Source organism: Mucilaginibacter rubeus (genome assembly GCF_003286415.2).
GTDB classification, from domain to species: domain Bacteria; phylum Bacteroidota; class Bacteroidia; order Sphingobacteriales; family Sphingobacteriaceae; genus Mucilaginibacter; species Mucilaginibacter rubeus_A.
Genome location: NZ_CP043450.1, coordinates 2,710,560 through 2,768,230, shown reverse-complemented (window position 1 = coordinate 2,768,230; position 57,671 = coordinate 2,710,560). Strand labels below are relative to the sequence as shown.

Annotated in this window: 42 protein-coding genes, 1 tRNA gene and 1 other RNA gene (2 of these 44 cut by a window edge); 16 read left to right on the top strand and 28 right to left on the bottom strand. The window is 41.8% G+C overall.

The features are described from left to right. On the top strand, positions 1-3,054 hold the 3' portion of the coding sequence (locus tag DEO27_RS11225) for a two-component regulator propeller domain-containing protein (protein WP_112566317.1). Its footprint begins 1,131 nt before the window's first position; only the last 3,054 of its 4,185 coding nucleotides appear in the window; the start codon falls outside the window, past its left edge; its stop codon occupies positions 3,052-3,054. Positions 3,055-3,083: 29 nt separating this feature from the next. Here the strand turns inward: DEO27_RS11225 and DEO27_RS11220 are convergent, their stop codons facing one another. Next, positions 3,084-3,968: a sialate O-acetylesterase gene (locus DEO27_RS11220; protein WP_223818219.1), complete on the bottom strand. Its 885-nt coding sequence runs from the start codon at positions 3,966-3,968 to the stop codon at positions 3,084-3,086. Positions 3,969-5,132: 1,164 nt separating this feature from the next. On the opposite strand from DEO27_RS11220, the gene DEO27_RS11215 reads away from it, so the two are divergent. The 4 genes from DEO27_RS11215 to DEO27_RS11200 all read left to right on the top strand — a co-directional run bounded on the left by DEO27_RS11215 (position 5,133) and on the right by DEO27_RS11200 (position 15,842). After that, entirely contained in the window at positions 5,133-8,324 is a 3,192-nt protein-coding gene (locus DEO27_RS11215) for a SusC/RagA family TonB-linked outer membrane protein (RefSeq protein WP_223818218.1), read from the top strand. 24 nt (positions 8,325-8,348) lie between these two features. After that, positions 8,349-9,908, top strand: coding sequence for a RagB/SusD family nutrient uptake outer membrane protein (locus DEO27_RS11210; RefSeq protein WP_112566320.1), 1,560 nt, complete (start codon positions 8,349-8,351; stop codon positions 9,906-9,908). A gap of 110 nt (positions 9,909-10,018) precedes the next feature. After that, positions 10,019-13,594, top strand: a complete 3,576-nt coding sequence (locus DEO27_RS11205) for a VCBS repeat-containing protein (RefSeq protein ID WP_112566323.1) — start codon at positions 10,019-10,021, stop codon at positions 13,592-13,594. 67 nt (positions 13,595-13,661) lie between these two features. Next, complete coding sequence (locus tag DEO27_RS11200) at positions 13,662-15,842, top strand: CRTAC1 family protein (protein WP_190295383.1); 2,181 nt, start codon at positions 13,662-13,664, stop codon at positions 15,840-15,842. A gap of 187 nt (positions 15,843-16,029) precedes the next feature. On the opposite strand, the gene DEO27_RS11195 is transcribed toward DEO27_RS11200, so the two are convergent. From DEO27_RS11195 to DEO27_RS11185, 3 genes are all read right to left on the bottom strand, one after another. Next, positions 16,030-16,449 (bottom strand): OsmC family protein, encoded by a 420-nt coding sequence (locus DEO27_RS11195; protein ID WP_112566330.1) that lies wholly within the window; start codon positions 16,447-16,449, stop codon positions 16,030-16,032. Between the two features lie 55 nt (positions 16,450-16,504). Beyond that, complete coding sequence (locus DEO27_RS11190; protein WP_112566334.1) at positions 16,505-17,299, bottom strand: alpha/beta fold hydrolase; 795 nt, start codon at positions 17,297-17,299, stop codon at positions 16,505-16,507. A gap of 148 nt (positions 17,300-17,447) precedes the next feature. Beyond that, positions 17,448-17,945 (bottom strand): Crp/Fnr family transcriptional regulator, encoded by a 498-nt coding sequence (locus DEO27_RS11185; protein ID WP_223818217.1) that lies wholly within the window; start codon positions 17,943-17,945, stop codon positions 17,448-17,450. Positions 17,946-18,264: 319 nt separating this feature from the next. Here DEO27_RS11185 and DEO27_RS11180 point away from each other — a divergent pair, with 319 nt between their 5' ends. Next, a complete protein-coding gene (locus DEO27_RS11180; protein ID WP_223818216.1) occupies positions 18,265-19,083 on the top strand; it encodes an alpha/beta fold hydrolase in 819 nt (272 codons plus the stop codon). 718 nt (positions 19,084-19,801) lie between these two features. Here the strand turns inward: DEO27_RS11180 and ssrA are convergent. The 4 genes from ssrA to DEO27_RS11155 form a co-directional block, all read right to left on the bottom strand. Then, positions 19,802-20,170, bottom strand: a transfer-messenger RNA (tmRNA) gene (gene ssrA / locus DEO27_RS11170). 118 nt (positions 20,171-20,288) lie between these two features. Continuing rightward, a complete protein-coding gene (locus DEO27_RS11165) occupies positions 20,289-21,350 on the bottom strand; it encodes an acyltransferase (RefSeq protein ID WP_112566344.1) in 1,062 nt (353 codons plus the stop codon). Positions 21,351-21,454: 104 nt separating this feature from the next. Further along, the gene (locus DEO27_RS11160; RefSeq protein WP_112566348.1) at positions 21,455-22,681 is read right to left on the bottom strand and encodes a pyridoxal phosphate-dependent aminotransferase; all 1,227 of its coding nucleotides are present in this window, start codon (positions 22,679-22,681) and stop codon (positions 21,455-21,457) included. Between the two features lie 132 nt (positions 22,682-22,813). Beyond that, positions 22,814-23,212, bottom strand: coding sequence for a DUF1573 domain-containing protein (locus DEO27_RS11155; protein WP_091207513.1), 399 nt, complete (start codon positions 23,210-23,212; stop codon positions 22,814-22,816). A gap of 136 nt (positions 23,213-23,348) precedes the next feature. Between DEO27_RS11155 and DEO27_RS11150 the strand changes: the two genes are divergently transcribed. The 3 genes from DEO27_RS11150 to DEO27_RS11140 all read left to right on the top strand — a co-directional run bounded on the left by DEO27_RS11150 (position 23,349) and on the right by DEO27_RS11140 (position 27,453). Next, positions 23,349-25,784 (top strand): thiamine pyrophosphate-dependent enzyme, encoded by a 2,436-nt coding sequence (locus tag DEO27_RS11150; protein WP_112566352.1) that lies wholly within the window; start codon positions 23,349-23,351, stop codon positions 25,782-25,784. A 75-nt stretch (positions 25,785-25,859) separates the two neighbouring features. After that, entirely contained in the window at positions 25,860-26,438 is a 579-nt protein-coding gene (locus DEO27_RS11145; RefSeq protein WP_112566356.1) for a nitroreductase, read from the top strand. Positions 26,439-26,688: 250 nt separating this feature from the next. Further along, positions 26,689-27,453, top strand: coding sequence for a murein L,D-transpeptidase catalytic domain family protein (locus DEO27_RS11140; protein WP_223818215.1), 765 nt, complete (start codon positions 26,689-26,691; stop codon positions 27,451-27,453). A 66-nt stretch (positions 27,454-27,519) separates the two neighbouring features. On the opposite strand, the gene DEO27_RS11135 is transcribed toward DEO27_RS11140, so the two are convergent. After that, positions 27,520-28,962 (bottom strand): L,D-transpeptidase family protein, encoded by a 1,443-nt coding sequence (locus tag DEO27_RS11135; RefSeq protein WP_223818214.1) that lies wholly within the window; start codon positions 28,960-28,962, stop codon positions 27,520-27,522. A gap of 225 nt (positions 28,963-29,187) precedes the next feature. Here DEO27_RS11135 and DEO27_RS11130 point away from each other — a divergent pair, with 225 nt between their 5' ends. Further along, the gene (locus DEO27_RS11130) at positions 29,188-30,198 is read left to right on the top strand and encodes a glycosyl hydrolase (protein WP_112566365.1); all 1,011 of its coding nucleotides are present in this window, start codon (positions 29,188-29,190) and stop codon (positions 30,196-30,198) included. Beyond that, positions 30,198-30,710, top strand: a complete 513-nt coding sequence (locus DEO27_RS11125) for a DinB family protein (protein WP_112566368.1) — start codon at positions 30,198-30,200, stop codon at positions 30,708-30,710. Before DEO27_RS11130 ends, DEO27_RS11125 begins: the two co-directional genes overlap by 1 nt. Here the strand turns inward: DEO27_RS11125 and DEO27_RS11120 are convergent. From DEO27_RS11120 to DEO27_RS11075, 10 genes are all read right to left on the bottom strand, one after another. Then, positions 30,700-31,326 carry an HAD family hydrolase gene (locus tag DEO27_RS11120; protein WP_112566371.1) on the bottom strand — a complete coding sequence of 209 codons (627 nt, stop codon included), beginning with the start codon at positions 31,324-31,326 and terminating at the stop codon, positions 30,700-30,702. The genes DEO27_RS11125 and DEO27_RS11120 overlap by 11 nt on opposite strands. 9 nt (positions 31,327-31,335) lie before the next feature. After that, positions 31,336-32,568, bottom strand: coding sequence for an MFS transporter (locus DEO27_RS11115; protein WP_112566374.1), 1,233 nt, complete (start codon positions 32,566-32,568; stop codon positions 31,336-31,338). Between the two features lie 104 nt (positions 32,569-32,672). Continuing rightward, positions 32,673-33,767, bottom strand: coding sequence for a chorismate synthase (gene aroC, locus DEO27_RS11110; RefSeq protein ID WP_112566377.1), 1,095 nt, complete (start codon positions 33,765-33,767; stop codon positions 32,673-32,675). A gap of 152 nt (positions 33,768-33,919) precedes the next feature. Further along, complete coding sequence (aroA, locus tag DEO27_RS11105) at positions 33,920-35,221, bottom strand: 3-phosphoshikimate 1-carboxyvinyltransferase (protein WP_112566380.1); 1,302 nt, start codon at positions 35,219-35,221, stop codon at positions 33,920-33,922. A 7-nt stretch (positions 35,222-35,228) separates the two neighbouring features. Continuing rightward, positions 35,229-36,359 carry a chorismate mutase gene (locus DEO27_RS11100; protein ID WP_112566383.1) on the bottom strand — a complete coding sequence of 377 codons (1,131 nt, stop codon included), beginning with the start codon at positions 36,357-36,359 and terminating at the stop codon, positions 35,229-35,231. Between the two features lie 93 nt (positions 36,360-36,452). After that, positions 36,453-37,361, bottom strand: a complete 909-nt coding sequence (locus DEO27_RS11095) for a prephenate dehydratase (RefSeq protein ID WP_112566386.1) — start codon at positions 37,359-37,361, stop codon at positions 36,453-36,455. A 249-nt stretch (positions 37,362-37,610) separates the two neighbouring features. Continuing rightward, entirely contained in the window at positions 37,611-38,483 is an 873-nt protein-coding gene (locus DEO27_RS11090; RefSeq protein WP_112566389.1) for a hypothetical protein, read from the bottom strand. A 41-nt stretch (positions 38,484-38,524) separates the two neighbouring features. Further along, positions 38,525-39,451, bottom strand: coding sequence for a sterol desaturase family protein (locus DEO27_RS11085; RefSeq protein WP_112566392.1), 927 nt, complete (start codon positions 39,449-39,451; stop codon positions 38,525-38,527). Between the two features lies 1 nt (position 39,452). Next, complete coding sequence (aroB, locus tag DEO27_RS11080; protein ID WP_112566395.1) at positions 39,453-40,511, bottom strand: 3-dehydroquinate synthase; 1,059 nt, start codon at positions 40,509-40,511, stop codon at positions 39,453-39,455. Between the two features lie 2 nt (positions 40,512-40,513). After that, a complete protein-coding gene (locus DEO27_RS11075) occupies positions 40,514-40,720 on the bottom strand; it encodes an RNA-binding S4 domain-containing protein (RefSeq protein WP_112566398.1) in 207 nt (68 codons plus the stop codon). A 58-nt stretch (positions 40,721-40,778) separates the two neighbouring features. Here DEO27_RS11075 and DEO27_RS11070 point away from each other — a divergent pair, with 58 nt between their 5' ends. Further along, positions 40,779-41,981, top strand: coding sequence for a proline dehydrogenase family protein (locus DEO27_RS11070; RefSeq protein ID WP_112566401.1), 1,203 nt, complete (start codon positions 40,779-40,781; stop codon positions 41,979-41,981). Between the two features lie 30 nt (positions 41,982-42,011). Here the strand turns inward: DEO27_RS11070 and DEO27_RS11065 are convergent, their stop codons facing one another. Then, complete coding sequence (locus DEO27_RS11065; RefSeq protein WP_190295382.1) at positions 42,012-42,644, bottom strand: HAD family hydrolase; 633 nt, start codon at positions 42,642-42,644, stop codon at positions 42,012-42,014. A 65-nt stretch (positions 42,645-42,709) separates the two neighbouring features. Between DEO27_RS11065 and DEO27_RS11060 the strand changes: the two genes are divergently transcribed. Beyond that, positions 42,710-42,783: transfer RNA gene (locus DEO27_RS11060), tRNA-Ile, on the top strand. Between the two features lie 143 nt (positions 42,784-42,926). Continuing rightward, complete coding sequence (locus DEO27_RS11055; protein WP_112566407.1) at positions 42,927-44,018, top strand: hypothetical protein; 1,092 nt, start codon at positions 42,927-42,929, stop codon at positions 44,016-44,018. A gap of 17 nt (positions 44,019-44,035) precedes the next feature. On the opposite strand, the gene DEO27_RS11050 is transcribed toward DEO27_RS11055, so the two are convergent. Together DEO27_RS11050 and DEO27_RS11045 are read right to left on the bottom strand one after the other, a co-directional pair. Continuing rightward, positions 44,036-44,944 (bottom strand): helix-turn-helix domain-containing protein, encoded by a 909-nt coding sequence (locus tag DEO27_RS11050; RefSeq protein WP_112566410.1) that lies wholly within the window; start codon positions 44,942-44,944, stop codon positions 44,036-44,038. A gap of 53 nt (positions 44,945-44,997) precedes the next feature. Beyond that, positions 44,998-45,813, bottom strand: a complete 816-nt coding sequence (locus tag DEO27_RS11045; RefSeq protein ID WP_112566413.1) for an SDR family oxidoreductase — start codon at positions 45,811-45,813, stop codon at positions 44,998-45,000. 244 nt (positions 45,814-46,057) lie between these two features. On the opposite strand from DEO27_RS11045, the gene DEO27_RS11040 reads away from it, so the two are divergent. Together DEO27_RS11040 and DEO27_RS11035 are read left to right on the top strand one after the other, a co-directional pair. Next, positions 46,058-47,581: a sulfatase family protein gene (locus tag DEO27_RS11040; protein WP_112566416.1), complete on the top strand. Its 1,524-nt coding sequence runs from the start codon at positions 46,058-46,060 to the stop codon at positions 47,579-47,581. Positions 47,582-47,606: 25 nt separating this feature from the next. Beyond that, positions 47,607-49,139: a sulfatase gene (locus DEO27_RS11035; protein ID WP_223818213.1), complete on the top strand. Its 1,533-nt coding sequence runs from the start codon at positions 47,607-47,609 to the stop codon at positions 49,137-49,139. Between the two features lie 14 nt (positions 49,140-49,153). Here DEO27_RS11035 and DEO27_RS11030 read toward each other — a convergent pair whose 3' ends face one another. From DEO27_RS11030 to DEO27_RS11005, 6 genes are all read right to left on the bottom strand, one after another. Then, a complete protein-coding gene (locus tag DEO27_RS11030; RefSeq protein WP_112566419.1) occupies positions 49,154-50,347 on the bottom strand; it encodes a winged helix-turn-helix domain-containing protein in 1,194 nt (397 codons plus the stop codon). Positions 50,348-50,430: 83 nt separating this feature from the next. Then, entirely contained in the window at positions 50,431-51,069 is a 639-nt protein-coding gene (locus DEO27_RS11025; RefSeq protein WP_112566422.1) for an MgtC/SapB family protein, read from the bottom strand. A gap of 81 nt (positions 51,070-51,150) precedes the next feature. Next, entirely contained in the window at positions 51,151-53,805 is a 2,655-nt protein-coding gene (locus DEO27_RS11020; RefSeq protein ID WP_112566425.1) for a glycoside hydrolase family 78 protein, read from the bottom strand. Positions 53,806-53,933: 128 nt separating this feature from the next. Beyond that, positions 53,934-55,280 carry a sugar transferase gene (locus DEO27_RS11015; RefSeq protein WP_112566429.1) on the bottom strand — a complete coding sequence of 449 codons (1,347 nt, stop codon included), beginning with the start codon at positions 55,278-55,280 and terminating at the stop codon, positions 53,934-53,936. 307 nt (positions 55,281-55,587) lie between these two features. Next, positions 55,588-56,502, bottom strand: a complete 915-nt coding sequence (locus DEO27_RS11010; RefSeq protein ID WP_112566432.1) for a glycosyltransferase — start codon at positions 56,500-56,502, stop codon at positions 55,588-55,590. A 203-nt stretch (positions 56,503-56,705) separates the two neighbouring features. Then, a protein-coding gene (locus tag DEO27_RS11005; protein WP_112566435.1) for a glycosyltransferase crosses the window boundary here: on the bottom strand, positions 56,706-57,671 show its 3' portion. Its footprint extends 69 nt past the window's final position; the window shows 966 of its 1,035 coding nt (coding positions 70-1,035); its start codon lies beyond the right edge, outside the window — the gene reads right to left on this strand; the stop codon is at positions 56,706-56,708.

Below are 57,671 nucleotides of genomic sequence, written 5' to 3'. Positions count from 1 at the left end.
GAGTTAGACCCGTATGGCTTACGCTCGCCCATTGTATCATCCTTTGCGCAAAAAAATGACAGTGAACTATATGTTGGTTCTGACGGAGGCGGTCTTAGTATCTTTAACAATAAAACCAATCGATTCAGTCATATCTCTATCAAACCCAGGGAGCAAATAAATTCGGCTGGCCTGCCAATTCTTGCTATGCTGCTGGACCATAGGCAGCAACTTTGGATAGGCACATTTGGTCACGGGGTTTTTAAACTCAATACGTCAAATAACGCTTACTCGCAGTTCACGGGTGGTACAGGAAAACAGCATATCGGCCAAAACAATATTTTCTGTTTTAAGGAAGACCGCTTTGGCGACATATGGATTGGCACCAACGGCTCTGGTGTAGATATTTTTGATGCAAAAGCAGACAGTTTTCGCAGGTTTACACCGGCAGATATAAGTGAAAAAGGTCAAAGATTTCCGTCAAACGGGTATATCAGGGCTTTTGAAGAAGATGGCGAAGGCAATATGTGGATAGGCTCATACGGTACAGGGATTGCGATATATAACCCGGTGACCAAATTGTTTGATACTTTTAATCCGACAAACACTGGTTTACCAATTGCCGAGGTTTTATCCCTGAAAAAAGATGCCAATGATGATATGTGGATAGGTACAAACGGTGATGGCCTTTTCCGTTATGATCACCGGCTTAAAAAAATAACGGCGTTTAAATACAACAACCAACTGCCTAACGGAGTGATCTGTAAAATTTTACAGGATAAAACGAATAATATATGGTTTAGTACTAACCAGGGCATAGGCCGCATTGATCCGGCAGACCAAAAGCTTTATGTTTACTGCCATGATAACGGTCTTCAGAACAATGTGTTTTTAAACGGATCGGGCCTTCTTGCTGCCGATGGCACACTTTATTTTGGTGGGGTAGATGGGTTTAACTATTTTAAAGGATCGGATGTAAGGCTAAATAAAAACCTGCCGCCAGTTATGTTAACCACCCTAAGTGTTGATAGCAAGCGTATTTCGCCCGAGCATGACAATCCCAGGCCGATCAACATCAGCGAAGAGCGGGAAATAACCATCAAGTATAAACAGGACTTTACTATCAGTTTCGTTGCTCTTAATTACACCCTTCCGCAGCAAAATAGGTATTCATATACATTAGAGGGGTTCAGCAATTCATGGAAAAACGCCGGTACATCAACAACAGCCAGTTACACTAACCTTGATCCGGGCGAATACACCTTCAGGGTACGGGCCTCCAACAACGATGGCAAGTGGAACGATACCGGTGCTTCTTTGAAAATTATAGTAAAGCCTCCGTTTTGGATGACTATTTACGCTTATATATTTTATGTTTTGCTGGCGTTTGGTGTGTTACTGCTCATCCGCAAGCAGGGTGTTAAAAAACTAAAAAGGAAACTACACGACGAACAGGAACGTAAAGCGGCCGAAGCCCGTCATGAACTTGATGAGATGAAAATTAAGTTTTTAACTAACCTGAGCCACGAGTTCCGTACGCCGATCTCCTTGATAATGGCACCGGTTGACAAGCTTCTGGAGCAACCAAACACCGAACCTGTTACTCAGCAGTTAGGAGTTATCAAAAGAAACTCGCGCAGGCTATTAAACCTCGTTAACCAATTGCTCGATTTCAGAAAACTTGAAGACAACGAGCTTAAACTGAATTTGATTGAGGGGGAATTTATATCCTTTGTGCGCGATGTTGCCGATTCGTTTTATGATCTCGCTAACAGAAAAAAAATCAATACCATTTTTAAAACAACAGACGAACGTTTGTTCGCAAAGTTTGATCATGACAAGGTGGAGCGGATATTATTTAACCTTTTATCCAATGCTTTTAAATTTACCATGCCGGGCGGGCAGATTACTGTAGAAGTTACTGCGCCGGTTGTTTCGGCGGATGGCAACTCATACCTGCTTAATATCTCGGTTGCGGATACAGGAACTGGTATAGCGCCCGAACAGGCGAAGCACGTTTTTGACAGATTTTACCAGGCCGATGCTCAGCCTGCTATCCTTAACCAGGGTAGCGGAATTGGCTTATCCATCACCCGTGAACTTGTACAACTGCATGGCGGCGAAATCAGCGTAGAAAGTGAGCCGGGTAAAGGCTCTGTATTTTCATTAACTATCGCATTGCCGATAATTAATTTATCACAGACTGCAATATCCAACCAAAATGCACCCAAAACAGTTGCCGAAATTATTGATGAGGATAGGGAGATCAAACCACAGCCTGCGTCTGCAGCGAATACTAACCGGCTGCACGTATTGGTTGTTGAAGATAATGATGAAATGCGGCATTACCTGACCGAAAACCTGGGCGCTAATTACAAGGTATCAGAGGCGGTCAATGGTCGAGACGGATGGCACAAAGCGCTCGCCGTGCATCCCGATTTGATAGTAAGTGACATCAGTATGCCTTACATGGATGGGATACAGTTAAGCTGTAAACTACGCTCGGATAAGCGAACCAGCCATATACCTATCATTTTGTTAACGGCAATGACAAGTCAAAAAGAACAACTTGCAGGGTTGGAGCTCGGCGTAAACGATTACCTCACCAAGCCTTTTAACTTTGATATCCTGAATATCAAGATTAAAAATCTGTTGCATCTAAATAAGTCGCTTAAAGAAACCTATCAGAAAAAGATTAAGGTTATCCCCGCAGATATGGAGATAGAATCCTCATCAGAGCGGTTTATTAAGGATGTGGTAGTGTACATTGAAGAAAATATAAATAACCCTAAATTCTCTGTCGAAGAGATTAGCCATCATTTTAGCATGAGCCGGGGATCATTTTACAGTAAGATCACCGAACTCACCGGTGAGCCGCCGGTAGAATTCATCCGCTCGATAAAGCTGGACAAGGCTACTATACTACTGGAAAAAACCGATTTGACTATTGCCGAGATTGCTTATTCCATTGGTTTCTCAACGCCGCATTATTTTACCAAATCTTTCAAGGCAAAATATAATATTTTACCTTCCGAATACCGGGTAAAAAAGGTAAACGTTAAAAGCGTAGCTTAAGCAACGGCCTCTATGGCTGTTAAATAACATTACCTACCGGTGTTTGAGTTTGTTTGAACAGGTGCCGTAGCGGATGATTTGTAACCGAGCAGACCGAGCATTGTCAATCCATATCGTGTGCCTAACATCCGGTAGCCTTCGGCGGTAAAATGCAGTTTATCGGGTGCCGCGGGACATCCGGCTGAGTTGATCACATATGCATTGGGAATAACATCCGGAAGCTGATCAATTATGTGGTTCATGGCCGCGCATTTGCCTCCCTGATCTTCGCTAACCAATTCGCCTGCCAATAACGGGACTTTCCTTGCTTTCAGATGGAGATCCTTTAACATCATGTTATAGATGCCTTTAACTTTTTGCGTCCAGAGGGTATCATTTGGGTTTGATTCGCCCTGGTGTAGCAATATCCCTTTAATTACACCGTTCTTTTGCGCCAGTTTAGCCATTGCTACCAAGTGCCCGTAAGGATCGCCCCCGTACTCATTGATCATGTTCAGCATCCAGGCGGGTGCTGTAGCCGCATAATCTTTACAACTGTCTTTCTGAAACAATTCAATCTTACAGCCGGCTACCGATACATTCACGATGCCAACCGTTAGATCCTGAGGCAGATTGGCTATTAAGGTGCGGCCAAAGTAGTCGGCAGGGGTGAGGCCGGTGTTGCAGCGTGCCAATGGCGGTACAGCTGTGTACCAGTTGCCCTTAACCCGTTTTAGGTTGGGGCAATCAACTGTTTCCAATACCTGTAAACGTGGATTAACGGTGGTATCCTGTGGTTGTATGTGCGCGTTACCTTCCATGTTTGATTGGCCGAAGCACAAAAAAATATAGAACTTTTTGTTTTGGGCCGATATGGTATTGGCAAATAATACCATGATCAGGAACAGGGCTGAAGAGAGGACTTTTAAGTTCATTTTATGATTTTAAGGCTTTTATTGCTTGGGAAAAGCAATCTGGTTAAACAGTAAAAATAGTAGGACAGGCTATTATGCTATTACAACAATTGTTGAAAGTGTTATAACAGTTGTTTAGGCCGGTGAGAGTGCTGGCTTGGGGGGCTCGGATAGTTGTAGTAAACCAAATTGTTAGCTTTTTCAACATGTGTGTCATTTTAAGTTTATGTCACTTAATACTTTTGATTAAGTATGGCAGACCAACTTTATGCGAATGCTGGGAAAACGCCTTATCAAACTTAAAATGCGAAAGATTTAGTGAAGAGACTTAACAGTATGTTAAGCACTATATCATCGCTGTAAGACTTTTCTTTTCTTCTCTATTTTTTAGAAATTGGTTATAAGGACAGCGCGAGGCTGTCCTTGTTGTTTAATTCCTAAATTTTATCATGTAGATAACAATGAAAATCTCCTCCATAAAAAATTAATTACAATCGATTGCGGAAAGCAGGTTTTAGCTTCTGATTTTTTCTTATATACAAATTTTACCTGCTTTGATTTTTTTATAAATATTTAATAATCAATTATTTATGTTTAATAAAGACCGCATTATTTTATGTTTTTACAGCAAGTACAACTTGTTAAACGCCTTAATTGGATAGAGGCGGTTAAACAAATGTTGTAAGATTAAGATAAATATTGCGCTACCGCCGCAGTCACGAAAGATACTTTTACTTCTGTTGTTACAGCCTGACTGAAGCTATTGTAACAAAACGTACCGTTAGCAAAACGATGTACAGATTACCAATTATAAACATGTTGAAATAATAGCGAGGTTGTTGGTATACACCTGTTGTTCATCAGCAACGGGATAATGATCAAAGGCCTGTAAAATCAGGTGCAAAATCCTGTCCGGGTTGTCAGTGCTTACCTCGTTTGAGTTTGAAATTCATAACACCTAAATATCAATTATCAATCATTAAACAAGAAAATTATGGAAAGACAAAAGCAAGATTTTCGGATCCGCGATAGGCACGGAACAGCCCAGATCAGCCGGATCATTTAAAGCCGGCAGCTACAGCGTTAAAATGATATTCGGCTTAAACGATGCCGGGAAATGTTATTCGAACAACCAAGATACGCGGGCGTTTTCCGATCGAATCAGAAATTTTAAACCTTAACAACATGAAGTATTCTTTACAAAAAATTTATAACAAAAGATGGCGTTATGCTACGCTCATCCTAACCGGATGTACGTTGGTTATGCCGTCGGTATCTATAGCCCATGCCGTTGGTTCGGCAGGTTTGGTAAAAGGGGGCGTGAACAATGAACACGGTATTTTGAACCTCAAACCTGCTTTTACAGTTTCAGGTAAAGTTACAGATGAAAATAATCAGCCTTTACCAGGCGTAGCCGTTGCTATAAAAGGCACTACGCAGGGTGTAACCACAGATGCTGATGGTAATTTTAAACTAACCATACCGGGGAATTCGGCAGTACTCGTTTTCAGAGTGATAGGTTATAACCAGCAAGAGATTACGGTTACCAGCAGTACCGAGCTGAATGTACAAATGAAAAAAGATACCAAAAACCTGGAGGAGGTTGTGGTTGTTGGTTACGGATCGCAAAGACGCGCTAAAGTAACCGGAGCGGTTTCATCAGTAAGCGGTAAAACGCTGGCCTCCTTACCCGTTGGTGGCATCGAGGGTTTACAGGGCCGTGTAGCGGGCCTTACGGTTACCAATAACGGCAGTCCGGGAACGGGAGCCATCATTTCATTGCGTGGTATCAGTTCTGTAAATTTCGGATCCGATCCCCTATACATCGTCGACGGATATCCAGGCAGCCTTACAGGTGTTGATATTAAGGATATTCAAAGTATCGATGTGTTGAAGGATGCCAGCGCCGCGGCTATTTACGGTTCCCGGGGTACAAACGGTGTAATTATTATCACCACTAAAAAGGGCAGTAACAACAGCCGTACCGAAGTTACTATCGATTCATATTATGGTATACAAAACGTTATCAAAAAGTTCGATCTGCTTAACACCCAGCAATACCTGCAGTATGAACGCGCGCTTAACGGCGCGGCCGGTATAGCTTTACCGCCGCGATTACAGCCCGATAACTTCAACAAGCCAATTTATGATGGCGCCTCACAAACCTTTGCCCAAACCAATACCAACTGGCAGAATGCCTACTTCAGAAGTAACGCCCCGATACAGCAGCATAACGTTGCCATAAGTGGCGGCAATGCGGTTTCCCGCTTTTACACTTCTGCAAATTATTTCGATCAGCAGGGTATTGCCCAGGGTTTGAGTGCGTACCACAAGGCAATTCGTGTCAATGCAGATCATACGATCAGCAAATTCCTGTCGTTCGGCGAAACATTTAATGCTATTGTCAACCATCAGCGCTACGGTGTTGACGCTGGTAACCGTACAGCTATAACAAATACCGTAAGAATGCAGCCTTATCTGCCCATTTACAATCCAAATAATGCAGGCGGTTTCCAGGGGCCGATAAACAGCTTTGACGGCTCAGACCCTACCAACCCGATTGAGGCGGCCAATTTGATCAGCAATACCAACCACGGTTTCACTATTCATGGCAATGCTTTCGCCACGCTGAAGTTTACACCTTGGTTAAATTTTAAGTCGATTTATGGTATTGATTACAGCACTAACATGAACAATACGTATACGCCTATTTATAACGACGGCGGTACTTCCAATTCGCCGACTGCCGTAATTAATTACACAAGGGGTTCGGGTACAACACAGTTATATTCGCAGCAGCTTACTTTTGATAAAACCTTTGGCGGGCAGCACCATGTTAACGCGGTATTGGTTTACGAGGCGCAAAGCTCGCGGGGTGATAACCAGGTATCATCAGGTAACCAGAACACCAATACTGTAAAAACGCTGAATGGTGCAACCAATCTTTATACCAATTATACTTACGGCACCAACCTGCTTGTTTCGGAAGTGGCGCGCGTTGGTTATGATTTTGAAGGCAAATATCTCGTTTCAGGTTCTATCCGTCGTGATGGTTTATCTGTATTTGCACCAGGACATAAACATGAAAGCTTCCCGGCTGCTTCGTTAGGCTGGAAAGTAGATCAGGAAAATTTCATGAAGTCGATTAAATCGGTGTCGTCACTGAAATTGAGGGCAGGCTATGGCGTAACAGGTATCAACGGCACTGTATTGGGCAACTATCCTTATTTGCAGCCTATCTCATCTAACATAGCTACTTATCCGTTCAACGGTTCACTGGCCGATCTTGGAAACGCCTCGTTTTACAGCGGTTTAAGTAATCTTGACCTATCGTGGGAAACAACCAAACAAACCAATATCGGTTTAGATCTGGGTTTATTTCAGGAAGCCTTTACTTTATCTGCCGAAGTTTATACCAGGAAAACAGATAATCTTTTATTAACCGTGCCTACGCCGCCCAGCTTTGGTTTTGGCGGCTCGGGAACTTTAGCTAACGTTGGTTCGATGCGTAACCGCGGTTTCGAGATCACGCTGGGCTATCATAAAACAAGCGGCGAGTTCAAATACGATATTACCGGAAATTTCGCGCTTAACAGAAACAAAGTTTTAACGCTTAACACTGCCAATGCTTCAATTACTGCAGGCGGCGATGCCGATTATGGCGGTGGCGGCCCTATAACCAGTACAGTTGTCGGTCAACCGGTTCAATCATTCTATGGATACATCGTTGATGGAATATTCCAAAACGCAGCTGAAGTAGCAAACTCACCTACACAAACGGGTGCAGCCCCGGGCGATATCAAGTTTAAGGATGTCAATCATGATGGTGTTATTAATGACGCCGACCGTACCTTTATCGGAAGCTATCTGCCAAAGTTTACCTATTCACTAAACTATTCCGCTTCTTATAAAAATTTCGACGCGGTGGTATTCTTCCAGGGTGTTTATGGTAATAAGATATTCAATGCCGAAAGAATTATCCTTGAAGGTATGCCAAGACTTTTCAACGCCGGTACTAATGTTTTAAAAGCATGGACTCCTACAAACACCAATACAAATATTCCGCGTGCTATATCCGGCGACCCGAACAGCAACGTAAGGCCTTCAACCAGATGGATTGAAAGCGGTTCGTACCTGCGCGTTAAAAATATGCAGATCGGCTATAATTTCCCGGCAGCGTGGTTAAGGTCAAAAACCGACAATGCATTGAACAGGCTAAGGATTTACGTGGCATCAACCAATCTTTTAACGTTTACAAAATATAAAGGTCTTGATCCTGAAATAGGCTCTCGTAACGGCACGCTCACCAACGGTATCGATTATGGCCAGTACCCGCAACCAAGAGAAGTTCAGTTGGGTTTACAGGCAACCTTTTAACGATTAATTTAAAAAGATATAGCGATGAAAACTAAGAAAATATACGCGTGGTCTGTACTTACTGCTATCATGGTAACGGCTACGGTGAATTCCTGCAAAAAAGGTTCACTCAACACCAGCGACCCTAACAACGTAACTACTAACCAATATTATAAAACCAGCGATCAGTTAACCAAAGGCGTAAACGCCATTTATGTCGCCATTCATGCCTTGGGGCTGGTATCAAGAGAATGGTTTTTTATTCATGATCTCAGGAGCGATGACGTTGCAAGCGGCGGCGGTCAGCTTGAAGCGCCAAGGGGGCAAATCCTTAACGGCAATTGCGATCCTACCAATCCCGTGATGAACTCTGTTTGGAACGGCTGGTATACAACTATCTTCAGGGCTAATGTGGTTATTGCTAACGGCCCGGCGGTAACAGATAACGCCGGCCTTCGCGACAGGTTAGTTGGCGAAGCTAAATTTTTGCGTGCCTGGGCTTATTTCGACCTGGTTTCGCAATGGGGCGGGGTGCCGCTTTATACTTCGGCAGTAACGGCCGCAAGCGATTTTCAGCCACGTGCATCCGAAACAGAAGTTTATGCATTGATTATTAAAGACCTTCAGGATGCTGCGGCTGTTCTTCCGGAAAAATCTGGCACTGATAAGGGCCGGGCAACTGCTTCGGCCGCTAACGCTATGTTGGGTCGTGTATTAATGCAAACCGGCGATTATGCTGGTGCCAAAGCAGCGCTTTTGAAAATCCCGACAACCGGCACAAATGGCTACACACTGACAAGCAGATATCTTGATAATTTTGAGGAAGAGACCGAATTTAACAGCGAATCTATTTTCGAGATTGTATTTGTTGATAAAGGCGACGGTGGCTTTAACTGGGGTGGCGACAGTCCGACCGAGGCACAATCTACCGTACGTAACCAGGAGTATAACCCAATTGCCTGGAGAAACCTTATCCCGTCAAATAAATTGATTAACGAATTTGAGAGCACGGCTACAGGCGCAATAAAATCTGATCCCCGCTTTCATTACACTGTTTATCAATCAGGTGATACCTATAACAAGGGCGCGTCGGTGCTTACGGATGGTGATCAGAACGGTAACTCATCGGTGTTGAACGGTGTTACTAAAAAAATCAGTTTTCGTAAATTTATGATCATTTACAAGGAAGGGTTACCTGCGGCAGGTTTCCATCCGGGCGGCAATAATCAACGTATCATTCGCTATGCTGAAGTTCTATTGATGCTGGCCGAATGTGAAAATGAACTTGGCAATACCGCCGCCGCAGTTAATTACCTTAACATGATCCGTGCACGTGCGGATGTTGCCATGCCTCCTTATCCAACAGCGCAATTTCCGGTTGGCTCGAAGGCCGATGTGGTAAAAGCCATCATGCACGAAAAAACGGTAGAAATGGGTGATGAGGAAGTAAGGGGCATCGACATCCTTCGCTGGAGGAAAAAGCAATACTTTACTACTGATCCGTTCTCATATTTCAAAAAAGGAAGGGATGAACTGTTGCCAATTCCGCAGGCCGAACTGGATAATAATCCAAAAGTAAACGGGCATCAAAACCCAGGCTATTGATATTTAAGCGATATAAATAATACCCGTTGGCGTTATACCAACTCCCGGAACAATTAACAAAGATAGGCTGTGTTTAACAGCCTATCTTTTCCATATAAACCAATTGATAGATGAAGAAATTTTACCCGGCTTTATTACTGGTTAGTGTTGTTATCTTTTCGTGCGCAAAAAAGAAGACAACGTTGTTTGAACTAATATCATCTTCGCATTCTGGCATTACCTTTAATAATTTAATTACAGAAAACGATTCGATCAACCCAATTGATAACGCTAATGTTTACAACGGTGGCGGAGTTGGCATAGGCGATTTTAACAATGATGGATTACCGGATATTTATTTTTCGGGCAACATGGTTTCAAACAAGTTGTACCTCAACCGCGGAGATTTCAAATTTGATGATATCACTGAGAAGGCTGGAGTAAATGGTTTGGGGAAATGGGGCAGGGGAGTTGCTGTTATTGATATCAATAATGATGGTTGGCCTGATATTTATGTGTGCAATTCGCTGTTACAGGATGGTGTTAAAAGGCAAAATCTGCTTTACGTTAATCAGGGGACAGACAAAGAGGGAATACCTCATTTCAAAGAAGAGGAGAAGGCTTACGGTCTTGATATACAGACCTACTCTACTATGGCGACCTTTTTTGATTATAACAATGATGGCTGGTTGGATATGTACCTCACCGTTAATCGCCCCGGCGATAATTATTATGCCAATCAATTCCGCCCCATTATCACAGACGGCAGCGGTAAAAGTACCGGGCGGTTATATGAAAATAAATGGGACAGCAAGCTGAAACACCCGGTATTTACCGATGTGTCCAAAAAAGCCGGAATATCCATTGAAGGTTACGGGCATGCGGCGACGGTTGTAGATATAAACAGAGATGGGTGGAAGGATATTTACGTTACCAACGATTTTATTTCGCCCAATATCCTCTATATTAATAATGGCGATGGCACGTTCACCAACAGATCAAAGGAGTACTTTAAGCATACTTCAATGAACGCGATGGGGCAGGATATTGAAGACCTCAATAATGATGGCCTGGCCGATGTATTTGAACTGGATATGTCACCACCGGATAACTACCGCAAAAAAATGATGTCGATGCCGGATGCCTACCAGTCGTATGAATTGTTTAATCATTACGCTTATCAATACCAATACGCCCGTAACACTTTGCAGGTAAACCAGGGACCAGGGTTAGGGCAAAATGATTCAATAAAGGGACCTGTATTCAGCGAAACAGGTTTTTTAAGCGGGATAACCGAGACCGACTGGAGTTGGACGCCTCTGATAACGGATTTCAATAATGATGGGTATCGCGACATCATCGTCACCAATGGTTTTCCAAGGGATGTTACCGACCACGATTTTATTGTCTTCAGAAATAACCCTTATTCCACAGCCTCAAAAAAAACTATTTTAAACCAGATCCCTACCGTCAAGATCCATAATTACGCTTTTCAAAATAATGGCGATTTAAACTTTGGCGATGTTTCAAGCCAATGGGGTTTGGATATACCAACGTTTTCAAACGGTGCGGCTTATGCAGACCTGAACAATGATGGGGCGATGGATATGGTGATCAATAACATCAATGACGAGGCACTTGTTTATAAAAATAACAGCCGGACACTTACACCTCAAACATCAAATTATTTACGCGTTAAACTAAACGGCGATAGCTTTAACAGGAACGGCATAGGCGCATGGATAGATATTTATTACGCAGGTGGGCAGCATCAGGTGTATGAAAATAATCCTTACCGCGGGTACTTGTCAACCATACAAAACATTGCACATTTTGGTCTCGGAAAATATAGCGTTTTAGATTCTGTGGTGGTAAGATGGCCAAATAAGCATAAACAGGTTTTAAGAAGTGTAAAGGCCAATCAAATGCTGAATGTAAATATAGGTGATGCCAATCAGCCTTATAATTGGGTTGTGCCACATAAAAATACGGGCTCCCTGTTCACTGAAATTACGGGTGCCGCCGGTATTAATTATAAGCACAAGGAAGATGACTTTGCAGATTTTTCCATTCAAAAACTATTACCCCACAAATTATCAGCTTATACGCCGGCACTTGCAGCAGGGGATATTGATGGCAACGGCCTTGATGATATTGCTATTGGAGGTAATAGTAAATTTCCGGCTCAGGTTTTCCTGCAGCAGGCTAACGGGCGGTTCAGCCAGCGGAATTTGATAGAAGCGAAGCCGGATAGCGCGAATTATAAAGATGAAAGTTTATTACTTTTTGATGCCGATGGCGACGGTAAGCTGGATTTGTACGTTGCCAGCGGTGGTTACGAAAGCGCGCCGGGGACTAAAAATTATGCCGACCGCGTTTATCTTAATGATGGGCGGGGACATTTTATGGAACAAAAAGATGCGTTGCCCGGTAATTTAACAAGCAAGTTATGTGTGAGGGCATTTGATTACAATAAAGACGGTAAGCTGGATTTGCTGATAACCGGTCGCGTTGATCCATGGCATTACCCAAACCCGGTATCGTCTTTTATTTTACGAAACGACAGTAAGCCCGGAAAACTGCAATTTACGGATGTGACCTCATCTGTTGCACCCTGTTTAAAAAACCTGGGGTTGACCTGTGATGCACTGGTGACCGACTATGATAACGATGGCTGGCCTGATCTTATTATTGCAGGCGAATGGATGCCGATAACTTTTATCAAAAATGTTCATGGCAAATTCGTTAACTCAACAGCCGCTTCGGGAGTTACCGGCAAAATTGGCTGGTGGAATTCGATAGTTGCAGGAGATTTCAGGCATAGTGGCAAGATCGACTACATAGTTGGCAACCTTGGAAAGAACAGTTTTTTCAAAGCGAACGACAAAGAGCCTGTTTATATCACCGCCGGCGACTTTGATAAGCGCCGAACTACAGACGCCTTTCCATCCCTATTCCTTACAGATACCGATGGGGTAAAACGCGAATTTCCATCTTTTGTTAGGGATGATGCCGTTAAACAAATGATCAGCCTGCGGAAAAAATTTACAAACTACCGCTCTTTCGGTCATGCAACCTTGCAGGATCTGCTCTCGCCGGAGCAATTCAAAAGTGCCTTACGGCTAAAAGCTAATACGCTTACCTCATGCTACCTTGAAAATTTGGGCAACGGTAAATTCAGGATGCATCCCCTGCCAAATTATGCCCAGGTATCTGCCATTAACGGGATGGTAGTTGATGACTTTGATGGCGATGGTAATTTAGATGTCGCTATTAACGGGAATGATTATGGCACAAATGTTTCGGTTGGCAGGTACGATGCCTTAGATGGCTTGCTCCTGAAAGGAGATGGCAAAGGCGGCTTTAAACAACTCTCAATTTTACAAAGCGGAGTCTACATTCCAGGGGATGGTAAAGCCCTTGTAAAACTTAAAGGTAAGGATAACAGGTATTACCTGGCTGCCAGCCAACGCAACGGGAATTTGCAGTTGTTAAAACTTAACATGCCGGCAAAAACAATAAGGATTGAGTCACAGGACGCGTATGCTGAGGTATCTGCAAAAGATGGCTCAGTTACCCGACAGGAGTTTTATTATGGTTCGTCTTTTTTATCACAATCAGCAAGGTTTTTGAATGTGAGTCCCGGTACACAAAAAGTGACGATTGTATCAAATAATGGCAAGATTAGGGAGATTAAACTTGATTAATGCCGAACATATGTTAAAGAATGTAATTGTTCGATTTATCGCAACGTTGGGCTCGGGAAAAACACCAATGAAATTGCATGCAAAGTTTTTGTTCCTGATACCGGCTTTATCGCAGATTTTAGCTTGCCGTGAATCTCCGGAACAAAAGATGATAAGTATCATTACAGATCTGAACCGAAAGGATTATAACAGCCGTAACCCGTTTTGCCCGGAAGCTAAAGTTGCCCAATGTGATAGTTTACTGAAAGTGCCGGGAAGGGAAAACGACTTTTATGTTTTAAACACCAAAGCCAAACTATTACTGGAAACTGGCGATGAAAAGCAAGCAGTAGCCATTTATGAAAAAATGGGAACAGGCAACGATAGTTCAAAACGCGATTTATTTGAACCGGATATGGGCCTCGCCTATATGCGTTTAGGCGAACGGACTAATTGCATGCTTAATCACAACCGGATGTCATGTACTTATCCAATACGAGATAATGCAATTCACATAAATCAAACCGGTTCGCGAAATGCCATAGCTGTTTATGAGCGCATTTTGAAGAAACATCCGGCAGACCTTGAATCCCGCTGGATGCTCAATATCGCCTACATGACACTGGGACGCTACCCGGATAGCGTGCCCAAGCCGTTTTTAATCCCCGGCCTTAACAAAACTTCCGCGGCCCAAATAAAGCCTTTTACCGATATGGCTGCCGATGTTGGCATTAAATTGAACAGCAGGGCAGGAGGCGCCATAGCCGATGACTTTAATAATGATGGTTATATTGATTTGGTAACTTCGGGAACAGAGCTCGACGATCACATGCATTATTTTCAGAATAACCAGGACGGGGCCTTTATTGACCGGTCTGAAACGAGCGGCTTGTTAAAGTTTACCGGGGGATTGAATATCCAGCAAACTGATTACAACAATGACGGGAAGATGGACATTTTTGTATTGCGCGGTGCATGGAAAAAGAACGGTTTCGGCAACCAGCCAGCCTCGCTGTTGCGAAACAACGGCGATGGTACTTTCACTGATGTGACTGTATCCGCCGGATTACTTTTTTATCATCCAACCCAGGCCGCCGTATGGGCCGATTTTAATAACGACGGATGGCTTGATGTATTTGTAGGAACGGAAGGTTTCAATAATGGCGATAGCGTCAATATCCACCGCAGCATGCTTTACATCAATAACCACAATGGCACGTTTAAAGAAGTTAGCCATCAAGCGCATTGCGATGTGATGTCATACGTGAAAGGAGTTACATCGGCAGATTTTAATAATGACGGATTGCCAGACATTTTCATTTCGACAATGGACGGCCGCAAGTATCTTTTAAAGAATAAGGGTAGCAAGGTGGGTGTACCCGATTTTGAAGATATTACAAGACAATCTGGAATAGCAGCAAACACCAACAGTACCTTTACCACCTGGTTTTTCGATTATAACAATGATGGCTGGCAGGATATCCTGGTTGCAGATTATAAATTTGAGGCGCCGCTCGGCTACTATTCGGCTGCTGAAGCACTTGGCAAGCCCATACCTAACGCGGGAAATATATACTTGTATAAAAACAACCATGATGGTACTTTCGCTGAGGTTTCTAAACAAGTTGGCCTCGATAAGGTAGTGTTTAGCATGGGGGCAAACTTTGGCGATATCGATAACGACGGTTTTCCTGATTTGTATTTTGGTACAGGAAACCCGGATTTTGGTTCCCTTATCCCAAACAAGATGTTCAGGAATGTGGAGGGGCAGCGATTTGAAGATATAACAAATATTTCTGGCACCGGAAACCTTCAAAAAGGCCATGGCGTGGCGTTTGCCGATTTCAGAAACCGCGGTTTACAGGATATCTTTATTGAAATGGGTGGCGCTTATGCCGGTGATGCTTACACCAGCGCTTTGTATGTAAACCCGGGGCAGAACAACAATAACTGGATAAGTATAAAAGCAGAAGGCACGAAATGTAATAAAGCTGCAATCGGTAGTCGATTGAAAATTACATTTAATGATAACGGCGTCAAAAGGAGCGTATATCGGGAAATTAACTCCGGTGGCAGCTTCGGATCATCACCAATCCAGGCAGAAATAGGTGTGGGACACGCCGGTATTGTAGAAGAGCTCGAGATTATATGGGCAGGCAGTCATAGCGTTCAACGATTTCATAATTTGGAAGTGAACCGGTTTTACCGCGTTACAGAAGGAAATAGCAGAGTAGGACAGGCTAAGTTGAAAAGGCTTAACTTAATGTAGTATGACCAATTTCAGCAGGATGCAAGTAATCTACGTAGTTATACCAATTTTGGCTGGGTATATCATCCAAATGGGTATTTATAAATGATGAATAAGGCTACAAAGTGTTAAAGCTATCAAAATAAAAAAACTCACCGGCGATTAACCGATGAGTTTCAGGATGCATGCTACATAATGCTTCAGATTATTAAGCGTAAACAACAATTAATGTAATGGGCACATTCAACGCTTTGGAAATAATACAATGGGCTTTTGCGCCTTCAGCGATCTCAGTAAATGTTGCTCCATCTACGCCGTCAATAACACTGGCTCTTAAATCCAAATGAATACCGGTAATGCTCAATGCTTGCATATCAAGATCTACTGTCGCTGTCGTAAAAATATCGCCGGCAGTGATGTTGTGATGTGCTAAAGTAGCGCTAAGCGCCATCGAAAAACAACCTGCATGTGCGGCGGCGATCAGTTCTTCGGGATTGGTTCCGATGCCGTCGGCAAAGCGTGTTTTGAAGGAGTAGGGTGTTTCGTTAAGCACTGTGCTTTGTGTGCTGATCTCGCCTATACCTTCTTGTAAAGTACCGTTCCAATGTGCTTTTGCTATACGTTTCATGATTTTCTGATTGATGAGTTAAAGAATTTATTGTTTAATGGAGTTTTGTCGACTGTTATTTGCTTTCGGCGATTAGAATTGCAGTCAGTTTGTCAGGCATGGAAATAAATGGAGTATGGCTGCTTTGCAGGGTGTATACTTTAGCTACTTTGTTGTTTTTTACCATAAACTGTTGCGCAGGATAACTGATAGCATGGTCATTGGCCGTATGGATATAGACTTTTTTAACGCTGCCGAAATTCTTTTCAGTCAGGTGGACCGGCGTAGCCAGCGGTGCCAGTGGTTCTGGTTTAAGGTTGGCAGCGATATATTCTTGAACCTGCTGCGGTGCGTCGGCCGCAAAAATATCTGCGGCGGAATCCTTGGCTATAATAGCAGCGCCGTGTTCTTTGTCGATAGTAAGGGATTTGCCGATATGAGATGCAGGGTCTTGTTGGGCTAATGATAAAAGACTGTCGCCGTCATGCGGTAAGGCTGCCGCAAGGAAAATCAGTTCTTTAATTTGTGCGGGTTTGTCCTCAGCAACCTGGCTAATCACCAGCCCGGCAAAACTATGTCCCACCAACACAACATTGGTGCGGGTGCCGATAGCTGCTTTTACCTGGTCTACATAAGTTTGGAAGGCGATACCGGCAAATGAGGTGGTATCTTTTCCGTGACCAACGAGGTTAACATTGATTACTTCTTCGCCCTGTGCTTTTAACAATGGGGTTACTGCATCCCATGACGATGCATCAGACCACGCGCCGTGAACCAATACAATAGTCTTTGAATTTTTAGTGTTTGTTTTTTGGGCTTGAGCAGTAAAACCTAATACGCTCATCGCCAACATTATTATTGCTGTTTTCATGTTTGTCTTGTGCCTAATTGTTTAGGACAGGACAAACATCGGGCGATGTCGCCGCAATAAGTTTAACCGAGGTTAAAATCGAAAAATCTCTGGAAAAACTTTTTTCACTGGATTTTAATAATTCAGAAAGCTGATGGAGGTAATAGATTTACTTTCCAACCATTCTCTTACGAATCCGGCTCAGGGATGGCCCCTGGATACCCAGATACGAAGCTATATGATATAATGGCACAGAGTTGAAAATATTCGGATGTTTTTCCACCATTTCCCGATAACGGTCTTCGGGTGTTTTAAACAGGAATCCTTCTGTATTAACCATAACCTCATGAAACGCTGTTTCGGCCACAATTCTTCCAAACCGTTCCCATTGATGTGATTGGCTGTAAAGCTCATTCAGATGATCGATGTGTATATATAGGATGAGCGAATCAACCATCGCCTCAGTATAATATTCGCAGGCGGTTTGCGCTAAAAAACTTTTATAGGATGTTACGAATTGCTGATCGGTAAAAAATAGCATATTTTTTTCTTCCCCCGTATCGCTGTTTACCCGGTAGATCCTAAATACCCCATTGATCACAAACCCCAGATGTTTGCAAACATTTTTATATTCATTATAAAACTCGTTTTTTTTATACTGTTTCAATTCCAGTAAGGCAGTGATAAGTCAAAAGCTTCCGCTTTCATACCGGCAGCTCCTAAAGTTGCTCGTAGCAGTTCTATTTCAGTTCCGTTCTCTGACATGCGATAAAAATATTAATTTTAATAACACCAAAAACCCATACGCCGCCGTAATCAGCAGCTATCATTATTACTACTCAATCGACATACAGGTTGCGTCATAGGTTAGCTTTTTGATGAGTTTACACTATTTTCCGATTTTAACCTTGGTTAAACTTATCCGGGATGCATAATCGGATGTTTGTGGTGTCCTAAACAATTAGGCACTCACAAACATGAAAAAAATGATGTTAATCTTATTTGTCGTAGCTACAGCTACTATTATGTTCTCTTCTTGCTCAAAAAAGAACGAAATAAAACCCACTCCTAAAAATTATGTACTGGTGCACGGCGCATGGCAGGCACCTTATGTATGGGATGCCGTAAAAACTACTCTCATCAGCAAAGGCAATAATGTAACCGTTGTAGAGCTTCCCGGCCACGGCAGCGATCAAACAGTTCCGTCAACCTTAACCTTAAACAGTTACAGGGATAAAGTTCTTGGTACCATCTCAAATATCAACGGCAAAGTTATTCTTGTAGGTCATAGCTTAGGCGGGATGATCATCTCTGCTGTTGCCGAGCAAAACCCTTCTAAAATCGAAAAACTGGTTTATCTGTCTGCCTATATGCCAACCTCCGGCCAATCTTTACTTGATCTTGCACTAACCGATGCCGGCTCAAGTCTCGGCGGTTCAATTAAGGGGCAAAAAATATTAATCGAAAACAATGCTGTTGGAATTCTTGACGTGCTGCACGATCAGATTACGAACGTTTTTATCCAGGACGGTTCAACCCAGGCTCAAAATCTTGTACTGCAAAATTACCGTTCTGAGCCCCTAATTCCATTTACCAATCCGGTAACACTGACTGTTGCTAATTTCGGATCTGTTGAGAAGGTTTATATTAAAACCTTGCAGGATCGTGTGGTTTCCCCTGTTTTACAAGACAGGATGATTGCAGCTAGCAATGTAAAAACGGTATATCAGTTAAATACCAGCCACTCGTCATTCCTGGTAAAGCCCGATTCTTTAGCCATATTACTAACCAAAATTGGTCAATAGGTAGTTAAGCTACTTGAAATTAAACGAAATCCAAAGCCGACATCCCGTCCGGATAGCGGTTTTGATTATTTATACTGCTCCCATTGTAAAGTGATAGACGCGATTGAAAGAAGACGATTACTCAGTCTAACATAAAATTTAATGATAACAAGTGCTCAATTAATATCAGGGCAGAACACGCACATGAACAGTTTCTGCAAATATGTGATCTGATGAATCTGAAATCCAATCAGATGAAATTCATAAAAAAATGCGGAAAGTGCGATTGACCGGGAACTGGCGAAAAACAAAAAAGCAGTAGCGGAAAAAAATCACAATTAGATCAGTTGCAGGATAAACTGATGGCAGTCGAAGAAAAATGGATACACGATCAGATCTCAAAGGATACTTATGACCGCTGGACAGGAAATTATAACAGCGACATCGTATTCTTACAAGCCGAGATCAATAAACTTAATAAAGATCAGTCTCCGGCTCTGGCTATTTTAAATAAACACCTGCACCTGCTTACTGACCTCAGATATGTATTTACTCAGGCAGATACGATACAAAAACGGGAATTTATAGCGCAGGGGTTCGATAGCAACTTATACTACGAAAATGGGGTCTATCGAACCCCTACGATGCTTGAAATATTTTCGCATAACTACCTGAAAATGAGAGAGAAAAACTTGTTGGTTTTTGAAAAAAAAGGGGATTTTCTTGCGAAAATCCCCGCGGGTGGAGCCGGAGGGATTCGAACCCTCGTCCAAACATGGTATAAGGTAAGCTTTCTACATGCTTAGCTTCTGTTTAATTGTAGGGAAGGGGAAGGTCAGTCGCTTACCTATACCGTCTTCCTTAGGTGCTTTATCTCGTTCGCTATGCACACCTTAAGCAAACCAGTTTCATCTTTCGATGCCCCGATTGCCGATCCGATGAAACGGAAAACCGGCGGGACAAAAGCTATGCTAATTCTAAATTAGGCAGCTAAGGCGTAGTTATTTTCGCCATTTGTAAGTTTGAGCGTTCAGATTAAAGCGCTAATTCACCCAACGCGCTGCATGCTTACCTACTTATCTCCATCCTGTCAATTCCGGTCGACCCCATTTTTGAGTCTGCAGTTGCCGGTGGGCAGTTTGCAGTTAAGCGGTTACAAATATACGGATTTACTTTGCAGTTGCGGAGAATAGTTCATGGATTTTAATCGTCATTACAACTAAAATTTATCCGGCGACATATTTTAACAGCGGTAGCTTACTCATCACATAGATCAGGAGACTGGACAGTAAAAAGGTTAATAATGCCACTAATGGAATACTGAAAATCGGGTTAAAAATGTTGTATGTGATATCATTAAGCTCAAACACATTTAAGATGAAAGCATGGCTAAGGTATAAGCCCAGGGTATATTTACCTACATTGTTTATGAGTTTGTTTACAACCGGGTTTAAATTGACTTTAATAAATCTTGCCATTAAAAACGCGCTCGACGACAGTATAACTATAAAAGGACTAATTGGCTCGTAAAAGAAAGTATTTAAGTTTTTGGTTTTCAGCAATATAAAATACGTACCTGAAGCTATTAGTAAGGCGCATGATACAAATACCAACGCCGCGATTGGAGCTATATTTTTAAATTTAAATGGCTTATAAGCGAGATAATAGCCAAGTACAAGATACCCAATATAGCCAGTAAAGTTGTGCAGATCGATGCCGGGATCTAATATGGTTAAATAAGGGCGGCTCAAGATTACTGTTAAAAACCAGACACCTAAAAAGTACAACAACTCTTTTTCTGTTGCGTTACGTACAAACTTGCTTATTACGGGTATAAACAGGTAAAGGCCCATTAAAAGATAAACGTACCATAAATGATAATAACTACCGGTTTGCAGTTGCTGTAGTACAAGTTTTATATTAGGCCATATATTGTCTGATAGTTCTATTTCCTCGTTGTAAAGCCTATAACCTATATAAACGAAACTCCAAAAAATGAACGGAGGTATGAGTCTTCCAAATCGCCTTTTTAAGAAATCTTTAAGTTCATACTCGCGCTGTAATAATAAAGCTCCTGTTATCATTACAAAAACAGGTACACAAAAACGCACCAGGGCATTGTAAGCATCAGCAGCAAGCCAATCGTTAATAGTAGCATCTTTAACACGGAATAACAGGGGAGATGCTGTATGCAGAACAATAACTGCAAACATAGCTATCGACCTCAAATTATTCATCCAGTTGATATTTTGATGTTTGTCTGTACTAATTGTTTGGCTAAATTTCATTGAATAGGCCTGTGATATACTATGTGCGATTAACCGGTTAGGGCAAAAAACAACAAAACCCGTTTTGAGCCGGGTTTTGTCTTAATTAAGATATATAAAATGATTTAATTACCAACTGCCAGTTCTGAATTAGCAACTGTTCTGCCCGGATAAACTTTCAATGCTTCATCCAAGCAAACCATAGCTTTTTTAAGATCATCGTTGTTCAACACGTAAGCCATACGTACTTCGTTTGATCCGGCGTCGGGCGTACTGTAAAAACCTGTAGCCGGAGCCATCATAACTGTTTCATTATTAAGGCTGAAGGTTTCCAGCATCCACTGGCAAAACTTATCGGCATTGTCTATAGGTAGTTTAGCCACCACGTAAAACGCGCCACCTGGGTTAGGGCAATAAACCCCATCCATTTTGTTTAATGCGTTTACAAGCGTGTCACGTCTGCTCGTATATTCTTTATTTACAGCCTCAAAGTAGCTGTCTGGCGTATCAACAGCAGCTTCGCCGGCAATTTGTTCAACCATACCGGCACTTAAACGAGCCTGGGCAAATTTCAATGCTGTGGTACGGAGTTCCTTGTTCTTGGTGATCATACAACCTAAGCGAGCTCCGCAGGCGCTGTAACGTTTACTGACCGTGTCCATTACCACAACGTTTTCTTCCAATCCATCCAAATGCATTGGCGAGATAAAAGTACGGCCGTCATAGCAAAACTCACGGTATGCCTCGTCCGAAAAAAGGTAAAGATCATATTTTAAAACCAGCTGTTTCAAAGCTTCCATCTCTTCTTTTGAATACAGGTAACCGGTAGGGTTATTAGGATTGCAGATGATGATCGCTTTAGTTTTATCTGTGATCAGTTTTTCAAACTCACTGATAGGAGGCAGGGCGAAACCATTGTCTATAAACGAAAGTATAGGCTTAACCACGATATCGCTTTGGCTGGTAAAACCATTATAGTTGGCATAAAATGGTTCGGGGATAATTACTTCATCTCCCGGATCAAGGCAGGCCATCAGCGCGATGCTGATAGCTTCAGAGCCACCTGTGGTAACAATAATATCCTCAGGCGTGATATTATAGTTCAGTTTATTATAGTACTCGGTAAGCTTTTTGCGATAGCTTAAAGTACCTTCGCTCGGAGTATAGGCCCAAACTTTAAAATCGATGTTTTTAATGGCATTAAGCATGCCATCTGGCGTAGCAATATCGGGTTGGCCGATGTTTAGATGATACACCTTTTTCCCATCCTGCTTAGCTTTATCAGCATAAGGTGTTAATTTACGAATCGGTGATGCGGGCATTCGCTGCCCTTTTTCAGATATTTTTGGCATCCTGCAAATTTACTAAATTGAAAATATAGTTTGTAAAACCTTTGTAAACGAAAAAAGACCCGTTTTCGGGTCTTTTAAATATTATTTTAAATATCCCGGTTGATATACGGGATATATCAAGCTCATAATAAATTACTTGCTTGCCGCGGGTTTAGCTACAACTTCACCAACAATGTTCAAATATTTTTCTGGTGTTACAGCGTTTGATTTAACAACAATGGTTTTGTTGAACGGTGCAGCAGCAGCAGCGTTGTAAGTGATTTTGATTGTACCTTTATCGCCACTTTTTACTGGAGTTTTAGTGTAATCGGCAATAGTACAGCCGCAGGTTGGCCTTACTTCTGTTAAAATAAGTGGCTCTTTACCAACATTGGTAAATTCAAACACAGTTGTAACCGGAGTGCCTTGTGGTATTTTACCGAAGTCATGTTTTTCTTCGTTAAATTTAAACTCAGCTTTTCCGCTATCTTGTGCTGATGCGGTGAAGGCAAAGCCTAATATTACCGCGCAAATCATTAATATCTTTTTCATACGTTATATTTGATTATTACAAATATAAAAGGTTTAACGTAATTACAAAACTATTACTAAAACTCCGGGTTTTATCTGTTAGTTTGCCTAATACAGAATAGAATTTTATACTTTTACCGTCTAAACAAAATTTTATATGCCTGAAACTACAACACGCGCTACCAGTAAATTTAATACTGCCGAGCTAAGTTTTGATGATTTCAAGAAGATTGTTATTGATGATTATCGTATTGGTTATGAGAGTCGTCAGGCCAGTTTGATAGGCCGCAGGGAAGTACTTACGGGCAAGGCAAAGTTCGGTATTTTTGGCGACGGCAAAGAGGTTGCACAACTGGCTATGGCCAAGGCTTTCCGCGCCGGCGACTGGCGCGCGGGCTACTATCGCGACCAAACTTTTATGTTTGCTACCGGCATGAGCAATATGAAAGAGTTTTTTGCTCAGTTATATGCTAATCCTGATATTGAAAAAGATCCTGCATCTGGCGGCAGGCAAATGAATTGTCATTACGCTACCCGTTTTGTAAATACCGATGGCAGTTGGGTTAACCAGGTTGAAACGATGAACAGCTCGTCGGATATTTCAACAACAGCTGGTCAGATTCCCCGTTTATTAGGTTTAGCATACGCGTCAAAATTATATCGCCAAAATAAAGAACTGGATTACCTGAAGCAGTTTTCGGTTAACGGTAATGAAGTAGCTTTTGGCAGCGTGGGTAATGGTGCAACATCTGAAGGCTCATTTTTTGAGACTTTCAACGCCGCAGGTGTGCTGCAGGTACCTATGGCTATTTCAATTTGGGACGATGCTTATGCTATTTCGGTTCCCGCCAGCCTGCAAACAACTAAAGAAGATATTTCTGAAGTATTAAAAGGCTTTCAGCGTGAAAACGGAAGCAACGGTTACGAAATATTTAAAGTTCGCGGCTGGGATTATATCGCCCTTTGTGAAACTTACGAACGGGCTATCAATATTTGCCGTGAAGAACATGTGCCAGTGCTGATCCACGTAACTGAAATGACCCAGCCACAAGGCCATTCAACCTCAGGCTCGCATGAACGCTATAAAAGTAAGGAGCGTCTTGCCTGGGAAGACGAGCACGATTGCCTGTTAAAAATGCGCGAATGGATGATTGCATCGGCTATTACTACCGAGATAGAACTGGAAGAGCTTGAAGCCGAAGCAAAAAGATATGTCCGCGAATGTCAGCGTGAGGCTGCTAATGAACTGGCTGTTGTAATAAAAGCTGAAATAGAAGAAGCTATAGGTTTAATAGATGCCTTCGCCGAATCATTACCTGCACAAAAAGAAACGATCTCGGCATTATCAGCAGGTCTACGTTCCAGCATTGATGCTGGACGACGTGAGATATTTACAGCCATTCGTAAAGCATTGCGATTAACGGTTCATGACGATAATGCCGAACGCAAAGCACTGTCGGATTGGTTGAAAGTGGAAGGTGTTAAAAATGCCGAGCGCTATAATTCAAAACTATTTACCGGAACTCCAGAATCACCTCTGTATGTGCCTGTTGTGCCAGCTATCTACAGTGATGATGCAAAGGTTATGGACGGTAGAGAGGTGCTAAACGCAGCCTTTGATGCTAACTTTGCCCGCGATAAAAGTATAGTTGCTTTTGGTGAAGATCTTGGTGCCATAGGCGATGTAAACCAGGGTTTTGCCGGTTTGCAGGCCAAATATGGTGAGATTCGCATCAGCGATACCGGAATTCGCGAAACAAGTATCATAGGGCAGGGCATGGGCCTGGCCATGCGTGGTTTAAGGCCAATTGCCGAAATCCAATACCTTGATTACTTAATATACGCTATAACAATTATCAGCGATGATATTGCCAGCTTAAGTTACCGTACTATGGGTGGGCAAAAAGCTCCGCTAATTATTCGTACCCGAGGTCATAGATTGGAAGGAATCTGGCATTCAGGTTCGCCCATGAGTGTTATTTTGGGCTCGATGCGTGGTTTTCATATTTGCGTACCCCGTAATATGACCCAGGCTGCAGGTATGTACAATACGTTGCTGAGAGGAGATGAGCCGGCATTGGTAATTGAATGTCTGAATGGCTATCGCCTAAAAGAAAAATTGCCTGCAAACGTGGGTGAATTTACTGTTCCACTTGGTAAGGCCGAGGTTTTACGTGAGGGTAATGATATTACGGTTGTATCATATGGTTCAACCCTACGTATTGTTCAGGAAGCCTCTGATGAACTTGCTGCTATGGGAATTAATATTGAAGTAATAGATCCTCAAACTTTATATCCATTTGATACAGAGAATGTTTGTGGTGATTCCTTAAAGAAAACCAGCAAGCTATTAGTTGTTGATGAAGACCTGCCTGGAGCCGGCTCAGCCTACATTTTGCAGAAGATATTGGAGAACCAAAGCGGATATTATTCGTTGGATGCCCAGCCTAAAACGCTAACTGCTAAAGAGCACAGACCTCCGTATGGCTCAGATGGCGACTATTTCAGCAAACCATCTGTTGATGACGTAATTGAAATCGTTTATGCCATGATGAATGAGGCTAATCCGTCAAAATACCCAGCCATTTATTAATAAATTATAATTACGAGTTGGTGAGATTGGTGATTTATAAATCATTAATTTCACCAACTGTTTTTTTATCTAACTATGGACAACACTTTTTTAACCGTCGCCGAAAATATTAAAGCCCGCCGTACCGTAAAACCAGCCATGATGAATGGTCATAAAGCACCAAACGGACATATTGCGGCATTACTTGAACTTGCCGATTGGGCGCCAACTCACGGCTTTACCGAACCATGGCGTTTTATCGTTTATGAAAATCCTGAGCAATTTTGTGCGGAACATGCAGAGGTTTACAAAAGTAGCGTATCCTCCGAAGATTTTAACGAAGCTACTTATAACAACCTAAAAACGCTTGGTAATAAAGTATCTCATGTTATCATATCAGTAATGCAACGTGGTGATTTGCCAAAGATACCACCGTTTGAAGAAGTTGCAGCAGTATCAAGTGCTATTCAAAATATCCTGTTAGGTGCTACTGCCTTAAACATGGCGTCATTCTGGAGCACAGGTGGGGCTATCCTGAAACCTGCTTTTAAAGAGTTCCTGAATTTAAGAGAAGAAGATAACGTACTGGGCGTACTATACCTTGGTTATGCCGATCAATATCCTGAAGGAAAACGTACCGTACCGCTTGAAAATAAAATTAAATGGGTTAAGTAAAATTAACCCATAACCTTTCCTTTTTTCGCCCCGTATAACAGCCGAAAATATTGCTTAGTTTTAAACTTATTTTCATTTAAGTAAAAAATTATTGTTTGCTGATTTGGATTTTAGGTTTTAAAGTATATTTTTGTGTTGGCCTGTTAATAACAGGTTAATACACCGTCCAGAACCTGTTACTATACCCTAATTATTTAAAATTAAATTAAACTCAGGCAAGCGTATGAGGAAACATTTTTTGTGGGTCACTATGGCGATTTTTTTTCTTTCAGCAACAATCTTAAGCTGGAAATCGGATGGTGCAAACAGATCAGTGAGTGTTGGGAAAAAGAGTGCGGCATTTACAACAAAAGAACTATTTGAGCAATACGTCAATAATTTATATGAATCTGCCCATCTCGGGGAAACAGGCTTAGCTTTCAACGTATTTGAAAAAGCGGTAACAGGTTATACTAATTTGAAGCTTTCGCACATGGTGCCTCAAAGCAGCGATGTGCTTACTGTAGTTGATTTCTCCAAATCGAGCCGGGAAAAGCGCATGTGGATCGTTAACCTGTTAAGCAAACAATTGATACTTAATACCTGGGTTGCTCATGGATCGGGCAGCGGCGAAGAAATGGCAAGTCATTTTTCGGATGCTAATGACTCGCATGAAAGTAGCCTCGGGTTTTATGTAACCGATAAGGTTTACAACGGAAAACACGGCCGCTCGTTATATCTTGATGGTATGGATGAAGGCTTTAACAGTAATGCCCGTATGCGTAGTATTGTTATACACGGTGCCAATTATGTTGGTCCGGCTGCCATTAATAAGCAGGGATATTTAGGCCGGAGCTTTGGTTGCCCGGCAGTATCTCCGAAAGTAATTAACAAAGTAATTAATACAATTGCCGGAAAAACTGTTATATTTATTAACGGAAACGACGAATCGTATTATTCGAAATATCTGGATGAGGAAGGTCCGCTTAATTTAATGGCGAGCGCTGATACTTCATTCAATTTTGCTAAGTTTTAAATCCAACCCCAACTATAAACCAAATCATGAGGCCCGGCTAACCGAAAGTTAGCCGGGCTCTTTTTATTACTTAGCCAAAAAGTTCTGCAGGTGCGCGTAAAGCACGATATCTAAGCCGTAAACGTCTGGCCTGTATTGTATGGCTCCATTTTCATCAGCCCAGCAGGTTACGTAGGTGATATAGATAGGCATTTTCTTCGGCAAACCAATATTGGTTGGTTCTGGTTTATCCTCAATCATATCTTTTGAAATGGTATCAAGGTCGGCCCCTTCTCCAAACAGGTTTGTTGCAAGACCAAGCGGATCACCCAGACGTACACAGCCATGACTTACAGCCCGCATAGTATGCCTGAATGCTTCTTTATTAGGCGTGTCATGCAGATAAACGCTGCTTCGGTTTTTAAACAGGAATTTTATTTTTCCCAGTGAATTATCTTCACCCGGGCGTTGTTTAAACTCATACCCAAGATTATCAGGTGTAACTTGTGTCCAGTCAATGGTTTCCGGGTCAGCTATCTTTCTGCCATCTTTAAATACATCAATGTTTTTGTTGGAAAGATAGAAGCGGTCTTCAGCTGCTTCAACAATGATCTCTTTTGTGGCAATACTGCGCGGAATGTTCCAAACCGGGTTTACTTCAACACTATGGATTACGCTGTTTAAAATAGGCGTTTCACGGGGGAAAGGTTTATCCGCTCTTGCTGTATCGTCAAAATGCTCAAGGGTATTCTGGTTTTTCATATTGCGTCCCTGTCCAACGCAAACCTTCATATTTAAAACTGATTTGCCATCTTCCATCACGTCAAGCCTGAAATCGGGGATGTTGACGATGACGTATTTGGGTTCATAAGGCTTGTTCCTCCAGCGTAAACGTTCAAGACTAACCAGTAAATAACGTTTGCATTCCTCTTTTGATAGTCCTTCAATAGTAGCACTATCTCTGTAAGCTTTTTGCAGGGCTAAATATTGCGGGTTTTTAGGCTGGATACTATCCAGAAATGCTTTATAATCGGCTCTTTCTAAAGTTGCAAGCATGGTTGTACTATCGGGCCTGCGGGTAGCCATAAAATACCTCGAATAGATCTTTTTAGGGTTAATCACTCCATATTGCAGCGCATTGGAATATTTTACAAGTGCTCCGGCGGATAAAATTTCCAGCTTAGCAACCGTTTCGTAGGCTTCATCAATTGTTTTGATTGCAGTTTTATCTTTGAGTTTGGCAACAAGCGCTTTGATCTCTCCTGAAGGATATACCGTTGGGTCAAGGCCATGCTCATTGATCTTTTCCAGGTATTCAGGCAAAGCATCAAGATCGCCGTTATTTAAGTGATTGATAACTAAAATGGGCTGGTACTCGTTCTTTTTAAAAAATGATTGGATGACCAGTGGGTTGGCTGTTTTAGACCTGTATTTGGCAAATACCCTTTTAAAAACGGGAATGTATTCTTCGGTATCGGCCTTTTTGAAGATTTCATTTTGAGTAATCCTGAACATATCTTCAGCAATCATCTCGTGCTTTTTTTTACAGCTTTGTAGTACAACGGGCAAAACCAAACACGTGGAAAGTATAATCGGGATAAAGTGTTTCCTAAGGGAAATAGGTATCATATAAACGAAAGATAGTTAAATATTGCTTATGAATAGCAATAGCCATACCATAAACGGCTGTGCTTTTTATTTATTTTTGAACAAAGCCCCTTACAACCACTAACACCTATAAACTGTTTAATTAAAATGAAAAAACTCTTTTCGCTTGCCTTAATCATATCGTTGCCTTTCATGGCTTTAGCACAAAGTTTTAAACCAGTAAATAAAGAAGCATCATCTGAAGTAAAAAAATTACTAAGCTTCCTTTATAGTGTAAAAGGCAAACATATTTTGTCGGGACAGCAGAATTACAACAGCGACCGTGACGTTTTTTCAGACAGTGCCAAAGCAATTACCGGACAGTATCCCGCTGTGTGGGGTTCAGATTTCATGCTTTGGGGAGATAAAGACCTGGGGCAGGACCTCGTTAATGAAGCTAAACAAAAATGGCAGGACGGTTATCTGGTAACGCTCATGTGGCATCAGGGCCGGCCATTGGATAATCCGCCGTATGATTGGAAGCAAAGCATCCAGGGAAAAATGACCGATGCGCAATGGAAGGAATTAATTACACCTAATACCGAACTCAATAAAAAATGGCTGGCCCAGATTGACGTAGTAGCCGGATATTTAAAACAACTTAGAGATGCCCATGTACCGGTTTTGTGGCGCCCATATCATGAAATGAATGGCGTGTGGTTTTGGTGGGGAAACAAAAAAGGGAATGACGGTATTATCAAACTTTGGAAAATGATGTACGACCGTTATACTAATTATCATCATTTGAACAACCTGATTTGGGTATGGGGGCCTAATGGTTTGCGCGATCTGCCATTAGATGAGGCATATGACTATAAAGACTTTTACCCGGGTGCCGATTATGTAGATATCTTGGGTGCCGATATTTACCATTTTGATTATGAACAACGGGATTACAACGATTTACTAAAGGTTGCCAATGGTAAGATCATAGCGTTGACAGAAACCGGCGAACTGCCAAAACCCGAAATTCTGGCAGCACAACCCGAATGGGCCTGGTTTATGGTGTGGACAAGCTGGCTTTGGACTGATAATACACATGAGCGGGTAAAAACCATATATGGCCTGCCGCAAACGTTGAATCATGAACAAGTAAAATCAATGCTTAATAAAAACTGATGTCAGCAACAAAATTACCAGAGGTTTGGCTCCGTGGGCCATTAGTTCATGTACCGGCGTTACTTCAGCCTGTGGCGCATGCCCTTTTACAGGCCAGGGAAGAATTGAATGAATTGATGGATGGATTTCCCGAAGTGCTCTTGTGGGAAAAGGTTGCCGGAATGGCATCTCCGGGCTTTCATTTGCAGCACCTTACCGGGGTGCTTAACCGGCTTTTTACCTATGCAAAAGGCGAGATGCTAAGCGAAAGTCAATTGGCCTACCTGGCAGCTGAAGGAAAACCAGGCGAGAACATAATCAGCGTAACGGATTTGGTAAACGCTTTTAACGCTCAGGTAGATAGCGCTATAACTCAGCTTAAAGCGACCGACGTCAATACTTTAACCGACTGGAGAGGGGTAGGACGGGCACAGTTACCATCAACGGTTATTGGTTTGTATACGCATTCTGCCGAACATACCATGCGGCATCTTGGGCAGCTTTTGGTTACGGTGAAGGTGCTTAAACAATAATAGCAGCCGCATCTTTCAGGTTTTGTGAGCGATGGGTTACCCGGGCGTTTGGATGTTTATTTTCAGGATCATATAAGAAAGTATCGATATTCAATTCGCCTGCTGCTTTTATTTCCGATTCGGGATCGTCGCCAATAATGAGTACATCTTCGGGTTTGTAATTGTATTTCTCCAATATCGACGCGAAAATGTCTTTCTTGGTTAAAGACGAAAGCTCGGGGTCTACAATGTGAATGGCTTCAAAATCAGCTTCAATATTCAGCATTTTTACCTTGCTCCATTGCAGTTTGGTAAAGCCGGTAGTAACCAAAAACCTGGTGATCTTAGCTTCACGGATATGTTTATAGTCATCAAATGGTTGCATTGGCCGGTTATATTCGATGTTACTTAATAACTCGAGCCCTTTGCTTTTAACGAGATCACTAAACTGGTATTTGTCGGCCACTTTTTGATATGGGATCCTTTTTAAATCCTCCTTGGCATTATTGACATGTTCAATACCCTCGCCTGCGATATGCTGATCAAGAAAATTGAACAGCTCATTAAACAAATGATCAGCTATAGAACTAACCGGGTATATGGTATTATCAAGATCTAATATGATGGCTTTTTTCATCGCTGTAATTTAAGGTAAAACAGGTACTTCTTTGTTGAACTGTATTGAACGTTTCATGAGCAGATATCCGCAAGCAACAAGCAGGCAAACGCCGCCCAGTAACCACCAGAGCATTTCAAATCCTCCATAGGCGATAACCTGGCTGCCTAAAAACGGCGCTATGATTTGTGCGCCGGCCCATGACATACTGTACAACGCAGCATATTCGCCGCGATTACGAACATTGGAACGAGCTATCCAAAAGGTATTCATAAAAGGCATGGAAAGCATTTCTCCTAACGTCACCATACTCACAATTAGTATTGCTACCAATGGTACATGCGGCATCAAATTAAGCAGCACGAAACTACTACCAGTAATTAAAATACCTGAAATGATATAACTTAACGGATGGCGTTTACCCTCAAGCCAATTGATCAATATCATTTCAATCAACACGATTAATATTCCATTCAGTGCCAATAAGAAACCTATAAAGCGCTCGTTGAAATGCCATTGTATTTTATAAAACACAGGTTGCATGATAAAGAACTGGAAAAAGCAGGTTGCAAACAATGTAGCAAGCAAGATGAACAACAAGTAAACGCCGTCTTTATAAGCCGATGAAACGATTTCATCAAAACCGGCAACGGCCTCTTTAATGGTTTTGGCCACTTTGGAGCGTGGCATCAGCGTAAGCAATAATATGCCCGCGGCAATATTGGTACAGCCATCTACCCAGAAAAGTAAATGATAATTTATTGAAGCCAGCAATCCCCCCAAGCCACCACCAAAAGCCCAGCCCAGGTTTGTAGCCAGGCGGTTGAGTGAGTAGGAGCGTGTTTTGTTTTCCTCGGTACTGTAATGAGCAATGGCCGTTGAGTTTGCCGGTCTGAATGATTCATTACAGATACTCAACACCAACGTGAAGATAGCCATGCTGATGAAATTGGTTTGATAACCCAGGATCAAAAACAGCAATCCGCCGGTAAGCAATGCGCCCACCTGTAAATCATAAAAACCTATTTTATTGATTAGCTTACCACCTATAAAGCCGCCGGAAACAGCACCAACTCCGAAAATGGCCATAATATAACCCGATTGCTCAATAGTAAAATGCAACTGCCTGATGGTATAAATGGTCATGAAGGGCACAACCATGGTACCACTACGGTTAATAAGCATTACGATGCTCAGGTACCAGCTGTTTTTTGAAAGTCCGCTATAGGCTTGTTTGTATAATTGGATAATTGAGGTTAGCATGTGGATGATGTGCAAATGTGCGGATATGCAAATGTGCAAATTATGAAATGAATACAGATGTGCGAATTAATACTTAATCTGCACATCTGCATATTTGCACATCATTAAATCAAGCGCGCGTTTCTATTCCTAAGCCAATGGTCGGCCAGTACAAGGGCTGCCATGGCTTCTACAATAGGCACAGCGCGCGGTACCACGCAAGGATCATGACGGCCTTTGCCTGATATTTCTGCAGCGTTGCCCTCGCTATCAATTGTAGCCTGATTTTTCATGATAGTAGCTACCGGTTTAAAGGCAACCCTAAATTCAATAGGCATACCATTGCTGATACCGCCCTGGATACCACCCGAAAAGTTGGTGATAGTTTGAATATCACCTAAATGCGATTTTACAAAAATGTCGTTATGTTCAGATCCTCGCATTTCGCTGCCTTCAAAGCCTGAACCAAATTCAAAGCCATGAACAGCATTGATACTTAACATTGCCTTTCCTAATTCGGCATGCAGCTTGTCAAATACCGGTTCTCCAAGGCCAACAGGACAGTTCTTTACATAACAGCTGATCTTACCGCCAACGGTATCGCCGTCTTTACGTACGCTATCAATAAATTCGATCATTTCTTCGGCTGTCGCCGGATCGGCGCAGCGTACAATGTTTTTTTCACGTTCTTCAATAAACTCAAGGGGATCACTGATAAATACGTTAGGAGCGTTGATCTTTCCTACGCTGCTTACGTGAGCAACAATTTCGATACCCTGGGTTTTAAGCAACAGCTTTGCCAATGCACCAGCGGCAACACGTGCAGCAGTTTCACGAGCCGATGAACGACCACCTCCACGGTGATCACGGATACCGTATTTGGTTTGATAAGTATAGTCGGCGTGTGACGGGCGAAAAACATCCACGTTATGGCTGTAGTCTTTTGATCGCTGATCTTCATTGGGGATCAGCATAGCAATAGGGGTGCCGGTAGTTTTACCTTCAAATGTGCCTGAAAGGATTTTTACCGTATCGCTCTCTTTGCGTTGGGTAGTGATCTTTGACTGACCAGGCTTGCGTTTATCCAACTCGCCTTGAATATAATCAAGATCAACTTCCAGACCGGCCGGGCATCCGTCAATAATTACGCCGATGGCTTCGCCATGTGATTCGCCAAAAGTGGTTATCCTGAATAATTGCCCAAATGAATTGCCTGCCATAGTATTAGATATGAGATGTTAGTGTTTATAATCGTCATTGCGAGGTACGAAGCAATCGCAAACTATACAGGGCGTACCTGCCAATAGGGATTGCTTCGTACCTCGCAATGACGTGGTTTGGTGTTGTTTGTGTTATCTTTCAGCCTTCGCCTTTATCCTTTCGCCACAACTTCTTCCACTTCAAATCCTTGCTTTTCCAGATCGTTCCAGAAAGCCGGATATGATTTGTCAACAACCGGTCCGTTCTCAAACTCCATTTGCGGGAGGACGAGGGCGAGCGGCGCAAAGGCCATAGCCATGCGGTGGTCGTGATATGTGTTAATAAAGATATTCTCCGGAATAAACTTTCCGCTGCAATCAAGTGTATAAACCTCGTCTTTCTCAATCAGTTTAACACCCATTTTAGCCAGCTCTGTTTGCAGGGCCAGGATGCGGTCGGTTTCCTTGATTTTTAAAGTTTCCAAGCCGGTGAACGAAGCTTCGTGACTTAAAGCGGCGCAAACAACGATTACAGTTTGTGCCAAATCCGGACATTCCTTCAGGTCGAATTCGCGGCGGGAAATCGGTTTGTTCTCTTTTTTCAAGTGAACACCGCCATCCTTAAATTGCGAAGTAATACCAAAGTTGGCCATGAGCTCTGTGATCACGCTATCACCCTGCAAGCTGTAGGGTGTGAGGCCTGTTAAAAACAGTTCGGCCTCGTCGGCAAGGGCTGCGATAGCATACCAGTATGAAGCCGCGCTCCAATCAGGTTCAACGTACAATGATGTCGTTTTAAATTCCTGATTTGAAATTGCAATAACATTGCCTTCCCATGTGTGCTTGATACCAGAAGTTTCAAGCATGGCTAAAGTCATTTCAACGTAAGGGCGAGATGTTAACTCTCCTTCAATGTGTAGCTCCAAACCTAAAGGCAAGCGTGTAGCAATAAGTAGCAAGGCAGTAATATACTGGCTGCTGATATTGCCTTTAATATTGATTTTGCCGGTTTGCTGTTTAAAGCCACCTTTTAGTTTGATGGGAGGATAGCCGTCATTTTCTTCGTAATCAATATTAGCGCCCAGCACTCTTAAAGCATCGACCAATATACCTATTGGGCGTTCCTTCATGCGTTTGCTACCGGTTAAGATCACCTCATCTTCCTGAATGGCATAGTAAGCTGTCAGGAAGCGCATTGCAGTACCGGCAGGACCGATATCTACGATTTCGGATTTGCAATTTTCGATTTCGGAATTATTTGCTGAAGAATCTGCTGGCACAGCCTCTTGATTCCCCCTCAAAATACCTGCTAACAAAACAGCGTCGGCAGCGTCTGAGATATTCTCAACCTTTACCTTGCCTTCGCTAAGTGCTTCGATGATCAGGGCACGGTTACACTCACTTTTTGAACCGGTGAGGTTAACCGTACCATTAACGATCTTGTTGTTTCTTTTAAGAATGATGTTTTGCATCATTATAAAATTAAGCGTGTGTAAGTTTTTCTGCGGCTTGGCCTTGAGCAGCGTCAGCGTTCATAACATCTGTTTGCCTGCGGATAGATTCGTTGTGAACCAGTTCAAGCAATTTTTCAGTGAACTCGGCGCTCAGTTTTAAAGCTTTACCATAAGTAGTACGTTTTTGAAGGATCTCGTCCCAACGGCCAACTTGTAAAATGGTGATGTTGTTATCTTTTTTGTACTGACCGATTTTCTCGGCAATCTGCATACGCTCAGCAATTTTCTGGATAACCAAGTCGTCGATTTTGTCAATCTGGTTACGTAGTTCGGCCAGTTTGTCGCTTACTTCTGCATTTTTAACTTCTGGTTTGCGTAAAGTTAAATGATCAATGATATCAGCAAGAGCGGCAGGGGTAACTTGTTGTTTAGCATCAGTCCATGCTACACTCGGATCAATATGTGATTCGATCATTAAGCCTTGCATATCAAGGTCTAACGCTTTTTGTGAAACGTAACCAATCAAATCCCGGTTACCGGTGATGTGGCTTGGATCATTGATGATTGGTAACTCAGGTGCTAATGTTTTTAAGCTGATAGCAACATCCCACATTGGCTCGTTACGGAAAGCTGATTTTTCGTAAGATGAGAAACCGCGGTGAATAGCAGCCAGTTTAGTGATACCTGCATTATTGATACGCTCTAAAGCACCAACCCATAATGAAAGATCAGGATTTACAGGGTTTTTAACCATTACCGGTACGTCAACACCTTTTAATGCGTCAGCAATTTCCTGAACGGTGAAAGGGTTAGCAGTTGAACGTGCGCCTACCCAAAGGATATCAACACCTGCTGCAAGGGCTTCTTCAACGTGTTTAGCGGTAGCAACCTCAACTGCGGTTGGCAAGCCGGTTTCTTCTTTGGCGCGTTTTAACCACTCCAAACCAATGCTGCCAATACCTTCAAACTCACCCGGGCGGGTACGTGGTTTCCAGATACCTGCACGCAACGCTGAGATTTTACCTGTTTGTGCTAATAAATGTGCTGTGGCTACTAATTGCTCTTCGGTTTCAGCGCTGCAAGGGCCTGAAATTACCAGAGGTTCCTTACCTGTTTTAATCCAGGTGCTAAGCGGCTGTATGTTTAAATTTAGTTTCATCTTGTTTTTTGTTTGTCCGGTGATAGCCGGGATTGTTAGTTGATAATTTAAATTATGTTAGTTTTTTCGGTTTCTGTTTGATGCGCCATTAGCTTATGCATTGCGTCTGATGTTGATATACTTACGAATGCTGCGTTCGGCGCGGTGCGGCTTTGGGGTAGACGATGGTTCATCATCATGTCTTTCGTACTCGCCAAGGATATTGAAATTATGGGTATACTTCAGGATCTGCCTTATCGAAGTATCATATTGTTTTTGCTCATCCCATTCAATATCCACATAGAAATTATACTCGTTGCGTTTACCTAAAATCGGCATCGACTGAATTTTGCTCATATTTACACCTTCTTCGGCAAAAATATTGAGCACTTTGGCCAATGCGCCAACCTTGTTGCTTACCTGGAAGCATAATGATGCTTTGTTGGCAGGCTTTTTCTCAACATTATCATGCTGAGTCATGATCAGGAAACGGGTAAAGTTCCTTTTGTTTGATTCGATACGGCGCTCCAGTACATCCAAACCATAAAGCTGGGCCGCCAAGGCATTGGCAACGGCTACGGTATCTGTTAATTGCTCGTCCCTGATACGTTTTGCACAGGCTGCAGTATCACTGCTTTCCACAATTTTCAGGTGCGGATATTCATCAAAGAAATCAACACACTGGCGTAATGCAATGGGGTGGGAGGTTACATATTTAATATCCTCAAATTTTACCCCGGGTAAAGCCATCAGGTGCAATTGGATAGGCAGGTAAATTTCACCTACAACCGGAAAGCCGTAATCAAGCAGCAGGGTGTAGTTTGGCAGGATACTACCGGCAATGCTATTTTCGATAGCCATTACCACATAATCGGCTTCGCGTTTTTTTAAGCTTTCAAATGTTTGCTTAAAAGAATTGCATTCAATGGTTTCGATGTTTTCGCCAAAGTATCTTATTGCGGCTTCTTCGTGAAAAGAAGCCCTGATTCCCTGAATTGCAACTTTTGGTTTTTCTATTTTCATAAACCCCTGTTAAAGCAAAAAGTCCCGGCTTATGGGCCGGGACTTTTTGTGTTTTTTATATGTTTTGTTTAGTACATATTAGTCCCGGCTCTCACTGGTAAAGTAAAAGTAGTAACCAAAAAAGTATGCACCTGTTAATTTCATTTGTTGTTTTTTATTACGACGTAAATGTACGGTAAAAAAAGAGTTTGTCAATAGAAAATTTTATTTTTTGTTAAAAATAATGAGCGAACCAAATTTAATTTGGTATCAAATGCGTTTTGATCGTTGGAAAGTATACTTTTGCTTGTAACTCACCTTTATACCCAAATTTTCTGGAAATTTATTAAGAAGATCATAATCATGGATGAGCATAGTGGGTTGAATGACCACTCCGCTTTTAAACATGATCCTTACGTTTCCAACGTTGCGATCCCTTATTGCAGTTACGTGCATGATTTCTTCCACATCCGCTTTATTATAGATAACGATGTGTTGCTCGTCAAACCCATACGAAAATACATTATTGCCACGAGAAATTTGCAGATATTGATTGCGCCCTTTTATTGTTACCGATACCGCATAACCAATAAATAAACCTATTGCGATAATGGATAAAAATATGGGTGTTGGAAATGGACGGTTGCCGATGTGAAGCATACTCACAACGAATATAGAGACGGCAAATAGCAGATATACGGAGATAAAAGCTACAAAAGCAATTACCCTTGCGGGTTTTACCCGATACACGAAATCGTTACTGGTGAAGTGAGGCTGGTTGCCAATATTAAAGAAATGCTTTTCAAATGGCATTAAATCAAGACTCCCGTTAAAGAAGTCCTCTACAAGGTTGCAAGCCTCACTGATGGTGGATGCATGATATTCAAATAAGTGATTCCTCTTATCAAGATAATAAACACAAAACTTGCTATTAAAGTAAAGCCCTAACTTAAGGTAATTCAAATCGGAGTCCTGAATAGTTACCGAAGGGCCGGTTAGCTGAATATCGGTTAACGCCCGTTCAGCATCCCATGGGAAATCTTTAATAAGCTTAATGGTTTCTTCAACACTACGAGGTTGTTCTTCGGAGTATTCACCTTTTTCGTAGGTATTATGCTGAAGCTTGGATATTAATTGTAACATGGTTTAGCGTGGCACAAAATGCCACGCCAAATATAATATTGTCAGGCGGCAGTTTCGTGTTTTTTATGCGCCTCTTCCATTTCTTTATACTCCCGTTGCAATACACGTGCAGTTTGAGTGCTGCCGTCGTGGCTCCATCCCGGCGGATGAATAAAGTATCCTATTTTTGATTTAAGATCGGGGGCATTCTTTACATCATGAAGCAGTGCCTTCCATTCGTGAAACAAAACATTCACCGGGCCCATATCCTCGGGTTGTTTGGTTAAGCCGTATTTAACCGGTTCAGGTAAGTCTTCGTCACGGAACGTGCCAAATACTCTGTCCCAAATAATAAATACCATGCCCATGTTTTTATCAAGATATGGGATATTGGAAGCATGATGCACACGGTGATGCGCTGGAGTTACAAAAATCCATCCATACCATTTTGGTAATGGAATCTTATATTGGGTATGCACCAGGTTGCCGTATAGCTGTGTTATTAAGTAAGCGTATAAAATATCCAAAGCGGTAAACCCCATTACAGCCAGCGGCAGGTAAAAGAATACCCTGTAAAGCGGTTCAAACACTGTTGAGCGAAAGCCGGTGGTAAAGTTGAAATGCTCGGATGAGTGATGGGTAACATGCATAGCCCAAAACATGCGACAGTAATGCCCAGTATAATGCAGCACCCAATATAAAAAGTCCTGAACTACCACCAGCACAAACCAATACCAAAAAATGTTCTCGATTTGAAAAAGCCTGTAGTGATGGTAGGTATAATCAAGTATAAAAAAAGTAAATACCTTAACACAAAGGTTAGTAACCACAGCCAGCGATGTAAGATAGATATTGGTCAGCGTATCGCGTGTTTCATAATATTTGCGATCTTCCCAATAGCTTAAGGCCATCTCAACCAAGGTTAAAACAACTAATAAGCCCATTAGCACAAGGGCCGCCTGGTTACGCGGATCTAAATGTTGCAACATGTTACAGGTTAATGTAATATCTCAAACTTTCACAAAGTTCGTCAGCAGTGCAAACATTATCAATACTAAACTGGCCTATGCGTGTCAGTAAGGTGCAATTAATCTCGTCGCCTACGTTCTTTTTGTCCTTTTTCATATTAAGGAGTAACTCGTCAAAGTTTTCTTCTTTAATAGTGTATTTAGGGTAAAGATCGGTTAATACCTTAACAATTTCATGAAGTTCGTCTGAAGTCAATCCCGTCTTTTTATGAGCAAGGTATGATTCGCAGATCATTCCAATGGCTACAGCCTCGCCGTGCGAAAGGCTACCTTCATCATGCAATAAAGAGTAAGTTTCAACGGCGTGGCCGATAGTATGCCCAAAGTTAAGTGCCTTGCGGATGCCTTTCTCATGCGGATCCTCGATAGTAATCTGGTTCTTGATCTCCACAGAACGATGAACAAGCTCAACTGATGGGCTTTTAAGATCGCTGTTTTTCAGATTATTCCAATATGCAGTGTCAACAATTAAACCGTGTTTAAGCATTTCGGCCAGGCCTGAAAGGATTTGTCGTGCCGGAAGGCTTTGTAAAAACTCATGGGCGATAAAAACAGCTTTAGGCATAGTAAATGTACCAATGATGTTTTTGATACCATCAACATCAATACCTGTTTTGCCACCAACAGAAGCGTCAACCTGCGAAAGCAGGGTAGTGGGCACCTGTACAAAATCAATCCCTCTTTTATAGGTAGATGCCGCAAAGCCTCCCATGTCTGTAATAACACCGCCTCCTAAATTGATCATCAGGCTTTTACGGTCGGCACCAAAATCAATCAGCATTTTCCAAACGCCTACACAAAAATCTATGTTCTTGCTTTCCTCGCCCGATGTGATCTCTATCAGGTCATAATTATTAAAGCCGGTAAGTTTGCTTGTTAGTAATGGCAGACAGTGCTCTCCGGTATTTTCGTCGGTTAAAATAAAAAATTTGGAGTAGTTACCTTTTTTAATAAAATCAACTAACTCATCAAGGCTATTGTCAAAATAAACCGAGTAGTTATCGCTTAGAATAGTGTTCATTATTATATTACTATAATTTTATTCCCATCAAACTCAACCGTGTCACCTCTTTTTACTTTAAGGCGTTTGCGGTAGTCAACTGTGCCGTTATACTTCACGAGGCCCTCAGTTACAACTATTTGCGCCTCGCCGCCGGTTTGTACTAAGTTCGCAGCTTTGAGAAGCTGGATCATTGGGATAAAGTCCCCTTCTAACTTAAATTCGATCATGGGATGGCAAAAATAAACTATTCATGCAATTATGAGTTATCATTTTATAATTTTGCAGATGACCTCTTTTGAAACTAACAATAATCAAGGGCGAAATACGCCCTCATTTGAAAATACAGAAATAGCTTTTCGCCATTCATCCAATACCGATCTGAACCGGGCTTACTGGCTGTTCAGGATGATCAATATCAACTTTTTAGTAAAGATAGGCCCTCCGGTCACCAATTTTGCCATGAAGATTGGCCTGCCGATAAAGAGTATTATCAAAGCTACGATATTTAAGCACTTTTGCGGCGGCGAAACCATTGCCGAATGTGATAATACCATTAAAAACCTTTACAGCGGCCGGGTAGGTACTATTTTAGATTATTCGGTAGAGGGAGAGGAAGAAGAAACTGTGTTTGACAGTACCCGTGATGAGATCATCCGTACCATTGAGCGTGCTGCTAAAGATAAAGCCATCCCCCTTACTGTATTTAAAATAACGGGGGTAGGCCGTTTTGGTCTGCTTGAAAAATTAGATGCTCGTCTTAAATTAAACGACACAGAGGAAGAGGAGTGGAGAAGGGTACAAGCCCGGGTGTTGGCCATTTGCGACAAAGCATTTAAAAATAATGTGCCTGTAATGATAGATGCCGAAGAAAGCTGGATCCAGGACACTATCGACCTTTTGGCGCTTACCATGATGACGCAGTTTAACAAGCAAAAGCCTATAGTATATAACACCTATCAAATGTACAGGCATGATAAGTTGGCCTCCATGTTAAACGACCACGCCATAGCTCAAAGTGAAGGGTTTATACTGGGTGCAAAAATTGTACGTGGTGCCTACATGGAAAAAGAACGTAGACGTGCCGAAGAAAAAGGATATCCTTCTCCAATTCAGCCCGATAAAAAATCTGCCGATCTTGATTATGATTCGGCGCTTGATTACTGTACCAGCCATATTGAACAGATCGCTTTTATTGCAGGTACACATAACGAAGAAAGCTGTCGTTTGCTGGCCGAGCTGCTGGACAACAAAGGTATTGATCATAAACACCCGCATGTTTATTTTTCGCAATTGCTGGGCATGAGCGATAACCTCAGCTTTAACCTGGCTGACGCAGATTATAATGTAGCTAAATACGTGCCATACGGACCGGTTAAGGCCGTATTACCATACTTGTTCCGCCGTGCACAGGAAAATACGGCTATAGCCGGGCAAATGAGCCGTGAGCTTAGCTTAATAGCTAAAGAAAGAAAGCGCCGAAGCGCTTAATTTATAAAGACTAAAAAAAGGGAGTATTTATTAAATTAGATGCTCCCTTTTTGCAAATAGCTGTATAGTATCCGGTGCTGTCATCAAAAAGGTTTGAATGCCCAGTTTTTTGGCGGACTCAAGGTGTTGCGGACTATCGTCAATGAATAAAGTTTCCTCAGGGTTTAAATTATTCTCTCTCAATACTTGCTCAAAAATAGCCGGCTCTGGTTTGCGCTTACCTGTAAGGTGCGAGTAGTATGTTTTTTCAAACAGGTGATCGTTACCATCAAAGCCAAAATCGGTTTTAAGATAGTTCATGATATAATCAAAATGGATAGCATTGATGTTGCTGAGCAAAAAAGTACGGTATTTATCTTTTAACTTTAACAGCAAATCGTGGTTGCCCTCGGCAATTCCAACTAAAATACTGTTCCATGCGGCATCAATTTGCGTATCGGTAAGCGAGGGATTGTTGGTTTTTTCCCTTACATACTCCCTAAATTGGGCAGCTGTAACCTCGCCGCGATCAAATTTATCAAAAATTTCATCCTGGGTTTTGTGACCAAAAAACGTTTCGGGGTTGGCGATACCTAACTGATTCCATGCTTGTTGTACACTGGCGAAGCTAAGGCTGAAAATAACATTGCCATAATCGAAGATGATATTTTTAATATTTTCCATAAAAAGAGTTTGAGATATGGCCGCAAATATGTAAAATTGCACCCGCAAACAAAAACAAAATAACCGCGCCTATAGCTCAGTCGGTTAGAGTAGAAGACTCATAATCTTTTGGTCCCTGGTTCGAGCCCAGGTGGGCGCACTGAAATAAAAAGCACTTATGATGAAAATCTAAGTGCTTTTTTGTTTTGTAGCATTCAAAAGATTAATAAGAAGAATGTTTGTTGTAAATATATAATTATCAATATTTTAGTACTGGTAAAATATCTCGCCTATAATTAACCCATGAAAAAGTTACTTTCATTGCTCCTCGCATTGTTTCCTTTGCTCGCGCAAGCCCAAACAGATTCTGTATTGGTTTTATCAGACGTACACGTTGATCTAAATTTGAAACCGGATGTGTTTTATCACAAGGTAGATACCGATACTGCGCTTTTTAAATCGGCGACAAAAAATGCAGGATCGGGAAAATATACGTTTATTATTATGCCCGGTGATCTTCTTTCACATGGGGAGAATCATGCTGAAGTGGATATGGGCAGAACCTTCAAATATGTGATAGATCATGTTCATCAAATTGACAAAAACGCCATCATACTGCCTGCCTTAGGAAATAACGATTGCGCACGGCATAACACACCGGATACCACAACTTACCGCATATTTTATAATTCACTGCTGGCGCGTATTGACCACAATAATCATATCTATAACACTTTTAAAAAAGGAGGCTATTATACTTACGATAAAGGCGATCTGTCTGTCATTGTACTTAACACTTTGCTTTTTGCATTCGGGCCGGATAACGAGGCAATAAAAGAGTTGGATTGGCTAAAGAAAACGCTGCGCGAGGATAGTAAAAAGCATAAAAAGGTCTGGATGGTTTACCACATCCCACCAGGAACAGACCGTTATGCAGACGGGCCATTCTGGCATTCAAATATTAAAGAACTTTACTTAAGTATTGTTAAGGCCTATGCTTCAACCATAAAGTTTCAACTTGCAGGTCATACACATATGAACGATGCTGAAACGATTTCTGATCATGGAAAATTAATTTCCTATGTAGCTATAGCACCCGGTCTGGATACCAGGAACCAAAATAACCCTGGTTACCAGGTTATCCATTTCAATAAACTGGATAAGGCGGTAAAAGAGATACGAACTTACTATACCAGTGGTTCGCATCCTTATCAATGGGAATCTTTTAGCTTCAGGGCTTTGGATTTTAATTTCCTGCGTAATTTCAAACCTGAAAGTGTGCAAGGGATAAATTTTGTTAAAGATTATTCAATGCAAAGGGGTAAAGTAATTTCCAGCAAGAAGCAGGAAATTATATGGGATGATAAATTTAGTACTGATTCTCAGGTTAAGTAGGGGTACAGAGAGCATATTTAAATACTCCTAAATTCTAACGGTGTTTTACCTGTCTTTTGCTTGAAAAGTTTGTTAAAGTACTGTGGATATTCAAATCCAAGGGTGTAGGCGATCTCTGCAACGGATTTGCCGGTATTTAGCAATATGTTTTTGGCTTCCTCAATCAAATAATAATGGATGTGATCCTGGGCGTTTTTACCCGTTTCCTTTTTGAGCAGGTCGCTTAAATAGCCAGGAGATAGATATACCTGCTCGGCCAGTTGTTTTACTGTAGGCAAGCCTTTCTCGCTGATATCAGCCTGCTTAAAATAGTCTTTTAGGATATTTTCAACCTGCGTAACTACGGCGTTATTAGAGTTTTTACGGGTGATGAATTGCCTGCCATAAAAACGGGAGCAATAGTTTAACAGCAATTCGATAGTAGATACAATGATGGCCTGGCTGTGAATATCAATATTTTCCTTTAATTCAGTTTCTATTTTTGACACGCATTCCATTAACACAAGGTTCTCTTTTTCCGAAAGGTGAAGCGCTTCTGATATTTCATACGAAAAGAAGCTGTAATCCTTCATCTTATCGTTCAGCGTTGTTGCCCTGATCAGATCCGGATGGAAAAACAAGCCCCAACCGGCTACTATTGCTGTCGGCTCAATCTCCTTTTCCAGTTCAAGCACCTGGTTTGGTGCCATACAAATCAGGCTGCCACCCTGAAAGTCAACAATCTTACGGCCATACCTGACGTTATTCCTGTTGTAGTTTTTGCAGATCAACGAATAGAAATCCGTGGAAAGTTTGATTTCGTTTTGTAAATCTTCGTTTACCAGGCTAAAATCAACCACCGCAACCAAGGGATGCCTGACTGAATGATCAAGCTGAAAAAAGCGGAACAAGTCTGAAATGGTTTGCAGGTGGAGGAATGTGCTCATTGATTGTAAATATAAACAATAGCGCCCTTCAACTGGCAAGGGCGCCATTCAAATTAAAGTCCGAACTGTGTTCTTATCGTTCCCATAAAGCTTGCATCGTCTGCCTGAAGACGGTTGGCTATTGTTTCTCTGGCATCTTCTCCTGCTGTATATCTTAATTTGGTGGTGCCGTCGGTAGCGGCTTCATAAATAACATCGGCAACAACGCTTGCCGGTGAAGCGTGCTCAAAAAAGGCAGGCATTCCGGCCAATACCTTTCCAGCGATTGACTGATATTCGGTCAAACTCTCGTCATTGCTAAAATCAAGCGAACGGCCGGCGAAATCGGTAGCTATGGCACCTGGTTCTATGATTTTTACTTTTCCACCAAATTCTTCTACTTCGTAGCTTAGGGATTCTGAGATACCTTCAACCGCGAATTTTGTTCCGTGATATAACGTGCCCAATGGGAAGGTCATTTTTCCGCCAATAGAAGAAATATTGATGATCACACCGCTTTTGTTAGCGCGGAAATGGGGTAGAAGGGCTTTGGTAACGTCAACAAGTCCGATGACATTGGTGTTGAACTGGCGGATGATTTGATCCCTTGTAAAAGATTCCAGGATCCCGAACGCGCCGTAGCCTGCATTATTAACCAGTACATCTATCTTTCCAAATTTTTTTATGCCTTCATTTACTGCGTTTTGGATAGATTCCAAATCCAATACATCGAGCCTGGTAAGCAATAGGTTATCTGTTGCATTTAATTCTGTTTGTTTTTCCTGTTGCCGCATAGTAGCAATAACGTTCCATCCTTTAGCTTGAAATAGTTTGGCAGTTGCCGCACCGATACCACTGCTGGCACCGGTTATTAATATGGTCTTGTTCATCTTATTTGTTTTTAAATAACGACGTAAAGTTCCGCTGAAATGCCGGGCAGGAGATAATACGAATCCCGGGGATTTGTATGCTTTTTCCGGTAACTGCTGTGATTAGTATAATTATCGCGGTTGTTGCGATTTATTTAATGGCTATAGTTTCGCTTTGTGTTAAAGTGGCATTAGTACCAATATGAAAATAATTGCAGGCAGGCCATGAAAAAATTATAAATTGAAACCGTCAATTTATCTGCCTATGTACCGTAATGTGTTTGTCGCTTTACTACTTGTTGTACCGGTTATTGTATCGGCACAAAGAAGGAGTAAGCATGCGCCCCTCCCCAATGTAATTTATATTTATGCTGATGATTTGGGTTATGGAGACCTGAGTTGCTACAGCAAAAACGGGATCCATACGCCCAATTTAGATAAGCTGGCAGCCTCGGGTATCAGGTTTACCAATGCCCACGCTACTTCTGCAACGTGTACGCCATCAAGGTATGCTTTAATGACGGGTAAATACCCATGGCGCCAAACTGGAACTGCTATCCTGCCCGGCGATGCAGCACTGATCATCCCCACAGATAAAACTACTTTACCTAATCTTTTTAAAAAGGCCGGATACCGGACCGCAATTGTGGGTAAATGGCATCTTGGTTTAGGAGAAGCGGTTGCTAAGGATTGGAACGGCGAAGTAAAGCCGGGCCCCAACGAGGTAGGTTTTGACTATTCATTTATTTTTCCGGCTACAGCAGATCGGGTACCGACCGTTTTCTTAGAAAATCATAAAGTACTGGCACTGGAAGCCAACGATCCTATATCGGTTGATTATAGCAAAAAGATAGGTAATGATCCCACTGGTGAAGAACATCCTGAACTGCTCAAACTGAAATCTTCGCCGGGACAGGGGCACAACCAAACCATTGTAAATGGAATAGGCAGAATTGGCTATATGAGTGGCGGGAAGCTGGCCCACTGGACTGATGAGGAATTATCTTCTACTTTTTTGGCCAAAGCCGAGGGGTTCATCGAGGATCAGCGCAAAGAACCGTTCTTTCTGTATTTTGCCCTTACCGAACCGCATGTACCCAGGATGCCTGCAACGCGTTTTAAAGGCAAGAGTGGGCGAGGCCTGCGCGGTGATGCCATACTGCAACTGGATTGGACGGTTGGTGAAATAATGAAGCAGCTAAAGTACCTCGGTCTGGAGAAAAATACGCTAATAGTTTTCAGTAGCGATAATGGCCCTGTACTGGACGATGGCTACCAGGACGAGGCTGAAGAAAAATTTAAGGGGCATCCACCGGCCGGTCCGCTAAGGGGTGGAAAATACAGTGTACTGGAAGGAGGTACCCGTGTGCCGTTTCTTGTTAGCTGGCTTGGTAAAATTAATCCTCAGGTATCATCGGCAATGGTAAGCCAGATCGATCTTATCGCTTCTTTTTCGAAATTGCTCGGCCAACCAATCCCGACAGGTGATGCATCTGACAGCGAAAATGTGCTTGATGCTTTGCTGGGTCAAAACAAAAACGGGCGTTCTTTGCTGGTTGAGCAAGGTATTGGTAACTCCATAGCCATTGTTAAGGACGGGTGGAAGTATATTCCACCCAATAATGGCGAAGCAGTTATGAAGCTGGTAAATATCGAAACCGGAAACCTGGGTTTGCCTCAGCTATATAATTTAAATGAAGATATAGGCGAGCAAACTAACCTCGCTACAAAATATCCCGATAAAGTGAAGGAACTGGCTTTGCTTTTAAGTAATATCCGGAATAAGTAATAGATAAACAAGATATCATCAAAACATGAAAATATTCCATGCCATTAGCCGCAGACTAAATGGGGCAGGTAAAACCTGGATGTTGTTAGCAATAACTACTTGTTCCTTTGTTTATACGCATGCCCAAACCGCAAAGCGCTCGTTAGCGCTTGAAAAGATTAAAGGTGAAAAACCAAGAAACGTTATTTTTATTTTGACCGATGATCACCGTTTTGATTTCATGGGGTTTACTGGTCGTGTGCCATGGCTCAAAACGCCTAATCTTGATAAGCTATACCATGAAGGGGCATGGTTTAAGAATGCATTTGTAACAACGTCTTTATGTTCGCCCAGTCGCGCGTCGATATTGACTGGTGCTTACTCGCACGTACATACCATTGTAGATAACAATGCGCCCGAACCGCCAAACCTCACTTATTTTCCGCAGTACCTGCAGAAAGCCGGGTACCAGACTGCCTTTTTCGGTAAATGGCATATGGGAAATGATGATGACTTTCCCCGCCCGGGCTTTAATCATTGGGAGAGTTTTAAGGGGCAGGGTGTTTACTATAATCTTACGCTTAATATCGACGGTAAACGTGTAACATATGGCGACTCCACCTACATTACCGATCTGTTGACCGAACATGCATTGGGCTGGCTAAAAAACAGGAATAAATCAAAACCATTCTTTTTATACCTATCCCATAAAGCGGTTCACGCGCCTATGCAGCCTGCTAAAAGGCATCTTGGTTTATATAAAAACCTGAAATACCCCTTACCATCTACTTATTATCAAACCCAGACAGATGAGTATAAAAAATTGGGCTGGCCAGAATGGGTTAAGCAACAACGGTACAGCTGGCACGGTGTAGATTACATTTATCATACGCACCAAAACGTAGAAGAATTAGTGCAGTCATACTGCGAAACCCTATTGGGTGTTGATGAAAGTATAGGGCAGGTGATGGACTATCTTAAAAAAGAGGGATTGGACAAGAATACTTTGGTGATTTATATGGGCGATAACGGCTTTAGTTTTGGCGAACACGGCTTGATTGATAAACGTCATTTCTATGAAGAATCGGTTAAAGTACCTTTCCTGGTGCGTTGCCCTGATCTGTTTAGCGGTGGCAAAACCATCAATAAAATGGTTCAGAATATCGATATAGCGCCAACCATTTTACAGGCTGCCGGTTTAAAGCAACCAACCAACATGCCCGGCAAATCGTTTATACAATTGCTTAAAGGAGATTCCACACAATGGCGGGATAAAATCTTTTATGAATATTACTGGGAGTATGATTTCCCGATGACGCCTGTTATTTACGGCGTGCGAACTGATAAGTTCAAGTATATCCGTAACCAGGGCGTTTGGGACACCAACGAACTTTATGACCTGGAAAAAGACCCTGCGGAGCGTGTAAACCTGATTGCCAAACCCGAATACGCGGATACAGTAAAGAAAATGGCAAATGAACTTTATGACTGGCTTGAGCAAACAGGGGGGATGCAGATTCCGTTAAAGCGCACGGTAAAACATCCTTTCGGTGATTACAGGCATCCGGAGAATGACTAAAAATGTTGATGGTTTTAATGGAAACCACTCGCAATAGCGTCCAGGTAAGCCGGGGTGTTTGATTTTTTAAATTCAATGTCCCGGCATTGGTTAAAATGTACAAATGCTTTCAGAGCACTTATAATTTTTGTTATCGCTGCTTCACCCAACTCCAGACCTTCAAAGTGCAGGTTATGAACAATCAATACTTTTTGTTTGCGGTCGGCTTTGGCATCCATTCTGGCAACAAAGGTATCACCGACCAATATGGGCAGACTAAAGTATCCGTACTTACGTTTGGCTGCAGGTACAAAGCATTCTATCTGGTAGTCAAAACCAAAAAAATCTTTTAAACGATGACGAAATACATTCAGGATATCAAAGGGGGATAGAATGAATGCTTCGCCGGACAATTCAATGGCCGTCGGTTGATCGGGCAGCATATAAAGTGTTGCGCTTTTCAATCCTTCTATTTGAACAGTAAGTAATTCTCCCTCGGTTACCATCTTCGCAAGTTCCTGTTTAACCAGGTTGCCTTTTACATATCGGGCCCGCCAGGCCATCTCTTTAGCGTAGGCAATGCCTAATGCTTTTAACGTTCGTCTGATTACGAAACGTGCGTATTCCTGATCTGTAGGTACAGTGATATCGGTGTCGTCCGGTACCATGTTCATGGGCAAATCATACCTCTTATGAAAAGCCTTGGTACGGGCGATCATCAGTTCACCATCAAGGTATAATCGTTCAAGGGCAACCTTCGCGGGGCGCCAGTCCCACCAGCCTGAACTTGCCTCCACTCGGTCATTTTCAAAATCGCCAACCATCAGCGGTCCCTCGCGTTCTACCCGGTCAAGTACCTGTTTCATCAGATTTATTTCCTGCTTGTCGGTTGTTTTATGCCTGTCGGCAAAGGCTTGTTTAACCGGGAGGGAAAAACGGAAATCATGCATAGGCAAATAGCCGGCATCAGAAGTAAAGTATTCAAAAATAAGCCCATCTTCCGTGAGTTCTGCCAACCAGTTCACATCATAATCCGGAATGCGCGCAGCCATCACATGGTGATGAGCCCGTTCAACCACATAGTTCGTATCAAGTTGCACAAAGCCAAGTTGATCTATCAAACGGTAAACGGCTTCGCGGCCGGTTCCGAACTGAGCCTTTTGGGCCAGTCCGGCTGCATGCAGAATGATTTTACGGGCCAGCGACGCGGATAGAAGTATTGGTTCCATTGCAGCAAAGTAATAAAATAATCAAATAACGAAGGGCTGTTAGCTATTCTTGGGTTTATGGCAGAGTAATATCCCAGTATCTATCAGGAATACTCAAAATGCTCAATAGCGGGGGTATCAATAATTGAATTAATGAACATATCCATTTTAGCTGAACGTCCCTGAAGCTGCCATGTTAAAAAAATGTATTCGCCATCTTTCACTCTTTTAATCAGTTTGAATTTAAGCCTGTGATGCCTCATCATATTTTCACATAACTCGATGCCGTTTGCTGATACCGGGCATTTGATATTAAATGTTTTGGATTGGTTGTAATAGTCAATCTTCTTTTGAAAAAATGGAAGCACAGCCAATATGAACAAGATCATCACGCTGGCACATCCGGCCGCTAAGTAAAAACCTGCACCGATACCCATACCTACGGCAGCGACAGCCCAGATGGTAGCTGCTGTGGTAATACCATTCACCCGGTTTTCGCCCCTGAAAATTACACCTGCACCAAGAAAGCCTATCCCGGTAACAACGTTAGAAGCAATCCTATCGGCGTTATTAGGCGCTCCTATAGCCATTGACATCAACGTGAAAAAGCATGCGCCAAATGATATCATGATGGTAGTACGAAAACCCGCAGCTTTACCATGATATTCCCTTTCTGCACCTACAAGCCCTCCCCATAAAAGAGCCAACAAAAACCGGATCAGAATCTCTGTATTAAAAGCCATTGTTTGATTATATCTGATTATAATCGAATATATGACTTTTATAAATATTTCGGTCTTTCGAATTCATAAACCGAACTGCTGCTATCTGCTATAGTGGTAATTACCCGGTCCAACAGTAAATTTCTTGTAAGTTTTACCTTGAAAATCAGGAACAAATATATCGGCAGTCGTATTTTGAGGTATGATTACGTTCATGTTCAATTTATTAGCTATGATTTCCCATTTGCAGGAGATACTTCCGTAGGGGCATTCATATTTTCCTTCGGCCCATGAAAGGCCGCCCCCAATTACCGGTTTGATTATTATCTTTTTATAGCCGGGAGCTGCTGGCATTATACCGGCTATGTTACGGTACATCCAATCGCCAATGGCGCCGTAAGCGTAATGATTATAAGAGTTCATGGATGGCTCTTCAAAACTGCCATCGGTTTTAATGCCGTCCCATCTTTCCCAAATGGTAGTAGCTCCCTGTTTAATTGGATATAACCAGGAAGGATAGGTGTCTTGTAATAGTAATTTATAAGCTACGTCGGCATAGCCAAATTTGCTTAACGCGTCGCAAAGATAGGGAGTCCCCAGAAAGCCCGTTGTTAAATGACCGTGATATAATTCAATATTTTTAACAAGCCGTGCCGCCGCCTGTTGTCGTAAATTAACCGGTAACATATCAAACTCCAGGGCCAACACATAAGCTGTTTGTGTATCGGATGAAATTAGGCCATTAGCGGTAACATATTCGTTTACAAAAGCCTGTTTTATTTGAGTTAACAGTTTTGCATAATATTCTTCATCGGCCTTTTTATTTAACACTTTGGCGCTATTGGTCAGTATTCGGGTTGAATAGGCATAAAAACACTGGGCGATCAGGTATTTATTGGTTATGGCGGATATTCCGTCCCTATCGTCATTAACGCTGTAAAACAGCCAGTCGCCAAAATGGTTACCCGTTACCCATAAACCATTCCTGGTTTGTTTTTGGATATAATTGACCCAGGCTTTCATACTTTGAAATTGGTTTTCCAATATTTTTTTATCTCCATAGGCGTAGTACATATTCCACGGGATAATAGTTGACACATCGCCCCATCCCGAACTGCCTCCAACCTCATCTGTGCCATTAGTAAATACATCAGGGATCACGTAGGGAATGCTGCCACTTTTATACTGATCGGCGGCAACGTCCTTTAGCCATTTGGTGAAGAAATTATGCACATCCATATTAAATGCAGCAGTACGTGAAAACACCTGTGCATCGCCCGTCCAACCTAAACGCTCGTCACGTTGCGGGCAATCCGTAGGCACATCCAGGAAATTTCCTTTTTGCCCCCATTGGATGTTATGCTGTAGTTGATTGAGCAGCGGATTAGAGCAGGAAAAGCTACCGGAAGCTTTCATATCTGAGTAGATAGCTACCGCGGTAAAATCATCAGGATTTAAGGGGCCTTTAATACCCTTGATTTTGATATATCTAAACCCTTGCCAGCTAAATTGGGGCTCAAAGGTGCGTTTGACAGTATCTTTTAATATGTAGATATTCTCAGCTTTTGCCGCTCGCAGGTTTTCTGTATAAAACTCGCCGGCCTTATCGAGTACCTCCGCGTGAGCAATTTTGATAGAATCTCCTGCATGTCCCTTGAGCGTAACTTTAACCCATCCAACCAGATTTTGCCCAAAATCAATAACTTTTTCGCCACGTGGAGTGGTTATGATTTTTATCGGTTTAAATACCTCGTGTTGTTTTACCGTTTCATTATATGTAGCTGTAAGCGTGTTTTTAGGATAGGCCATTACACGCACCGGAAGCCAATCCTGATCATTAAAAGCAGGATTAGTCCATCCGGATTTTTCCAGCCGGCTATCGATGATGCAGCCATTGTAGATCTCGGCAAAGCGCAAAGCCCCTGTTGATGATTTCCAGTTCTTGTCTGACGATATAATTTTTGTTGAACCATCAGTAAATACAATTCTGATTTCCATTAAAAGGGCTGTTTTATCGCCGTAGAAATTAGCTCTCGGGGTATATGGGCCCAGCGGACTTCGGTACCAACCGCTTCCAAGTGTGACACCAATGGCATTTTCTCCTTCGGTTAGTAATGAGGTAACGTCGTAGGCCTGGTATTGTAATCGTTTGTTATAGCTTGTCCATCCAGGGGTAAGGAAGCTGTCGCCTATTTTATGGCCATTTAGCTGCGCCTCATAAAACCCGTGCGAACTTATGTAAGCGGTAGCTTCCAGAACTTTTTTATTTAGCGAAAAGTTGTTTCTGAGCAACGGGGCAGCGGCATTAACGGTATCATTTGATGCCGGTACAATCCATTGAGCATGCCAATCTGGAGTTGATAACAATCCCATTTTCCAAAACGCCTGTTCACTCCAGGCCGAAACAACTCCCTTAGTATCCCAAACTCGTACCCGCCAAAAATACTTGCGGCCCGATAGCAATAATTTGCCGGAATAGGGGATATAGACGGATTGGTCGGAGTTTATTTTGCCGCTGGACCATAATGGTGAATGACTTTTGTTATCAAACGTGCTTGAATCTACTTGTAATTCGTAGGCTTGTTGTATGACTGCTTTGTTATATTTTTCGGTAAGCTGCCAACTGAAGCGTGGATTTTGTGCATCAATACAGATTGGGTTTTTCAGGTTTTCGGTCAAAAGATTTTTTATAGCTATTTGTGCCGATGTAGTATACCATGAAAATAAAAGGCACCCGATAAGAAATGGTGTTCTCATAATTTGATGTGAAGGTTCAATCAGGAAGTTGGTTGTTAAAAATAAAGCAGGATAGTGATTAAACTATCCTGCTCTGTCCTGAAATTGTTGAATAAGTTCGGGGATTATATGCCCGATTAAATTGTTTCTTATTTGCCTTTAAGCTGAACCATAACTCGTATGGTTTGAAAAATGATGCCTAAATCGTTGTTGAAATTTATATTTTTCAAATAAATGAGGTCATAGCGAACACGGTCACGCATTTCCTGAACGTTTTCTGCATAGCCATAATTTACCTGGCCTATAGAAGTAAGGCCTGGTTTAAGTTTGAATAACTTATGGTAATTAGGCGATTCCTCTATTAGCTGCTCAATAAAATATTGACGCTCTGGTCGCGGACCCACTATAGACATGTCGCCTTTCAGAACGTTCCAGAATTGAGGTAGCTCGTCTAACCTTGATTTGCGTAAGAATGAGCCCCATTGCGTAATTCGAGGGTCTTTATCTTTTGACAGCATTGGGCGCCCAGCTTGCTCAGAATTTACATACATGCTCCTGAACTTGTATATATTAAATGGCTTGTGGTTTCTGCCGATTCGTTCCTGGCGGTAAAAAACGGGCCCCTTTGACGTTAACTTAGTTGTGATAGCCAACGCGATAAACACAGGGAGTCCTGGGATCATCACAAACAGCGAAAACAGGATATCGAAACAACGTTTGAAGAAAATGATCTTCAGACTAATCTCAATGGAAGAAGAAAGCTGAATTACCGGCAGATTCTCGTAGTTAACTATACTGGCATAACTATTTTCCAGCACAAGATCTGAAACCAGTTTGATTTTAATATTATGTTGGTCGCCCAGATCAACAAGTTTTCTTAATAAGCGCTGATCCATGTATTTATAGCAAATAAACGCTTCGTCGGGCCTCGCTTCAAGAATCTTATTAAACAATACTTCATTGGGCTGGCTTTCAAGCATATCTTCAGAGATAGTTGTAATAAAGTTATACCCATACTCCGGATGTTTCGAAAATGACTTTTTTACTCGATTGACTATATCTGTGTTTCCAACTATAATAACATGTTTTATGTTGTACCCTTTTTTACGGATATAATCAAGCGTGAAAAAGATCAGAGAGCGTTGTGCAACTATCAGGATGAAAAACAACAGATAAGTACAGAACATCACCATTCTGCTTACCTCATAAAGTTTAAAAAAGTACACTATCCCAAGAACCATCACCAGGTGATAAACCATAGATGTCATGAATTTGCTTAGGTTGTCACTTAGCATTAAGGGGCGTTTTATGACATAGTTTTTAGTTACCGAAGCTATAGTGATCCAGGTTAAATTAACTAATAATAAAAAGTCAATTGACTGGATTTCGGATGAGTAGAATGTAAATATAAACAGGTGAGCACATTGCAGCGCGATATTTAGTAGTAATAAATCACAAAAAAATGTGAATGGCTGAAGTAGTTTAGAATAACGCATTTGCGATCAAGGTTAAGTTATGCAAATATAAAATTTTTTACTAAAACAATTTTATTTTAAATAAAATCAACATTTGTTAAACTTAATTACGGGGCAATTGCTTGAAACGCTACAATTAAAAACTAAATATTTGCTATTTTATTTTGTGTTTATTTTATCAATGTGGGCAAATAGTTCATTATTAACCTTTTTTGTTTGAGATAGAGTAGGATTTGAAATGATTTCTTTATAATTAAATAACAATTTTAAAACATGATACCGTGAAAAATGCAGTAATGACTGATAAATTTAAGGCAGTTACTTTTATTTATTTCCAGTAAAATGAATGCATGGAGAAGCGTTTTAAAATCTGTTTTGGCAATTTTTTATAGAATTTACCGCTTTTATACCCCAGCCATTTTGCCCCCAAAGAGAAGACAGAATTTAGGATGATGCTCTTTTTATGTTTTAAAACATATTTTAATTCAGATCTCATGAATTTGAAGCCTTCGCCCGTGGGCTTGCCAAAATCACGGATCAGCCACTTATTTTGTTCGTGAAAAACCCGTGTATCAAAGTACCTCCTAAATTCTTGCACAAGGGTATAAGTATGAGAGTGGTAAACAATTGCATCTGCAACATAGGCTTTTTTGTATCCGGCTGTTAACATCCTGGCGGCAACAATCGCATCCTCTCCCATAATTGAATCTGTTGGGAAACCTCCAATTGCTAAAAGAGCGTTCCGCCTGTATGCGGCAAAAGAATTAGAACAAAAAAACACTTTAAAGCCCATTTGGCTTATATCTTCAGACGACCTGATATGTGATATGGCCGGGTAGTTATATAAACGTGCATGGCTTTCCAACGTTTGAGCATTTTTATGAGGAAGTTGCCTGCCATATGCCATGCCTACCTGAGGATCATCAAAAGCACTCACAATATTTGATATACTGTCGGGCGAGGCTAATATTGCATCCTGTGTTAAGAAAATGCAGATGTCGGCATCTTCGGAGAGCTCAACAAGTTGCTGGCGGGTTTTACCATGATTAAATTCAGATTTATTAATTTCCTTTACTTTAAATCCGTATTGATTTGAAAGATTAATTGTATTGTCTTTTGATCCAGAGTCTATTATTATTTTATTTGATAGATTGTATGTTTGACTTTTTATACTCTCAAGTGCCTCAAGCCAAGGTGAGCCGGCGTTTAATGTTGGAATTAATAGGGCAACTTTATAGTTCATGGAGTTTATTGTTGAGGGGGTTAGAAATTGAGAACAACTGTATCGTCAATAATATGTGAGTAAAAAGATAGTTGTTAATAGAATTAAAATGATTTAAGCCATAATCTTGTGGCTATTTTCCTTAGGAGTAATTAATTTAATATATTGATTTTGGATAACCTGAATGATATAAGAAGCTTTGAAGTAGGCATGTACACCATAATTTATCTATTATAGAGTTTTATATAGTTTGCAGCCATGATTTGCGCTGTATAACACTTTGAATATTTTGAGTAAATTTTTTTCGCCAGTACTTCTTTATTCCTGTCCGTTTCAACGAGAGTAGCTAACAATGAATTGATGTTTCCGAGTTGATAAGTCATAACTTCATCACTGTCAAATAGCTCTCGAAATACAGGTAAATCTGAGCATACAACAGGTATTTTTTGCGAGGCAGCCTCAATAACACATAAACCAAAGCCTTCCGACATTGAAGTCATGCCATACAAGTCGAAATATTTAAAATAATCGATAGCATTTGGCTTGTAGCCCAAAAATAGACACCTATCGTTTACGTTTAACTTTTTTGCCAGATCCATTAACTCGAGCCTTTTGTCTCCATCCCCAATTAAAAGCAAGCCAAACTTCCTTTCTTCGTCAATTGCTAAGGCCTGGATAAGCTGATCGATGCCTTTTCCATAAACCAATCTTGAAGACACCCCAATTATTTTATACTGCTGCTTTAGCTTATTAAGGGCATCTACTTCTTCGTTAAAAACAAGCGCAGATGGATTGGGGCTTGTACCATTATGTACAAAACTAATAGCGCTTTTGGGAAGTGCACGTTTATAGGTATCTGCCATCAATTTGGATAAAGTAACAATACAATTTGCCTTCTTGATAAATTGAAACCATACTTTTTCGGTAGCAATACCTATGAATTGATTATAGCGGAACGAGTATACAGGTCTAATTTCCTGATGTAAAGTAGCGATGCGCTTTTTTATCGTTTTTCTATTAAAGAAACTATAAAAATCGCCTAAAAAACCATGTGAATGAACAACATCGTAGCTCGAAAAGTCGGTTTTTGTAAATAGGTCCACTTTATGGATGGGGGCCTTAAAATCTAATTTAGCCACAGATTCTTTCAGATAATAAATAGTTACATCGTGTTCGCCAACTATGTTGTT

What these genes read in the sequence shown, in the direction of transcription:
- DEO27_RS11160 (WP_112566348.1), bottom strand. Translation starts at nt 22,681, where the DNA reads ATGCCAAAAATATCTGAAAAAGGGCAGCGAATGCCCGCATCACCGATT.
- DEO27_RS11215 (WP_223818218.1), top strand. Translation starts at nt 5,133, where the DNA reads ATGAAGTATTCTTTACAAAAAATTTATAACAAAAGATGGCGTTATGCT.
- DEO27_RS11025 (WP_112566422.1), bottom strand. Translation starts at nt 51,069, where the DNA reads ATGGCTTTTAATACAGAGATTCTGATCCGGTTTTTGTTGGCTCTTTTA.
- aroA (WP_112566380.1), bottom strand. Translation starts at nt 35,221, where the DNA reads ATGATGCAAAACATCATTCTTAAAAGAAACAACAAGATCGTTAATGGT.
- DEO27_RS11055 (WP_112566407.1), top strand. Translation starts at nt 42,927, where the DNA reads ATGAAAAAGTTACTTTCATTGCTCCTCGCATTGTTTCCTTTGCTCGCG.
- DEO27_RS11095 (WP_112566386.1), bottom strand. Translation starts at nt 37,361, where the DNA reads ATGAAAATAGAAAAACCAAAAGTTGCAATTCAGGGAATCAGGGCTTCT.
- DEO27_RS11100 (WP_112566383.1), bottom strand. Translation starts at nt 36,359, where the DNA reads ATGAAACTAAATTTAAACATACAGCCGCTTAGCACCTGGATTAAAACA.
- DEO27_RS11070 (WP_112566401.1), top strand. Translation starts at nt 40,779, where the DNA reads ATGACCTCTTTTGAAACTAACAATAATCAAGGGCGAAATACGCCCTCA.
- DEO27_RS11155 (WP_091207513.1), bottom strand. Translation starts at nt 23,212, where the DNA reads ATGAAAAAGATATTAATGATTTGCGCGGTAATATTAGGCTTTGCCTTC.
- DEO27_RS11205 (WP_112566323.1), top strand. Translation starts at nt 10,019, where the DNA reads ATGAAGAAATTTTACCCGGCTTTATTACTGGTTAGTGTTGTTATCTTT.
- DEO27_RS11035 (WP_223818213.1), top strand. Translation starts at nt 47,607, where the DNA reads ATGAAAATATTCCATGCCATTAGCCGCAGACTAAATGGGGCAGGTAAA.
- DEO27_RS11165 (WP_112566344.1), bottom strand. Translation starts at nt 21,350, where the DNA reads ATGAAATTTAGCCAAACAATTAGTACAGACAAACATCAAAATATCAAC.
- DEO27_RS11150 (WP_112566352.1), top strand. Translation starts at nt 23,349, where the DNA reads ATGCCTGAAACTACAACACGCGCTACCAGTAAATTTAATACTGCCGAG.
- DEO27_RS11085 (WP_112566392.1), bottom strand. Translation starts at nt 39,451, where the DNA reads ATGTTGCAACATTTAGATCCGCGTAACCAGGCGGCCCTTGTGCTAATG.
- DEO27_RS11115 (WP_112566374.1), bottom strand. Translation starts at nt 32,568, where the DNA reads ATGCTAACCTCAATTATCCAATTATACAAACAAGCCTATAGCGGACTT.
- DEO27_RS11065 (WP_190295382.1), bottom strand. Translation starts at nt 42,644, where the DNA reads ATGGAAAATATTAAAAATATCATCTTCGATTATGGCAATGTTATTTTC.
- DEO27_RS11130 (WP_112566365.1), top strand. Translation starts at nt 29,188, where the DNA reads ATGAAAAAACTCTTTTCGCTTGCCTTAATCATATCGTTGCCTTTCATG.
- DEO27_RS11140 (WP_223818215.1), top strand. Translation starts at nt 26,689, where the DNA reads ATGGCGATTTTTTTTCTTTCAGCAACAATCTTAAGCTGGAAATCGGAT.
- DEO27_RS11210 (WP_112566320.1), top strand. Translation starts at nt 8,349, where the DNA reads ATGAAAACTAAGAAAATATACGCGTGGTCTGTACTTACTGCTATCATG.
- DEO27_RS11220 (WP_223818219.1), bottom strand. Translation starts at nt 3,968, where the DNA reads ATGAACTTAAAAGTCCTCTCTTCAGCCCTGTTCCTGATCATGGTATTA.
- DEO27_RS11075 (WP_112566398.1), bottom strand. Translation starts at nt 40,720, where the DNA reads ATGATCGAATTTAAGTTAGAAGGGGACTTTATCCCAATGATCCAGCTT.
- DEO27_RS11090 (WP_112566389.1), bottom strand. Translation starts at nt 38,483, where the DNA reads ATGTTACAATTAATATCCAAGCTTCAGCATAATACCTACGAAAAAGGT.
- aroB (WP_112566395.1), bottom strand. Translation starts at nt 40,511, where the DNA reads ATGAACACTATTCTAAGCGATAACTACTCGGTTTATTTTGACAATAGC.
- DEO27_RS11015 (WP_112566429.1), bottom strand. Translation starts at nt 55,280, where the DNA reads ATGCGTTATTCTAAACTACTTCAGCCATTCACATTTTTTTGTGATTTA.
- DEO27_RS11010 (WP_112566432.1), bottom strand. Translation starts at nt 56,502, where the DNA reads ATGAACTATAAAGTTGCCCTATTAATTCCAACATTAAACGCCGGCTCA.
- DEO27_RS11200 (WP_190295383.1), top strand. Translation starts at nt 13,662, where the DNA reads ATGAAATTGCATGCAAAGTTTTTGTTCCTGATACCGGCTTTATCGCAG.
- DEO27_RS11190 (WP_112566334.1), bottom strand. Translation starts at nt 17,299, where the DNA reads ATGAAAACAGCAATAATAATGTTGGCGATGAGCGTATTAGGTTTTACT.
- DEO27_RS11030 (WP_112566419.1), bottom strand. Translation starts at nt 50,347, where the DNA reads ATGGAACCAATACTTCTATCCGCGTCGCTGGCCCGTAAAATCATTCTG.
- DEO27_RS11050 (WP_112566410.1), bottom strand. Translation starts at nt 44,944, where the DNA reads ATGAGCACATTCCTCCACCTGCAAACCATTTCAGACTTGTTCCGCTTT.
- DEO27_RS11135 (WP_223818214.1), bottom strand. Translation starts at nt 28,962, where the DNA reads ATGATTGCTGAAGATATGTTCAGGATTACTCAAAATGAAATCTTCAAA.
- DEO27_RS11125 (WP_112566368.1), top strand. Translation starts at nt 30,198, where the DNA reads ATGTCAGCAACAAAATTACCAGAGGTTTGGCTCCGTGGGCCATTAGTT.
- DEO27_RS11040 (WP_112566416.1), top strand. Translation starts at nt 46,058, where the DNA reads ATGTACCGTAATGTGTTTGTCGCTTTACTACTTGTTGTACCGGTTATT.
- DEO27_RS11195 (WP_112566330.1), bottom strand. Translation starts at nt 16,449, where the DNA reads ATGAAACGTATAGCAAAAGCACATTGGAACGGTACTTTACAAGAAGGT.
- DEO27_RS11120 (WP_112566371.1), bottom strand. Translation starts at nt 31,326, where the DNA reads ATGAAAAAAGCCATCATATTAGATCTTGATAATACCATATACCCGGTT.
- DEO27_RS11180 (WP_223818216.1), top strand. Translation starts at nt 18,265, where the DNA reads ATGATGTTAATCTTATTTGTCGTAGCTACAGCTACTATTATGTTCTCT.
- DEO27_RS11020 (WP_112566425.1), bottom strand. Translation starts at nt 53,805, where the DNA reads ATGAGAACACCATTTCTTATCGGGTGCCTTTTATTTTCATGGTATACT.
- DEO27_RS11145 (WP_112566356.1), top strand. Translation starts at nt 25,860, where the DNA reads ATGGACAACACTTTTTTAACCGTCGCCGAAAATATTAAAGCCCGCCGT.
- DEO27_RS11045 (WP_112566413.1), bottom strand. Translation starts at nt 45,813, where the DNA reads ATGAACAAGACCATATTAATAACCGGTGCCAGCAGTGGTATCGGTGCG.
- aroC (WP_112566377.1), bottom strand. Translation starts at nt 33,767, where the DNA reads ATGGCAGGCAATTCATTTGGGCAATTATTCAGGATAACCACTTTTGGC.